The 57,671-nt window shown below is 39.7% G+C and carries 59 protein-coding genes and 1 pseudogene (1 of these 60 running past the window's edge); 47 read left to right on the top strand and 13 right to left on the bottom strand.

Annotated features, from left to right (window positions below):
* The 31 genes from MKL33_RS18570 to MKL33_RS18720 form a co-directional block, all read left to right on the top strand.
* Nucleotides 1–183, top strand: a 183-nt coding sequence (locus tag MKL33_RS18570) for a hypothetical protein (RefSeq protein ID WP_042889335.1), incomplete at its 5' end; no start/stop codon positions are given.
* 662 nt (nt 184–845) lie between these two features.
* Nucleotides 846–1,301: a hypothetical protein gene (locus MKL33_RS18575; protein ID WP_270907426.1), complete on the top strand. Its 456-nt coding sequence runs from the start codon at nt 846–848 to the stop codon at nt 1,299–1,301.
* Between the two features lie 60 nt (nt 1,302–1,361).
* Complete coding sequence (locus tag MKL33_RS18580) at nt 1,362–1,829, top strand: hypothetical protein (RefSeq protein WP_000378514.1); 468 nt, start codon at nt 1,362–1,364, stop codon at nt 1,827–1,829.
* On the top strand, nt 1,798–2,439 hold the full coding sequence (locus tag MKL33_RS18585; RefSeq protein WP_270907505.1) for a putative metallopeptidase: 642 nt from the start codon (nt 1,798–1,800) through the stop codon (nt 2,437–2,439). The genes MKL33_RS18580 and MKL33_RS18585 overlap by 32 nt, the downstream gene beginning before the upstream one ends.
* Nucleotides 2,440–2,498: 59 nt before the next feature.
* Nucleotides 2,499–2,975, top strand: a complete 477-nt coding sequence (locus MKL33_RS18590) for a DUF2280 domain-containing protein (protein WP_000729394.1) — start codon at nt 2,499–2,501, stop codon at nt 2,973–2,975.
* Nucleotides 2,953–4,479: a phage terminase large subunit gene (terL, locus tag MKL33_RS18595; RefSeq protein ID WP_216117467.1), complete on the top strand. Its 1,527-nt coding sequence runs from the start codon at nt 2,953–2,955 to the stop codon at nt 4,477–4,479. The genes MKL33_RS18590 and terL overlap by 23 nt, the downstream gene beginning before the upstream one ends.
* An 8-nt stretch (nt 4,480–4,487) precedes the next feature.
* A complete protein-coding gene (locus MKL33_RS18600; protein ID WP_270907506.1) occupies nt 4,488–5,822 on the top strand; it encodes a DUF1073 domain-containing protein in 1,335 nt (444 codons plus the stop codon).
* Nucleotides 5,767–6,576 (top strand): phage head morphogenesis protein, encoded by an 810-nt coding sequence (locus MKL33_RS18605; RefSeq protein ID WP_004888044.1) that lies wholly within the window; start codon nt 5,767–5,769, stop codon nt 6,574–6,576. The genes MKL33_RS18600 and MKL33_RS18605 overlap by 56 nt, the downstream gene beginning before the upstream one ends.
* A gap of 57 nt (nt 6,577–6,633) precedes the next feature.
* Nucleotides 6,634–7,248: a RipA family octameric membrane protein gene (locus tag MKL33_RS18610; protein ID WP_270907507.1), complete on the top strand. Its 615-nt coding sequence runs from the start codon at nt 6,634–6,636 to the stop codon at nt 7,246–7,248.
* 60 nt (nt 7,249–7,308) lie between these two features.
* Nucleotides 7,309–8,508: a DUF2213 domain-containing protein gene (locus MKL33_RS18615; protein WP_270907508.1), complete on the top strand. Its 1,200-nt coding sequence runs from the start codon at nt 7,309–7,311 to the stop codon at nt 8,506–8,508.
* A gap of 18 nt (nt 8,509–8,526) precedes the next feature.
* A complete protein-coding gene (locus tag MKL33_RS18620) occupies nt 8,527–8,997 on the top strand; it encodes a structural cement protein Gp24 (RefSeq protein WP_270907509.1) in 471 nt (156 codons plus the stop codon).
* A gap of 3 nt (nt 8,998–9,000) precedes the next feature.
* Nucleotides 9,001–9,981, top strand: coding sequence for a major capsid family protein (locus MKL33_RS18625; RefSeq protein WP_270907510.1), 981 nt, complete (start codon nt 9,001–9,003; stop codon nt 9,979–9,981).
* Between the two features lie 12 nt (nt 9,982–9,993).
* Nucleotides 9,994–10,371: a hypothetical protein gene (locus tag MKL33_RS18630; RefSeq protein ID WP_057054497.1), complete on the top strand. Its 378-nt coding sequence runs from the start codon at nt 9,994–9,996 to the stop codon at nt 10,369–10,371.
* A 9-nt stretch (nt 10,372–10,380) separates the two neighbouring features.
* Nucleotides 10,381–10,764, top strand: a complete 384-nt coding sequence (locus MKL33_RS18635; protein WP_238826511.1) for a DUF4054 domain-containing protein — start codon at nt 10,381–10,383, stop codon at nt 10,762–10,764.
* A 9-nt stretch (nt 10,765–10,773) separates the two neighbouring features.
* On the top strand, nt 10,774–10,965 hold the full coding sequence (locus MKL33_RS18640; RefSeq protein ID WP_004834521.1) for a hypothetical protein: 192 nt from the start codon (nt 10,774–10,776) through the stop codon (nt 10,963–10,965).
* 7 nt (nt 10,966–10,972) lie between these two features.
* Nucleotides 10,973–11,455 carry a hypothetical protein gene (locus MKL33_RS18645; RefSeq protein ID WP_046127699.1) on the top strand — a complete coding sequence of 161 codons (483 nt, stop codon included), beginning with the start codon at nt 10,973–10,975 and terminating at the stop codon, nt 11,453–11,455.
* The gene (locus tag MKL33_RS18650) at nt 11,448–11,891 is read left to right on the top strand and encodes a hypothetical protein (RefSeq protein WP_000376613.1); all 444 of its coding nucleotides are present in this window, start codon (nt 11,448–11,450) and stop codon (nt 11,889–11,891) included. Before MKL33_RS18645 ends, MKL33_RS18650 begins: the two co-directional genes overlap by 8 nt.
* A gap of 62 nt (nt 11,892–11,953) precedes the next feature.
* A complete protein-coding gene (locus MKL33_RS18655; RefSeq protein WP_270907511.1) occupies nt 11,954–12,721 on the top strand; it encodes a hypothetical protein in 768 nt (255 codons plus the stop codon).
* Nucleotides 12,722–12,727: 6 nt separating this feature from the next.
* On the top strand, nt 12,728–13,042 hold the full coding sequence (locus tag MKL33_RS18660) for a hypothetical protein (RefSeq protein WP_001159813.1): 315 nt from the start codon (nt 12,728–12,730) through the stop codon (nt 13,040–13,042).
* A gap of 35 nt (nt 13,043–13,077) precedes the next feature.
* On the top strand, nt 13,078–13,305 hold the full coding sequence (locus MKL33_RS18665; protein WP_270907512.1) for a hypothetical protein: 228 nt from the start codon (nt 13,078–13,080) through the stop codon (nt 13,303–13,305).
* A gap of 70 nt (nt 13,306–13,375) precedes the next feature.
* Nucleotides 13,376–13,876 (top strand): zinc ribbon domain-containing protein, encoded by a 501-nt coding sequence (locus tag MKL33_RS18670; protein WP_270907513.1) that lies wholly within the window; start codon nt 13,376–13,378, stop codon nt 13,874–13,876.
* A gap of 93 nt (nt 13,877–13,969) precedes the next feature.
* On the top strand, nt 13,970–16,741 hold the full coding sequence (locus tag MKL33_RS18675) for a phage tail protein (protein ID WP_270907514.1): 2,772 nt from the start codon (nt 13,970–13,972) through the stop codon (nt 16,739–16,741).
* A gap of 9 nt (nt 16,742–16,750) precedes the next feature.
* Entirely contained in the window at nt 16,751–17,392 is a 642-nt protein-coding gene (locus tag MKL33_RS18680) for a DUF2460 domain-containing protein (protein WP_270907515.1), read from the top strand.
* Entirely contained in the window at nt 17,389–18,246 is an 858-nt protein-coding gene (locus MKL33_RS18685) for a DUF2163 domain-containing protein (RefSeq protein WP_140953671.1), read from the top strand. The genes MKL33_RS18680 and MKL33_RS18685 overlap by 4 nt, the downstream gene beginning before the upstream one ends.
* Before the next feature lie 59 nt (nt 18,247–18,305).
* The gene (locus tag MKL33_RS18690) at nt 18,306–20,129 is read left to right on the top strand and encodes a CotH kinase family protein (protein ID WP_000217928.1); all 1,824 of its coding nucleotides are present in this window, start codon (nt 18,306–18,308) and stop codon (nt 20,127–20,129) included.
* 11 nt (nt 20,130–20,140) lie between these two features.
* Entirely contained in the window at nt 20,141–21,616 is a 1,476-nt protein-coding gene (locus MKL33_RS18695; RefSeq protein ID WP_119062752.1) for a BspA family leucine-rich repeat surface protein, read from the top strand.
* On the top strand, nt 21,616–21,810 hold the full coding sequence (locus MKL33_RS18700; RefSeq protein ID WP_000133296.1) for a hypothetical protein: 195 nt from the start codon (nt 21,616–21,618) through the stop codon (nt 21,808–21,810). Before MKL33_RS18695 ends, MKL33_RS18700 begins: the two co-directional genes overlap by 1 nt.
* 47 nt (nt 21,811–21,857) lie before the next feature.
* Nucleotides 21,858–22,286, top strand: a complete 429-nt coding sequence (locus tag MKL33_RS18705) for an NlpC/P60 family protein (protein WP_001171474.1) — start codon at nt 21,858–21,860, stop codon at nt 22,284–22,286.
* Entirely contained in the window at nt 22,286–24,775 is a 2,490-nt protein-coding gene (locus tag MKL33_RS18710; RefSeq protein ID WP_270907516.1) for a phage tail protein, read from the top strand. The genes MKL33_RS18705 and MKL33_RS18710 overlap by 1 nt, the downstream gene beginning before the upstream one ends.
* A 62-nt stretch (nt 24,776–24,837) precedes the next feature.
* Nucleotides 24,838–25,227 (top strand): hypothetical protein, encoded by a 390-nt coding sequence (locus tag MKL33_RS18715; protein WP_033854426.1) that lies wholly within the window; start codon nt 24,838–24,840, stop codon nt 25,225–25,227.
* Nucleotides 25,228–25,269: 42 nt separating this feature from the next.
* Nucleotides 25,270–25,815 carry a glycoside hydrolase family 108 protein gene (locus tag MKL33_RS18720; RefSeq protein ID WP_033854425.1) on the top strand — a complete coding sequence of 182 codons (546 nt, stop codon included), beginning with the start codon at nt 25,270–25,272 and terminating at the stop codon, nt 25,813–25,815.
* Nucleotides 25,816–25,865: 50 nt separating this feature from the next.
* Here the strand turns inward: MKL33_RS18720 and MKL33_RS18725 are convergent, their stop codons facing one another.
* The 5 genes from MKL33_RS18725 to alaS form a co-directional block, all read right to left on the bottom strand.
* A complete protein-coding gene (locus tag MKL33_RS18725) occupies nt 25,866–26,417 on the bottom strand; it encodes a hypothetical protein (RefSeq protein WP_227500901.1) in 552 nt (183 codons plus the stop codon).
* A gap of 99 nt (nt 26,418–26,516) precedes the next feature.
* A complete protein-coding gene (locus MKL33_RS18730) occupies nt 26,517–27,815 on the bottom strand; it encodes a Y-family DNA polymerase (RefSeq protein ID WP_100290326.1) in 1,299 nt (432 codons plus the stop codon).
* Between the two features lie 3 nt (nt 27,816–27,818).
* Nucleotides 27,819–28,313, bottom strand: a complete 495-nt coding sequence (locus MKL33_RS18735; RefSeq protein WP_033854423.1) for a LexA family protein — start codon at nt 28,311–28,313, stop codon at nt 27,819–27,821.
* Between the two features lie 162 nt (nt 28,314–28,475).
* Nucleotides 28,476–29,681 (bottom strand): tyrosine-type recombinase/integrase, encoded by a 1,206-nt coding sequence (locus tag MKL33_RS18740; RefSeq protein ID WP_033854422.1) that lies wholly within the window; start codon nt 29,679–29,681, stop codon nt 28,476–28,478.
* Between the two features lie 286 nt (nt 29,682–29,967).
* Nucleotides 29,968–32,604, bottom strand: coding sequence for an alanine--tRNA ligase (gene alaS, locus MKL33_RS18745; protein ID WP_086376873.1), 2,637 nt, complete (start codon nt 32,602–32,604; stop codon nt 29,968–29,970).
* Between the two features lie 270 nt (nt 32,605–32,874).
* Between alaS and MKL33_RS18750 the strand changes: the two genes are divergently transcribed.
* The 5 genes from MKL33_RS18750 to MKL33_RS18770 all read left to right on the top strand — a co-directional run bounded on the left by MKL33_RS18750 (nt 32,875) and on the right by MKL33_RS18770 (nt 38,090).
* Nucleotides 32,875–33,894, top strand: coding sequence for a type I glyceraldehyde-3-phosphate dehydrogenase (locus tag MKL33_RS18750; protein WP_005076995.1), 1,020 nt, complete (start codon nt 32,875–32,877; stop codon nt 33,892–33,894).
* 311 nt (nt 33,895–34,205) lie between these two features.
* Nucleotides 34,206–35,372: an ATP phosphoribosyltransferase regulatory subunit gene (locus tag MKL33_RS18755; protein WP_151283313.1), complete on the top strand. Its 1,167-nt coding sequence runs from the start codon at nt 34,206–34,208 to the stop codon at nt 35,370–35,372.
* Nucleotides 35,373–35,435: 63 nt separating this feature from the next.
* A complete protein-coding gene (locus MKL33_RS18760; RefSeq protein WP_044101722.1) occupies nt 35,436–36,755 on the top strand; it encodes an adenylosuccinate synthase in 1,320 nt (439 codons plus the stop codon).
* A 122-nt stretch (nt 36,756–36,877) separates the two neighbouring features.
* Nucleotides 36,878–37,195 carry a hypothetical protein gene (locus MKL33_RS18765; RefSeq protein WP_002121533.1) on the top strand — a complete coding sequence of 106 codons (318 nt, stop codon included), beginning with the start codon at nt 36,878–36,880 and terminating at the stop codon, nt 37,193–37,195.
* Nucleotides 37,196–37,310: 115 nt separating this feature from the next.
* Nucleotides 37,311–38,090 carry a M48 family metallopeptidase gene (locus MKL33_RS18770; protein ID WP_270907517.1) on the top strand — a complete coding sequence of 260 codons (780 nt, stop codon included), beginning with the start codon at nt 37,311–37,313 and terminating at the stop codon, nt 38,088–38,090.
* A gap of 54 nt (nt 38,091–38,144) precedes the next feature.
* On the opposite strand, the gene MKL33_RS18775 is transcribed toward MKL33_RS18770, so the two are convergent.
* A complete protein-coding gene (locus MKL33_RS18775) occupies nt 38,145–39,194 on the bottom strand; it encodes an NADP(H)-dependent aldo-keto reductase (RefSeq protein WP_270907518.1) in 1,050 nt (349 codons plus the stop codon).
* Between the two features lie 159 nt (nt 39,195–39,353).
* The gene (gene crp, locus MKL33_RS18780) at nt 39,354–40,061 is read right to left on the bottom strand and encodes a cAMP-activated global transcriptional regulator CRP (protein WP_005070320.1); all 708 of its coding nucleotides are present in this window, start codon (nt 40,059–40,061) and stop codon (nt 39,354–39,356) included.
* 241 nt (nt 40,062–40,302) lie between these two features.
* Between crp and MKL33_RS18785 the strand changes: the two genes are divergently transcribed.
* From MKL33_RS18785 to MKL33_RS18795, 3 genes are all read left to right on the top strand, one after another.
* A complete protein-coding gene (locus tag MKL33_RS18785; protein ID WP_002121587.1) occupies nt 40,303–40,422 on the top strand; it encodes a hypothetical protein in 120 nt (39 codons plus the stop codon).
* 78 nt (nt 40,423–40,500) lie between these two features.
* Nucleotides 40,501–40,923 (top strand): OsmC family protein, encoded by a 423-nt coding sequence (locus tag MKL33_RS18790; RefSeq protein ID WP_002121528.1) that lies wholly within the window; start codon nt 40,501–40,503, stop codon nt 40,921–40,923.
* A gap of 97 nt (nt 40,924–41,020) precedes the next feature.
* A complete protein-coding gene (locus MKL33_RS18795; protein ID WP_270907519.1) occupies nt 41,021–41,446 on the top strand; it encodes a GNAT family N-acetyltransferase in 426 nt (141 codons plus the stop codon).
* A gap of 4 nt (nt 41,447–41,450) precedes the next feature.
* Here MKL33_RS18795 and MKL33_RS18800 read toward each other — a convergent pair whose 3' ends face one another.
* Entirely contained in the window at nt 41,451–42,251 is an 801-nt protein-coding gene (locus MKL33_RS18800; RefSeq protein WP_270907520.1) for a M23 family metallopeptidase, read from the bottom strand.
* 300 nt (nt 42,252–42,551) lie between these two features.
* Between MKL33_RS18800 and clpB the strand changes: the two genes are divergently transcribed.
* Complete coding sequence (gene clpB / locus MKL33_RS18805; RefSeq protein ID WP_005070314.1) at nt 42,552–45,131, top strand: ATP-dependent chaperone ClpB; 2,580 nt, start codon at nt 42,552–42,554, stop codon at nt 45,129–45,131.
* A gap of 50 nt (nt 45,132–45,181) precedes the next feature.
* On the opposite strand, the pseudogene MKL33_RS18810 reads toward clpB, so the two are convergent.
* Nucleotides 45,182–45,664 (bottom strand): annotated as a pseudogene (locus tag MKL33_RS18810) (CinA family protein); the annotation flags it as partial.
* Between the two features lie 280 nt (nt 45,665–45,944).
* Here MKL33_RS18810 and MKL33_RS18815 point away from each other — a divergent pair.
* Nucleotides 45,945–46,361 carry a hypothetical protein gene (locus tag MKL33_RS18815; protein ID WP_017386366.1) on the top strand — a complete coding sequence of 139 codons (417 nt, stop codon included), beginning with the start codon at nt 45,945–45,947 and terminating at the stop codon, nt 46,359–46,361.
* A gap of 18 nt (nt 46,362–46,379) precedes the next feature.
* On the opposite strand, the gene rlmKL is transcribed toward MKL33_RS18815, so the two are convergent.
* Entirely contained in the window at nt 46,380–48,590 is a 2,211-nt protein-coding gene (rlmKL, locus tag MKL33_RS18820; RefSeq protein WP_005076976.1) for a bifunctional 23S rRNA (guanine(2069)-N(7))-methyltransferase RlmK/23S rRNA (guanine(2445)-N(2))-methyltransferase RlmL, read from the bottom strand.
* Between the two features lie 239 nt (nt 48,591–48,829).
* Here rlmKL and MKL33_RS18825 point away from each other — a divergent pair, with 239 nt between their 5' ends.
* From MKL33_RS18825 to MKL33_RS18845, 5 genes are all read left to right on the top strand, one after another.
* Complete coding sequence (locus MKL33_RS18825; RefSeq protein WP_032004024.1) at nt 48,830–49,174, top strand: hypothetical protein; 345 nt, start codon at nt 48,830–48,832, stop codon at nt 49,172–49,174.
* A 124-nt stretch (nt 49,175–49,298) separates the two neighbouring features.
* Nucleotides 49,299–50,315, top strand: coding sequence for an aspartate carbamoyltransferase catalytic subunit (locus MKL33_RS18830; RefSeq protein ID WP_002121555.1), 1,017 nt, complete (start codon nt 49,299–49,301; stop codon nt 50,313–50,315).
* Between the two features lie 12 nt (nt 50,316–50,327).
* Nucleotides 50,328–51,563 (top strand): dihydroorotase, encoded by a 1,236-nt coding sequence (locus MKL33_RS18835; protein ID WP_005076972.1) that lies wholly within the window; start codon nt 50,328–50,330, stop codon nt 51,561–51,563.
* Nucleotides 51,564–51,776: 213 nt separating this feature from the next.
* On the top strand, nt 51,777–53,204 hold the full coding sequence (locus tag MKL33_RS18840; protein ID WP_270907521.1) for an OmpA family protein: 1,428 nt from the start codon (nt 51,777–51,779) through the stop codon (nt 53,202–53,204).
* 93 nt (nt 53,205–53,297) lie between these two features.
* On the top strand, nt 53,298–54,077 hold the full coding sequence (locus MKL33_RS18845) for a Rossmann-like and DUF2520 domain-containing protein (RefSeq protein WP_270907522.1): 780 nt from the start codon (nt 53,298–53,300) through the stop codon (nt 54,075–54,077).
* 14 nt (nt 54,078–54,091) lie between these two features.
* On the opposite strand, the gene MKL33_RS18850 is transcribed toward MKL33_RS18845, so the two are convergent.
* The 3 genes from MKL33_RS18850 to trmB form a co-directional block, all read right to left on the bottom strand.
* Entirely contained in the window at nt 54,092–54,718 is a 627-nt protein-coding gene (locus MKL33_RS18850; RefSeq protein ID WP_270907523.1) for a glutathione S-transferase family protein, read from the bottom strand.
* Nucleotides 54,719–55,010: 292 nt separating this feature from the next.
* On the bottom strand, nt 55,011–55,385 hold the full coding sequence (locus tag MKL33_RS18855; RefSeq protein ID WP_017399348.1) for a hypothetical protein: 375 nt from the start codon (nt 55,383–55,385) through the stop codon (nt 55,011–55,013).
* Between the two features lie 172 nt (nt 55,386–55,557).
* On the bottom strand, nt 55,558–56,274 hold the full coding sequence (gene trmB / locus MKL33_RS18860) for a tRNA (guanosine(46)-N7)-methyltransferase TrmB (protein ID WP_032004018.1): 717 nt from the start codon (nt 56,272–56,274) through the stop codon (nt 55,558–55,560).
* Between the two features lie 145 nt (nt 56,275–56,419).
* Between trmB and MKL33_RS18865 the strand changes: the two genes are divergently transcribed.
* Nucleotides 56,420–57,671 carry the 5' portion of an ExeM/NucH family extracellular endonuclease gene (locus tag MKL33_RS18865; protein WP_270907524.1) on the top strand. 1,187 nt of this gene lie beyond the right edge of the window, so 1,252 of the gene's 2,439 nt are visible here — the first part of the coding sequence; it begins with the start codon at nt 56,420–56,422; the stop codon falls past the right edge of the window.

Below are 57,671 nucleotides of genomic sequence, written 5' to 3' on the forward strand. Positions count from 1 at the left end.
TCCGTAATAGACCCAATAGCAAGAATAGACAAAAAAGGGAATATACAAATTATTCAAATTCATAAATGGCTATATGATGAATCTGGAGATTTCGTTGATGAAGACTTATATGAGGCACTCAACAATGGAGAAGTTGGAATATACATAACTTTGCAGTATATGATCATTAATATTGAAAATTAATTATTTTTTATTTTTAGTCAGTTTGAGTTCTTACTCTCTAGAGCCTAATGGTTACTACACATAAGACCTTATTAAGTATTACCTATTGATGGGCACATATTCTTTATAAGTCTTGATAAGTAAAAAAATTATATAGACTAAAAATAAAACCATTTAAAAAAAGAAATCTTTATCTATTTAAATATGAATATTTGATATTTTTAATTCAATCCCTATTGCTAGTGCTTAAATATTATGCCAATATGAAGTTGGAAATATTTCCGAATAGATATTTCCTATTTCATGTTTAAGCGTTTTTTTCGCTAAGTCCATTTCTGAATAAAAATAGGAAGTGGGCTTTTTTATTTTTAATTATTTCTGTATTATCAGTGTGTTGCTTTAAGTAACACTAAACCTTATTGATCAGCGCAAATATCAAAAAAGGGGGAGCTTGCCTACTAGGCAAGCTTTTTAAATTGATAATTTAAACACAATAATCCATTTTAAAGCTCAATAGAAAAATCAAACTTCCATAGCTTTTATTCGTACTAATTTATTGAATATAATCGTTTTTATAATTTTTAAAATTTCCTTAAACTAAAAATGGAAAATTTCTTGTTGCAACATTGTTATAATAGGACTACCTTAAGAAAAATACTTTATAAAAATGAGGAGCTGCTGAAATGCCACAGTGTCTCATGTTTGCGGAAAATATTTATAACAAAATTAAAGATGAGGAATTGTTTTCACATGACTGTATTGAAAATATGAACTTACTTATGACATGTATACGCAGAGAAATTGAGGGAACAGAATTTAAATTAAAATATAATTTTATTGATTTTGTTGAATTGTTTAGTAAACACTTAGATGAATGTAAAGTAAAAATAGATGTGAGTTTGATTCCTCCTCATAATTCAGAAGGTGAGTATATTTTATGGTTAGCTGGATTTATCGAAAAAATCACAGAAGGTGGACCTAAACCACCTCCGCCTATAAAGAAATTTATTCCAGAGTATATGGGCTTGAAATCTGAATTAGATTTTTTACCTTTAAATGAGGAAAAAATTCAAACCGAAGGTAAAGAAATTACGGATTACTTTAATTCAAAGCTTTATAAGGCAACTTTTAAGAAGTAATACTATATTGCCTGTGAGTTTAGCCACCGCCTTAGGGCGGTTTTTTTATGGGTGAGAATAATGGATTCTACAGAATACTTTTGGCTTACTCGGAAAAAAGAACCTAAAACCAAGCCTAAATCCAGACCGCTACCTAAAGCTACTCAAAAGTACTTAGAGGCAGAGGAAGAATTTACTGAAGCTTTAGACAATCTGGAAATTAAATACGAAAAGAAATTCCAGTTTAAATCAACAAAGCATTGGCGTTTTGATTTTCATTTAATTGAACATCGTATTTTAGTTGAAATTGCTGGCGGTCCCTGGTCAGGTGGACGTAAGGGCAAGCTGGCAACAAAGGCGTGGAGTATGGACCGTTACGATGTTGCTGAATCAATGGGATATACCGTTGTTCGGTTAGAGGCAGCACCAAGATTTAAGATTAATGAATCTGGTCCATTACAGATCCAAGCTCATTTCGCAAGCCAATGGCTTAAAAATTTAAAGAGGCAAATATTTAATGGATCAGATCAGACCATTTCCTCCAACTGATTTTATGGATCAGGCCGAAGAAGAGGAAGCACTCCGTTTAATACCTGCACCTGATTTAAAACTATGGGTAGTTGCTAATTTTCTTACGCTGGGTGGACCTTTACATAATCCAGATCACGACCATATCGCTGAGATGCTTCATGACAATGAAGAATTTTTAGCATTTGCTTGGGCCTCTTCTGCATATAAAAGCAAGCAAGCTATGGTGTTAGGCCAGTGCGAAAAAGTCATGTTCAATGTTGGTGGCTGGCGTAAAGCTAGACAAGAGCAACAGATGCGTGACTGGTTCGGCTTTGTGCCAACATACTTAATAACTGTCGACGCTTCTTTCTGTGAGCGTGCAAACGATAGCGAGTTCTGTGCTTTGCTTGAACATGAGCTTTATCACATTGGTGTAGAACGAGACTCGGACGGTGAGATTATTTACAGTGATCATACTGGCTTACCAAAGCACTATTTAGCTGGTCACGATGTGGAAGAGTTCATCGGTGTTGTTAAACGCTGGGGTGCAAATGAAAACGTTAAGCGATTAATTGAGGTCGCTAAAAATCCGCCGTTTGTTTCTGATTTAGATATTTCGAAATGTTGTGGAAACTGCGTAATTACCTGAGCCTTGAGGCTCTTTTTTTTTGGCTATTTAGGTTGACGTAGGTTGACAGGATTGAGGATATGGCGGCTCTAAAAAAAGAGGTAAAACTCTTTATAGTTCGTTCACTTGCCGTATTTAATACACCCACAGAAACTGCTGAACTCGTCAACCAAGAATACGGGATAAAAGTTACTAAACAGCAGTGTGAGAAATACGATCCGACAAAACGGGCAGGCGAGAACCTGAGTGAAGAATTAAGAAAAGATTTTGAAAAGACTCGCGAAATGTTTTTGGGTAAGCCTGAGGCAATCCCAATTGCAAACTTAGCGGTGCGTTTACAGCGATATGAAAGCCAATATCAAAAGCACAGTAGAAACCGTGTAGCAGCTTTAAGCATTCTTAAGCAAGCTGCTGAGGACATAGGCGGCAAGTACACGAATAAGACTGAAATTACAGGCGCTGGCGGCGGTCCATTACAAAGCGAAAACATTACCTATGTGACTGCTACCGATGAGCAGGTAAGGCAGGCGATAGATGAACTCGAGAACGAATATTGATCCTGTTAAAACCAAAGCTAAGCGGATCAAATGTGAGAAAGAACATTTATTTTTCACACGAGCATTTTTCTTGCCTCGCATGGGTTTTAAGTTTTCGGTCAATTGGCATCATGAATATATTGCCGACAAGATTGATGAGGTTATAGCTGGCAAGGTTAAAAACCTAGTTATTAACGTTCCACCCGGAAGCGGTAAGACTGAACTACTCACAAATCTTATTGCCCGTGGTATAGCTCGTAATCCTCGTTCGCGCTTTTTGTATTTGTCTTTCTCGCAATCACTTGTAGAGGATGTATCTGCAACAGCAAGGAACATTGTTAAGTCAGAAGACTTTCAGAGTTTATGGCCAGTAAAGATTTCTACCAGTACGGATGCTAAGTCTAGCTGGAAAACAACAGTAGATGGTTACGATGCTGGTCATGTTTATTCTGCATCAATGGGTGGGCAGGTCACGGGTCGCCGTGCTGGTACATTAGCTAATGAGGGCTTTACCGGTGCCATTATTCTTGATGACCCATTAAAGCCTGAGGATGCATTTAGCCAGACCGCTAGACGTAAAGCTAACCGTAAGATCCTAAATACGGTCAACTCGCGTAAAGCTAAATCTGATACGCCAATTATTCTGATCATGCAGCGTTTGCACGTTGAAGATCCGACTAACTTTGTGATGACAGGTAATGTACCTGGTGAGTGGGAACAAATCAGTATTCCCGCACTTATTGATGATGAGTACATCAGTAAGCTACCAGAGCACATACAGCGCAAAATTCCACGTGATGTTGAACGTGATGAGAAAGGCCGTCAAAGCTATTGGCCATTAAAAGAATCTTTACTTTCATTGCTGCAGCTGGAGAAAGGCGGGGAAGATAAAGACGGCGCCACAGTGTCACGCTACACATTTGCAAGCCAATACATGCAAAACCCTAAAAAGCTGGGTGGTGATCTGGTTAAGGCTGAATGGTTCCCACGTTATCTAGAGCTACCTGTTCTTAAATGGCGTGCAATATGGGCCGACACGGCTCAGAAGACTAAAGAGCATAATGACTTTTCAGTGTTCTTATGTGCAGGACTTGGCTATGACAATAACCTTTATATCATTGACGTGAAGCGTGGCAAATGGGAAGCACCCGAGCTATTGAAAGAAGCAAAAGCTTTTATCAATAAACATAAGGACAGTAACACAAAGATCGGCAAGCTTCGTTATATGGCTGTAGAGGATAAGGCGAGTGGTACCGGTTTAATTCAGTCCATATCTAAGCAGACCACTTTACCAATACGTGCGATTCAGCGAAGTACTGACAAACTCTCAAGGACAATGGACGTCATTCTTTATGTTGAAGAACGCCGTGTCTGGTTACCAGCTAATGCACCGTGGCTATTGAACTACATTGAAGAGATTGAAGGCCTTACTGCTGATTGGTCACATGATCATGACGACCAGTGGGACCCGACCATTGATGCAATTAATGATTCATTAGCCAAAAAGCCAACTGTATTTGATTAGAGGAAATTATGGCTGAAACTAAAAAGCCCGATGCAATTGGCGATGCAGGGGCGTACACAAACTTTGTCTCAAATATTGGTACCGAACGTGACAAAGCCTCACACGGTTCTTTCGTAAAGAAAGTAATTCCTGATGAGCAATTAGAAGCCGTTTATCAACACTGGTTAGCTAAGCGCATCGTCAACCGCCCAGCAAGTGACATGCTCCGAGCTGGATGGTTTTTTGAAGGGATTCTAGACAACGATTTATTGAAGCTTAAAGAGGCATGTAAGGCATTTAACTTAGATGGGGTGCTCTTATCTAGTTTGGTCCTTTCTCGCTTATATGGCGTTTGCTATGTGCTTCTAGGGACTGTGGACGGCGGTGACTTAGATCAACCGTTTGATTTAAACAAGTTAGGCATTGGTCGTTTAGAGTTTTTCACGGTACTTAAGAAAAAGCAGATTGAAGCCGATACCAGTAAATACTTATCGCCTAAAGAAGCAGGCGGACTTTTAAAGCAACCTGAATTTTACAAGCTTAAGCTCGATGGAAAGTCTAACCAACGGATCCACCACACTCGTTTAATTAAATTTGGTCATGCAGATGTGGTCAATGAAGAGCCTGTAAGTGTTTTACAGGAAGTTTATGAAGATCTGCTTGATCATGCCGCCGTTAAGAAAGCCTCAGCAAGTCTAGTGCATGAATCAAAAATTGACGTGATTAGAACCCCCGACTTGGTCGATAAGATCAAGGAGGACATGAAATCCGTAGTTGAACGTTTTTTCAGTGTCGGATTGCTAAAGGGTTTAAACGGAATGCTCGTCTTGGATAAAGACGAGGAATACGATTCAAAGTCTTATAGCTTTGGTGGTTTGCCGGATCTAATGCGTGAATTCTCTATTCAAGCAGCTGGGGCTGCTGATATGCCTTATACGATTTTATTCGGTCAATCACCTGCAGGGATGAATGCAACAGGCGAGCATGACACACGGAACTATTACGACAGTATTGCAACTAAGCAAATATGGTCCTTAAAGCCATTCATGATGAAGCTTTTAAGAGTAATTGTTCAAGCCACATTTGGTCGTCAGATTCCAAGCTTAGATGTTGTGTTCAATCCTCTATGGCAATTAGACGCTAAGGTCCGCTCTGAAGTTGAGAAAGCTAACGCTGAACGGGATTCCAAGTATTTAGAAATGGGCATCATCACAGAGCCACAGATAGCAAAACAGCTTGTTATTGATGGTGTTTATTCAGTGATTGATGAAAAACATATCAAAGAGCTTGAGACAATGGTGAAGCTTAATGACAACGATAATTCAGATCCTGAAACCCCACCTCCAGCAGGCGAAGAAACGTAAAAAAGGTCGTAAAGCTTCTAAGCCGAGAGCCGTGCACGTAAACCGCCGTGTAGAGCTTTATTACACGCGGCAATTACTGGCTATCTCAAAATATTGTCAGGAACAAACTAAGGAATTAGTTATTCCTACAGTAGGCCAGAACATCGGAGATGCATGGTTCTCGGACATGATGACGGCCTTTAGGGAAAAGCTCACAAAGTATGTTGTTGAGATTTCTCGACCGTTGGCCACAAAGGTTGTGACTGACACCCAAAAGGAAGTGGACAAGCAAATTGCAGAGCACACCAAAACAATTATTGGTGTGGATCTTACGCCATTCTATCGAGCTGCTGATATTCAGGATGAGGTAGATCTAAACATTACGGTTAATGTCAGTTTGATTAAGTCTATTCCGCAGCAATACGCCGATAAGCTTGAGGTACTAATTACTAATGCTTTGCAGACTGGACAAACCAATGAAGAGTTGGCCAAAGCTATTAAGCAATTAGGGTTATCTACTGATTATCGTGCACGTCTTATTGCTAGTGACCAGATGGGCAAGATTAACGGCCAAATTAACCGTGCTAGACAGCTTTCGATGGGTGTCGAGACATACACATGGCAAACGGCGAAAGATGAGCGTGTAAGGCCAGATCATCAACATAAACAGGGCAAGACATTTAGATGGGATTCACCGCCAGACGGTGGACATCCCGGTCAGCCTATCCGATGTCGTTGCACGGCATTGCCTAATTATGAGGATATCTTGATTTAGTTGTAATATTTAAAATTATCTATATGATTTATTTAGTTAATTAAGAGTTTAGTTATTATGAATGAAGATAAAAAAGAAACTAATGAGAAATATTCCGAACTCAAAGCTGTATACAAACTAGCAATTGATACAAGAAATTTTGAAATCCATCAGCTAATTAATAGAAATAATTTTTTTATGTTATTTCAAGGTGTATTACTTGCTGCGGTTTTTAGTAATCAAGCTAGCAAACCCTTTGTTGAATTTGTAATTTGTTTCGCTGGAATATTTATTTCGTGGCATCAAATTGGGGTAGCAGCAGGCGCTAAATATTGGCAAGAATGGTGGGAACTGAAAACTAGTGAAATTGAAGATCAATTAAAAAGTGCCATTGGAGCTGATAATTTTATTTCTCTCTTCGACCTTGATCATGAAGGAAATCATAAGGAGCAAAGTAATAAAGTAATAGCCAAGATTAATAAACATTCGGGTTTTATCGACTCAATAATCAATATCCTGATACTAAGAAAATACTCTGTTAGTCGAGTACCTATCAGAAGCGGGCTTGTTTTAATGATAACTTGGATTGTTTTATTTCTTAATACGATAGATTGGAGTGTTATTAGTACTTCAATAGATTTAAGTCAACTTATAGATGGTCATTTTTTTGAAAAGACTCCTAGCCAAAGATAAGTAACCATTTAAAAAATATTTAAACCCACCATTTGGTGGGTTTTTTATTGAGCGCAATTTATGAAAACCATTTACCAATTCAAAATTGGTGACTTTGCGCCAAGCGAATCGACACGCTCATTTACCAAAGAGGGGTATCTGAAATGCGTCAATGTTCGTTTAGCTAAAGCGCCTCAAGTACGTCAGTACTATGCGTATGAGTTTCCTTCACTGGAAGGTTATACAGCAGATCAAATCATTAATGTCTACACGCCTGCAGAAGAGCTTTTCAAGCCTGTGGCTATTCAAAGCTTCAATGGTGTAGACGCTACAGACTATCACCCACCTAAGAATGAAATTAACGCATCTAACTGGAAGGATTATCACATTGGCTATTGTGAGAACGTTCGACAGGAAGGCGATTATCTGGTGGGTGATTTGCTCATTAAAGACAAGATCAGCATTGATTTGATCCAAAGCAACGAACGGCTAGAAATGTCGCTTGGCTATGGAGCCTTATTAATCGTTGAGCAGGGTACTGCGCCTGATGGCACGCCATATCAAGCCAAATTTATCAATTTTATTGGCAATCACGTAGCACTCGTCAAATATGGCCGTTGTGGTGGTGATTGCCGCATCGGTGACAAACAGCAAACTCCACCAAAGGGGAATATATCAATGGAAGTTATTGTAAATGGTGTGCGCTATAACATTGGCGACAACACGCCTTTAGCGGATGCATTAAAAATCCAGCAAGAGCAGCTGGACAATTTAAAGTCGGCAAAGTTCAAAGTTGGTGATAAGCAATTTTCTATCGGTGATGAGCTTGGAGCAATTCAAGCAGTCGTAGATCAGTTGCATGCCGAAAAAGCTGCTCTTGAGCAAAAAGTAGGTGATCTGGAAAAGAACCAGATGACGCCTGAAAAACTTGAACAAGCTGCTGCCGAACGTGCTGCTGTTATTGCCGATGCTAAGGCATTGGTACCAACAGTTAAAACTGAAGGCTGTACATGTGAGCAAATCAAGCGTGATGTTATTGCTGCAAAAGCTGGTGATGCTTTAGTAACTGCTTTGATGGGTAGCGTATCAGTAGGTGATGCAAAGCCTGAGCAGATCGACACAACTTTCCGTGCACTCTGTGCTGTGAAGGGTACACATCCTTCTAATCCTGTTGGTGATGCTCTTCACCAGCAACAGCAAGTTAAAACTGGTGACGGTAAACCAGTAGATGGGGAGCCTAAACCAAACAACAAAAAAGAAGCTTGGAAACAAAGTTTCTAATTAACTGGAGAACTGCAAATGTCTTTAACCCCTCAAGCTATTCCGGGTATGCGTGCTCGCCTGCACATGCCTGAAGAAATTTTATCTTTGCCAGTTGCTGGTACAGGCGTAGTTAGTGACGGCGAAGTGGTAGTCCAATCTGCTGACGGAAAAACTGTAAGCACAGTAACTGGGGCAACCAATACAAAGTTTGGTGTAGTGGTTTTTCAGCACGTGGGTAAATCTGGAAAAAATGCCTTAGGAAAAGAAGCCTATCAAGCTAAGGACTGTGCACCTGTAATGCAAATCGGTTCTATCTGGGTGAAGCCTTCAGCTCCAGTGATCGATATCAATGCGAAGGTTTATGTACGTACTTCGAACCCTACTGCCCAAGCGCCACTTGGTTCACTTTCTTCTTCAGCATTATATTCTACGGAACTACCTAATGCCTCTTGGGAAACCATCACTGGTCCTGATGGATTAGCTATTCTTCGTTTGCGTGGAGCATAATCAATGTCAAAACAATTAGAACAAATGAAAATCCGCCTATCAGCAGTTGCACATGGGGTGCAAATCGCTGTAGGGGATGCATTTAATTTAGATAACTTTGCCAAGTTATTATTAAAGCTTGAATCAATCGATGAAATGACACCGCAACTTGCTGAAGCCCAAGCTTATGCAAAGTACTTACCAATTGAAGGATTGGAAGGTGCAGTTATAGGTTCGGCTAGTGTCTTGCAACGTAAGAGAGGTGTAGGACGTGGTAAGCGCTTCTCAGGTCAAGGTAATGATGTGCCATTAGCAGAGGTTGTTTACGATGAAGTAAAACTCACTGTACAGCCTGGTGTTATTGGTTATGAAATCAGTATTTTTGATGCTGCAGCTGCCTTAAAAGCAGATATCCAGTTAACGACTGACAAAGTTGCAGCAGCTCGATTGGCCTATGAAAATCACATGAGTGATGTCGCTTGGTTTGGCGAGCCTGAAACTGGTTTGCTAGGCTTCTATAATCAAACAGGTGTTGAGGTGATTACTTCTACGGTAGATTATACGACTGCCACAGTAGAGGTCATTCTTGCCGATATCAATAAGGCAATTAAAGGTGCTTCTAATGCCTCTAAGTTCGATGGCAGTATTCAACCTGATACTTTCGTGATGCCTGAGAATAAGTTCACTATTCTAGCGAGCCGTATCGTTCCAGATTCAGCGGGTAAAACGTTCCTTGAATACATTAAGGAAAAGAACACCTTTGCAATGCAAGGTAAAACACTGACATTCACTTCTGAAAGTATGCTTGAAGGTAAAGGTGAAGGTGGTACTGACCGCAGTATTATTTATCGCCGTGATCCGAGCTGTATTACTTTCCGTTGTAATGAACTGGAATTCTTGGCAGCTCAACCTATCAATTATGTGATGCGTACACCGGGACACTATATGTATGAAGGTGTCTATTTAAAACGTGTCGATTCTCTCCGCTACTACGATGTTGAATAAGGATTACTAAACATGCCAAAAATTACTTACAGCGGCTCTCAGGCCGCTTTTTCTTTTGATGGAATTCAGGTCGGTCAGGGTCAAACTGTGAAAGTTAGTGCTGCGGATCTCACGCGTATATCTAAAGGTAAAGCCTTTAAATCACTCGTTGAAAAAGGTGAGCTCGAAGTTCAGGAAATCCCAGATGAAGAACCAAAGGCAGGTGGTAAAACCGGTGGCCGTGGTGGTAAAGGCGGTAAACAAAACGATGCAGCAGGTGATGCGGCAAAAGCTGCAGAAGAAGCTGCTTTGGCCACCGTGAAAGCTGAATTAACAGAGCTTGAAGTAACGTTTAGTGATGATGAAACACTTGAGCAGTTACAAGCTAAGTTGGCTCAAGCTAAAGAATAAGGTGATTGTATGGACGTACAAACGTTTCGCCAGAAATTCTCGACTGATTCGAGTTTAATGTCTTTGCCAGATGCAAAAATTCAAGATGCTTTAGAAGAGGCGGATCTGGTTGTCTCTCAAATTGAGTTCGGGGCATTAAAGGAACGTGCTGTAGGTCTATATGCAGCACATATTCTTAAAGTTAGTACCGCAAGCGGCAATGGCGCTGCTTTTGGTACCGCCTCGAGTATGACAATTGCCGGCCAAAGCGTGAGTTATTCCCGATCATCGAAAGAAGCTTTCTATGATCTCAGCATGTATGGCCAGCGCTATCTTGCGTTAAAAAATTCCATTCCAATCGATGATGAAGGCACAAACCCTAATCGTTTAGGCGTTGGTGCATTTGTCGTATAGGAGAATCCCATGCCTTTTAAATATCAGGCACCAGAAGGTTACAAGCCAAGCAAAATTGTTATTGCTGGGCAAAACCTAGATATCAATAACGGCGTTTTAGAATCTGAGGATGACATTATCCATATTTTAAAACCCTTAGGTTTTGAGCGTTACGTTGAAGTTGTTGAGCCAAAGAAATCGACAGCCTCTGCTAAAGAGTAATTAAGTTATGAGCGATTATCGTGTTGATGCTCAGGTCAATTTTGATGAGATGAATAATCGCGTTAGGTTTGAAATAAGACGCACGGTTAACGCTCTTACTTTGCGCTTACAGCGGATTGTTCAGGAAGACATGTTAAGTGGCCAACGACTTAAAGTTCAGACTGGCCGCTTACGTGGATCCGTTTCATCAAAGGTGGATGAGGATAAGGATTCGATAGAGGGAACCGTGGGAGCTGGTGGTGCTTTGGTGCCTTATGCACCTGCACATGAATTTGGGCTAAATGGAGCTTTGGGTGTTAAAGCACACCTTAGGACGATTAAACAGGCTTTTGGCCGACCTATTTCACCTGTTCAGGTCAATATTAAGGCCCATTCTAGGAATGTTCGGTTTAGAGAATTGCGGTTCATGCGTGATTCACTGGATATCGTGGCCAAGATTGTGCCGAAAAATATTGATGCAGCAATTGAGCGAGGTATAGCAGGTGGATAGCGAAGCAATCTATCAGGCATTGTTTGAAAGGTTAAGCACAAGGGTAGAAGGATTGATTACGGTAAGTCGCCGTTTACGTCACTTTAACCATGTAACACCAGAACAGCGCCCAGCCATGTTTATTACACAAGGCAATCAGCAAGAAGTCCCGGTACATGGTTTAGATTCAAAAGTTGAACTAGCTGCTGAGGTTTATCTCTATATTCATGAATCGGACACTACAAAGCCGCCATCATCGCAGATGAATATATTCATCGATCGTGTACGTGAAGCTATTCAGCCAGATCATCCAGATTTTAATGAATGTCAGACCTTGGGAGGTTTGGTTGAGCATTGCTGGATAGAAGGCACAATAGAAGTGTATGAAGCAGTAGAAAACATGCTAGATGATCAGGCGATTGCCATTATCCCTATCCGGATCCTCACAACCAATTAACAAAACATTCATTTTATGACCGCCTCTATGGCGGTTTTGTCATTTTAGAGAGGTCAAAATAAATGGCTCAATATTTATTTGGTGCCGGCAAGATCTTTGCTACACCGATTCAAGATGTTTTCGGGCAGCCGATTAGCAACCCTACACCTGTAGAAGTAGGGGTATTGCAGTCGGTTGGTGTTGATATTAGTTTCGATTTAAAAGAACTCTTTGGCCGTGGACAGTTCGCCGTAGATGCAGCACGTGGTAAAGGCTCAATTAAAGGCAAAGCATCATTCGGGCGAATTAACGGAACCCTGTTAAATTCTATTTTCTTTGGTGGCGTTGTTGCTGAAGGTGGAATCGAGACAGTATCTCAAACCATCAATGGTGAAACTATCCAAGCAGGCGGCTTGGTTACACCTGTAGTTCCAAATGCTGGCACATTTGTTAAGGATTTAGGTGTTACAGATGGGAAGGCTATTCCACTAAAGCGTGTAGCCTCAGCACCAAAAACAGGAGAATACAGCGTTGATAACGCTTCAGGAGCATACACTTTTGCTACAGCTGATGTTGGCAAGATTGTATTCATTAGCTTCCGATATTCCGCGACAGTCGCAGGTGGTAAGTCGATCACAGTATCTAACTTAGATATGGGCTATACACCTGAGTTTGCCCTAGATCTTCAGCGGGATTACAAAGGCAAGTTCATGCACATGAATTTCTTCCGTTGTACCAGTAACAAACTTGGGTTTAGTTCAAAACAGGACGATTACGATATTCCTGAGTTTGAATTCCAGCCTATGGCTGACGATCTTAACCGTGTTTTCAAAATCGATTTATCGGAGTAATGCCAAATGCAATTTAAGCAAGTTGATAACCCACGTGGTAATAGTAAAGAAATTGCTGGTCAGACTTGGATTTTTGCTCCAGCACCATTGGGTACGATTGAGCGTTTCCAAGAACAATTAAGCTCAAACAATGTCCCAGCATCTGTAATTGTGGACATGGCTCATGTTTGTTTAAAACGGAATTACCCGGATATTACCCGTGAATATGTTTCTGATGAGCTCTTAGATATGGGTAACATGGAAGAAGTTTTAGCCCTAGTAACTAAAACATCCGGTTTGGAATATACAGGTAAACCCGCAGGTGAAAGCTCGGGGGAATAAACTGGGAGGAGCTGTACACACATTTAGTGTTAACGATGGGTAAAGATTACGACTATGTACGTAATGAAATGGACCTGCCTAGATTAAGAGCATTAAGTGCGTATCAGCAAAGTAATCCTCCCGCGCATATTGGGATACAACGGCTTTGCCGTATTTTGGAAGCATTTATGGGAATTGATGAAACTCCGCAAGCTATCACCGTTTCAGATGATGACGAGGACGATATGCTGGAAGTTTTGTCGAATTTTCAACAGGGTGGTTGAGGCTGCCCTGTTTGCATTATTTGTAAGCGTTGGTTAAAGTTTGTTGATTAAACTTTATAAGGATAAATCAATGGCTTTAACAAATTGTAAAGAGTGTGGGGCACAAGTTAGTACTCAAGCTAAAAATTGTCCAAGTTGTGGAGCAAAAGTTAAAAAACGCTCCTTATTAAAATGGATCTTTCTAGGATTTGTTATTCTATTTATTATTGGCATTATTGCTGGTGGTGGAGAGAGATCTTCTTCATCAAGTAGCACTAGGGAATTGTCACCTAAAGAAGATGCATTAAAAAATACTGTACTTGATTATGATTGGTCAAAAGGTGGTTTTGATAGTGTCATGTTGGTTGATTTTAAAATCAAAAATAATAGTAAATATGACATTAAAGATATCACTGTAGAGTGTGAGCACTATTCTAATAGTAAAACAAAGATCGACAGCAATAGCCGAGTAATTTATGAGATTGTTAAAGCTGGTGAAACTAAAACAGTCAAACAATTTAATATGGGATTTATACATTCTCAAGCTGCATCGTCAGGTTGTGGAATAACTGACTTAGTTGTAATTCAATAAATTTTCTTTAGAAAATAACCCCGTTCACACGGGGTTTTTTATTTTTCAAATTTACCTTGCATCGGCAAGGTTTTTTATGCCTATGAGGTGTGTATGGCAAATAATAACCGTGTCGAAGTGCATGTTGGTGCTAAAACTTCCGAGTTAAAGGAAGGTATGCAAGATGCAGAAAAAATAGTTTCAGATTCCGCCAAGAAAATTGAAAATACTACTAAAGGTGTGAACTTTAAGTTTAATCTTTCGGGCATTAAACGCCAATTTGATGAAGTTTCAAAATCAATTGCAGACGAGTTTAATAAACAGATTGGGGATGCTTTAAGTGGGTCACGATTAGGTTCTGCTTTTGATGGTATTACTTCCAAATTAGGAGCTCTTCGTGGTGGTGCATTAGTTGCGGCTGGAGCAGTTGCAGGACTGGCAGTGGGTGGGACCATAGCAGCTACTGCAGGCTTAGCAACATTAGCAATTGAAGTGGCTAATAACAATGTTGAACTTGCGAGATTCTCAGCCTTAGCAAATACCTCGATACAGTCATTTCAGGGATTATCTGGCGCGGCACAAACATTAGGTTTTTCACAAGAAAAACTCTCAGACATGATGAAAGACTTCAATGAAAAGATTGGTGAATTTGCATCAGTAGGATCTGGTGGGGCTAAAGACTTTTTTGAGCAAATCGCCGTTAAAACGGAGTCTGGCGCTGAGGGGGCAAAAAAGCTCGCTGAAGAAATGTCCAAGATGGATGGTGTGGAAGCCTTACAGACTTATGTAGATAAGCTGGAAGAAGCTGGAGTCAACCAGCAGCAAATGTCTTTCTATCTTGAGAGCATGGGCTCGGATCTCACTGGATTAATTCCGATATTGCAAGATGGCGGTAAGCTTTGGAAGGAATACCAGTCTGCTATGGAAGAAGCAGGGATTATTACTGGTGAAGAGGCAATTCAAAAATCCATTGAATTAAAGGCTCAAACTGAAGTACTTCAAATGCAGTACACCGGCTTAAAAAATCAATTGGCTCAAGCAGTGATGCCAGCTTTAAGCGGTGTAATTAGTCATTTTATGAATGGCACGACAAAAGGTGGAGCATTTACCGGAGTTATTCAGACATTAGGCTCAGTTGCCAAGGGCGTGGCAGTCGTTATTGTTGGGCTTGGAGCTGGATTACAAAATCTTGTGCGATTAATGTCTGGTGTTATGAGTAACCTAAGGACTATTGGAAGTACTGCCGTAAACTTTGTAAATGCGGATGGGATCTTGGCTAAAGGTAAGGCTCTGGCTGGTGGCGTTAAGGCAATCTGGACTGAAACCAAAGATACTGTGGTTGATATTGCTGGTACCACCAAAGTCGCAATTAATTCAGCTTCTAATATCTTTAGTGGAACACCTTCTTTTGATCGTTTAACTCAGGCAAAGATTGACATACAGAATGCACAATTAGGTGCTAGAGGTGGCAGTAAAGGGGTTACTTCTGGTATCGGACAAAATAAGGCACTCAATCCTGATGGTGGTAAATCAGAGAAGGCAAAGCAGGGTAAGTCCGATGCTGTACGACAAGCAGAGCAGGCAGCTAAAGCACTTGCGGATATTCGGTATAAATATGCATCCGAAGAAAAGAAGGTCGCTTTAGATCTGCAAAAGGCACTAGATGAAATTGAAAAATCTAAGATGACTGCCGATGAAAAAGCTGCTGCAAAAGTCAAAGCTGAAAAAGATGCATCCGACAAGATTATTGCTATCCGTTTAAAAGAGTTTGAGGAATACAAAAAAGCTCGTGAAGAACAGATCGACAATTATCAACAGCAAGCACAACGACTTTATGAAATCGAAGCTGCACGGATCCAAGCTGAATTTGATGCCAAGAAAATTTCAAATGTCCGTAAAGTTCAATTGGAAAAACAGCTAGAAGATCAGTTACGCGAAATTAAGCGGCAAGGTCTTTTAGAGCGTTTGGCTTTGGAAAATGAGCAGACCAACATTATTGGCAAACAAGGTAATCAAAACCAAATCACTAATAATATTTCTGATTTAGAGACTGATCAGAAAGTTGCTGACACTAAGTCTATGGGCTTAATCAGTGATGCGGAAATGAAAGACTTTGAAGCTAAGTTCGGTGGGTTTACTTCTCGACTTTCTAACCTTTGGGATCAGGGCATTCAGTCTCTTATGAATGGTACCTTGACTTGGAGTAATGCAACTAAAGCAGTTCTGGCTGACATGGGGCAATTTGCCTTGCAAACAGCTACTAAAGAGTTGCAAGGATGGCTAAGAATCCAAGCCATTAAGTTGGCTCGTAAACTTGGTTTCGTTGGTGCTGAAACAGCGGCCGAGGCTTCCGGCCAAGCGGCTCAAACGGGAGCAACGATCGCAGGTGAGGCAACACGTACCAGTGTTACAGCTGCGGGTGGTTTAGCTCGATTGGGATTAAAAGCAGCTGAAGCTATCAAAGGCATCATGATGTCCGCTTGGGAAGCAATGGCCGGAGCTTTTAAAGCGATGGTCGCAATTCCGTATGTCGGTCCAATTTTAGCCGTTGGTGCTGGTGCGGCTGCTTTTGGTTTGGTTGCTGGTCTTGCGGGCAAGATCAAATCTGCTCGAGGCGGTTACGACATTCCATCTGGTGTAAACCCTATGACGCAATTGCACGAAGAAGAAATGGTATTGCCGAAACAGCATGCCAATACCATTCGTGCCTTAGGTAAATCTATGGCTAATGCTGGGTTTGCTGATCCTGCTTCTGCATCTGGTGGTGATTCGTATCACTTTAATCTTGGATTTGTAGACACCAAAGGTGCTGATCGATGGCTGAAGAAAAACGGTAAAGCTGTAGCAAACAGCTTGAAAGGCTATAACCGCAATTTTGGTAAATAAGGAGGATTCATGTCAGACGTATTGTTTCCTGAACTGCCGGGTTTAGAGTGGGATCTCACCAAAACCCCGATGTTCAATACCAAGATCATGCAGTCCGTAAACGGCCGCGAGCTACGGGCCAGTTATCAGGCGGTACCCAAGTATCAAATCAGCATGTCCTTTGCCTTTCTTCGTGAAAGCAAAGGACGCAAGGAATTACAGCAGCTTGAGGGGTTTTTTCTTGAACGCCGTGGCTCATTTGATTCATTTCTTTTCAAGATGCCTGAGGATAATGAATTTCAGTGCACATTCATTGGCGATGGTGTTCAAACGTCATTCCAGCTTTATAAGCAGATCAATACCACTCAGATCCCTTTACAACATACCCAAGCGGAACAGAGTGAAGATCCGTTGATGTGGAGTGAGAATGCATCAAAACCGATGTGGTCAGATCCTGAAAGTCAAATGTGGTTACTTCAATTCGGTATTACTACAAATGGTTTGCTGCAGATGCCTATTCAATTGGCCGCGGGTGAATCCATTACGATCAGTGGCACCTATTATTATCGCTGCCGCTTTGCAGATGATGAACAGCAGTACACCAATTTTATGAGCAAACTCTGGAAAGCTGGAAAAGTTGAAATGGTAGGCTCACTGGGGAATAAAGTATGAGAGCAGCTTCGGAAAAACTGATCGCGTTACTTGATGCAAATCAGTTCGTGATGGCGGATCTATATACGATCACGACGATCCAGAATGATATCTATAGATACACCAATTATGACTTTGATCTCATTGTTGCGGGTGAACTTTATCATTCTGATGGTCCCATCATTAGTCGGGATGGCATCACATTATCATTGGGTGTAGAAGTGGATAATTTATCTATAACAATTGATGTTACAGATAAACAAACTTTTGAAAGTTTGCGTATTGTCCAAGCCTTTCACAATGGTCAGATGGACGGTGCACGTTTCAAGCTTGAACGTATTTTCATGGATGCCAATACACCTACCGATACCAGCGCGGGAACCATTAAGCTGTTTGAAGGCCGGATTATTGAACCTGAGTTTGATCGCAATACGATACAGGCCAGTGTCGCATCAGATCTGGATGAACTGAATGTGCAGATGCCACGTAATTTATACCAACCGAGCTGCAGCAATACACTGTTTGATCACGCCTGTGGTTTGAATCGTGAAAATTATGCGCTTGAAACTACGATTGCTGCTGGCAGTACTGCATCGCGGATCCTGTGTGATATCAACCAGCCGCAGGGCTGGTTCACGCAAGGGGTGATTGAGTTTTTAGAAGGTGGAAACAAAGGGCTTAAACGAACGATTCGTTTGCATGAGCTTGATGTGCTGCTTCTTACATTGCCATTACTTGAAAATCCTGAGGTGGGGCAGAGAATCAAGGTTTATCCGGGTTGCGACAAGCGTCTGGAAACTTGCCAGAACCGCTTCAATAACTTTTCCCGTTTCCGCGGCGCGCCTTTTATACCAATCCCTGAAACATCCGTTTAATCAAATTTAACTTTCTAAGCCTCGCATTCGCGGGGTTTTTTGTTCTTGAGGGTAACCCAATGACTGTACCGAGCGATTACGATTTTATCGGGAACACTATCACCGAATCACAGTTTAAAAATGCATTAACCGTTTTGCTCAATCATATTCGTCAAATGTCACTTGATTTAGTCGAGGCGCAAGGTGGCAACTATAGCTATGCAACAATGGCCTTATTTGATGCAGATAAAATAAATGTACCTGCTAATTCTACCGTACGTATTGCTCGGGGAGACGATGCAGGGCTTTATGTTTGGGATGGCGCAAATTTAACAAAAGTAGAAACCTCGAATAATCCTTATACAATTTCCTCAACCCCAGATGACTTATTCATCATTTCAGATGCTTTGGATAATGTTTTATTCTCAATTGGAAGAGATGGAACGGTAAGAGGTTCATTTGATCTTTCAAATATTGATTTGAATATCGAATCTACAAGTGAGGTTGGTGGAGACACGGTTCTTGCAGTTTCCGATAATACAGGAAACATGCTTGCCTCTTTGAATTCTAAAGGTGAGTGGTATTTCACAAAAATCATAGCAGATGAAGTAGTTACTCCTTTCGGTAGCAGCTCGGAATCATCAGACGAAGTGATCGAGCAAACCGAAATCGCCATCCCTGAATTGAGTTTTTACAGGATCGATTTCACTATGGTGGGCCAGCCGCCTACCGATTTAGGCGAGACAACTGTATCGGGTGTGTGTTCGTTTAGTGACCCATCTAACTCTCAGACATTTTTCAAATCAAACATGGAAGTAACGGTCCAAGGTCAAGGGTCAGCATACGACTATAAGAAAAACTACACATTGGATCTTTTTAATTCAGATATGGAATCGCTCAAGGTCAAAGTAGGTAGCATGATCGCCACTGACTCTTTTCACTTAAAGGGATTCTACAGGGACCCTACCCATTTCCGCGACCAAGGTGGCTACAGATTTTGGAATAGCCTTGTAAGAAAACTGGATTATCCTTACTGCAAAGTAAATAATATTATTTATCAAGCAAATACTGATAGGAAAGCAGATGCAGAATACACAGCTGATGCAAAGTACTATCCTCACGGAATACCTTGTGTTGTCTATTTAAATAATCAGTTTTATGGTCTATATACCTTAAGATTAAAGAAAACTAGACAAAATTACGCACTTAACAATGCTGATTTGAACCATATCTTTTTAGATAGTGCAACATATGATGCACACTTGAGTCAAAGTTTTGATCCACATGACTGGGAAATAAAGTCTCCTAAAATGTCAGGATATGAAGACCAAGGGCCTGTACCCAGTAAATTTGCTGCGGTACAAACCTCGATCGAAAGACTTTTCAACTTTACTAAGGACTTAGATAGTAATTATCAAAACCACGCTTCTGTTTTGGTTTTACCTCACTGGTTGATATTTTACATCTTTGCTGAATTAGTTGGGCATTGGGATATCAATGGCAATAACTACAATATCATGACATGGGACAATATCCATTGGTCTATTCTGCCTTACGATTTGGACTGGACTTTAAACTGGTTTACTGGCGAAAACGCGGGAGCCACTCAAACAGGTTTCATTGTCAGTGGTGATATCTGGCCTAGATTTAGACAAGTATATCTGCCTCAAATCCGTGAGCTTTACACAAAGTTAAGAAAAAGCGGAGACATATCTACATATGCGGTAGTTAAGCATTATGTGGAAGTAGCCCGAAATATCCCCAGAGACATCTATTCGAAAGATAAAGCCAAATGGGGGGTAACACCGATCTTCGGCAATAGTAATTATCCAGATCTAGAGCAGGCATATAGGTATATCGATGCCAGAATCAACTACCTAGATACGGTATGGTTAATCAATTAATCAGGTGAGATATGTCAAATACTCTTTTACTTAAAACAGACGGATCTATCAATACTAGATCTAAAGTATTCCCTAAATTAGGCAAGTGCAATATTGCGATTTATCGCAGAACTAACGGAGCCGACGAGGTTGAACTCTGGACATGGGGCCTTTCACATGCTGAAAACCCTATCACCATAAACGGAGGCAAATTCGTCGCATGGGCCGCAAATGTTCCAGATAGACTGGTAGTTCCAGAGAACCCTATCGCGATTGATACTACTGAGTTAACTTTACCTAGCCAAATAGTATGTTATTTTAAAATAAAAATCGATGATGGTCTGAAAAGTTGTCAGTTGATGTTCAACAATTATCTTACCGATACATCTCTCTGTGGCGGAAACAAACCAGATCAGATGAAGATCGATTACTCTAGAAGACCGTATACTATTAACGGTATGGCTAAGATGTTTTGGAACCAATTTGTGGCATATGATTTATCAGACTGGGACATGTCTGACGTAGTATATGCCGTAAGTATGTTTCATAATTCTCCTAATTTCAATCAGGATTTGAGCTTGTGGGATGTTAGGAAAATAACTGAGTTTTCTTCTATGTTTCAAGGGACTCCATTCAATCAGCCCCTAAATTCATGGGTAACGGAATCAGCCGTTGCATTTGCAGGGATGTTCGCGAATTGTGTTGATTTCAACCAGCCTTTGGATAAATGGAATACCTCTAAGGTATCTGATTTTTCATCTATGTTCGGCTGGGCCAAGTCTTTTAATCAGCCTATTGGCAACTGGGACACGTCTTCTGCCACAAATATATCGTATATGTTCGAAAACGCCCATGCGTTTAATCAGGACCTGAACGACTGGAATGTTCAAAAGGTCGAATACATGGATGGCTTATTCAAGTACGCTAAGTCGTTTAATCAGCCACTAAGTAACTGGGATACAAGATCTGTTGTGACGGCTAGTCAAATGTTCATGGGGGCTGAATCCTTCAATCAGACCATCGAGAACCTCAACTTCTCTAAATGCACAGCATTAAGGATGTTCATGCACCAAGCCAAGTCGTTCAATAAGCCAGTGGCAGCTTTGGATGTATCTGTGTGTACGGATCTTGCGCAGTTCTTTGAAGAAGCTTTGTCATTTAATCAGCCTGTGGAATCATGGAACGTGTCTGCGTGTTTGGACATGTGGAGAATGTTTGCATATGCAACGGCGTTTGATCAGCCACTAGCAGCATGGTGTCCTAAGTTCAACGTAGAGGTATCTTTGGATTCTTTCATGGAGGGTAAGGCATATAGAACATCCTATTATGATGATTTCTTGAACGCTTTATGGCTAGATGTAAATACGACAAGAAGAAACCAGTGGGCATCAAGAATTAAACCTAGATTATTGGGCATGGGTTTATCAAAATATTCTTCTGTATCTTCGAGTGCTAGAGCAAATTTAGTAAGTGCAGGTTGGACAATTACAGATGGAGGACAAGTATAATGACTGATTATACAATTACAGATGGGCAGTTCTACAAAGTTTTAGATAAAGACACTGGTGCTGTCATCACAATGGGTGAGCTATCTGACACAAATACACTTTCGACAATTCACAACGTCGAGTTCATTTCAGAAGAGCAGTACGAAGCTGAGCGCCCGAAGCCTGAAGCGTTGTCTGAAACCAAGATGATATAAAAGGCCGCATTTAGCGGTTTTTTTATTACCAAAATTTAGGGGAGTCTATGCAGAAAAACCAGCTCGCTGTTCAAGAAGCTCTGACTTGGCTCGGCACCCCATATCACCACCAAGGCCGTGTCAAAGGCGTGGGTGTGGATTGCGGTACGCTGATCTGTGAGGTCTATGAAAAAGTTGGGCTCATGGACCATTTAGATCCGCGTCCGTATCCGCCAGACTGGCATATGCATCAGATGGGTGAGCGCTATCTTGAGCATATCAGGAGTGTCTGCTTTGAAGTGGACGGGCCACCAGAGCCGGGGGATATTGTGCTTTATAAAATTGGCAAATGTGTCAGCCATGGCGCAATTGTCGTTGAATGGCCAACAATCATTCATTCATATATCCATCTGGGAGTCATTCTTCAAGATGGTACCAAAGGAAGTTTAGCCCGGCGAATCGCCGGGTTTTTTCGTATGAAGAGGCTGAAAAAATAATGGGTGGAATCTTTGGTAGTACAACAATCAGTACATCAGACAACCGCATCAACTCTATGCGTGTTCAGCAATCTGCATATGGACTATGCCAGCCACTGGTCTACGGCAAAAACCGGTTGGCTGCGAATATGTTCTGGTATGGCGATTTCTCATCGACTGCGCATACTACGACAACCAAGTCGGGAGGAAAAGGGGGTAAGACAAAAACTAGTAATACTACTTACACTTATAATGCCTCATTGATGCTTGGTTTATGTGAAACCAAAATTAAAGATATTGGAATAATCTGGCGTGACAAAGAGCAAATTGTTCCGAAGACTGTGAACGGCGTTCAGTTGAAACCGATTGATCAGATTGGCTTTGAACTCTTCAATGGTGATAAAAATCAAGTCTGGGGCTATCTCGCATCAAAACATCCTGATCAGGCAGTCCATTATCCATATTTGGGATATGTTGCTTGTGCAAATTACGATTTAGGCGGAAATGCTAGCCTTTCAAATCATAATTTTGAAGTGATTAGTGAAATCACATTTTCAGACACAATTCATGATGCGAATCCTGCAGATGTAATTGAAGATCTAATCACCCATCCGCGCTACGGTGCAGCTCCTACTTTGAATATGGCAGATTTATCCGAGTTTCGAAGTTACTGTACAGCTACAGGTCTTTTTATAAGTCTTGCATTGACAGAGCAACGAGCCGCGCATGAAATTATCAATGAAATTATTGAAGCAGTTAATTGTGCTGTTGTCCCTAGTCCTGATGGCTTAAAAATACGTTCTTTTGGTGATACTGCAGTATCTGGGAATGGAGTGACTTTTATTCCTAATCTGGTACCTGCTTATCACTTAACAGATGATGACTTTATTGGAAAGGATCAACCTGTTCGCGTTCGCCGTAGCAGAGATACTGATGCATTCAATCACACTCAGATCGAGTATGTTAATCGTTTCAATCAATACAATACCGAGACTGTTGAAGCGAAGGACCAAGCAAATATAGAGATGTTCGGATTACGCACTCAGGATCCGGTTAAATATGATTTTTTCTGTGAGCCGAAGATTGCTCGTCATGCTGTACAGTTGCTTCTCCAGCGTAAGCTTTATGTACGAAATGAATATGAGTTCGATCTTGGTTGGAAGTACTGCAGATTAGAACCCATGGATATCGTAACCCTGACAGATAAATCGCTTGGTTTAGATCGTTTTCCTGTGCGTATTATACGTATTGAAGAAGATGGAGACGGATTACTCACGGTCACAGCTGAAGAACTTGCTGTAGGTTCGCGTTCAGCAGTTGAATATGACCTTCAGTCATCTAACGGATATCAAGGAGGAAATGAAGAACCGGGTAATGTAAATGCGCCTGTAATCTTTGAGCCACCACTCGATCTGACAGATGGTAAAAATCAAGTTTGGATTGCAGCTTCTGGAGGAAGAAATTGGGGGGGATGTAACGTATGGGCCAGTTTAGACAATACTACTTATGAAATGATTGGCACAATTTATGGATCAGCTAGATATGGAACTTTGACAGAATCTATTGATTTAGATGATACAACTATGCAGGTTCAATTAAATACATCTAGCCAAATATTTGGCGGTACGTTAGAAGATGCTCAATTAAATACCACGCTTTGCAGAGTTGGGGATGAATATATTTCTTATATTGATGCTACTTTAAATGGAGCGGGATTATATACACTCAGTGGAGTTTTACGTGGACGCTTTGATGATATTCAACACCACAATGGTGGGGAGTCATTTGTACGTATAGACAAAGCTATTTTTCAACATGAGTTCAATTCAAATCTTATTGATAAAACCATTTATTTTAAGTTCACTAGTTTCAATGGACTGCAACAAAAAGAGCAGACTCTTGATGAGGTGACTGCCTATAGCCATACAATAAATGGAGGACGCCCACCAAGCGTAAAGGGATTATCACTTCAGTCACCATTTGTTGGTACGTCATTTAAAGTTCAATGGCAAGGCGCTGCTGGTGCACTTGCTTATATAGTTCAGATACTTTCTGGAGGTACATTAATAAGAACTGTCGAAACAACTGGCACAGATTACACATATTCACTGAGTGAAGCGAAAGTAGATGGAGTGCAACGTGCTTATACGATACGCGTTGCTAGCAAAACTGAAAATGGCGCAAGTGCATTTACGGATTTGAATATTAGTAATCCAGTACCTCCAGCACTAGCTGATGTTTATACCTCCTCTACATCTACATCAATTACAGTGACATGGATACCGAGTGAAGTTCCTGACTTGAAAGATTATCAAGTTTGGATCAGTAAGAATTCAAACTTTGATCCTGAAACTTTAGCCGCAAGTTGGACTGGTACCGAGAATGCATGCACGATCGAAAACTTAGACTCTACTACCACATATTATGTTCGTGTTGCTGCAAGAGATGTATGGAAGTCAACTGCATGGAACTATTCAGCCAAAATATCTCAATCCACACTTGAAGCCTAACATTAACAGCATACAGCACCATAAGGTGCTTTTTTATTATCTAAAAATATCTGGAGATATAAATGGAACCAGTCTCAACAAGCGGTTTTACAGCACTATTAAAATTTTATGGAGTTGCAATTGTGGTGGCTTTAGCGGTCGGCTTGGTTGCAGCAGTTGTATTGATGATACGAATGCCACGCTCACCACAAGAGTGGGCAGTTGGTTTGATTTGTACGGTCGTATCAAGTCTCGCTGGCGGCTCATTCATTATTGTGAAGTGGGGGCTTCATGAATGGGTTACTGATGTGTGGGGGATGATTGCACTTGGTGGGTTTTTCTTTGTATGTGGATTACCCGGTTGGGCTTTGGTCCGTTGGATCTTTAACTTTATCGATAAACAGGAAGGGAAAACGATTGTTGAAGTGATTAAAGAGTTTAAGAAAGCCAGAAAAGACATTGAAAACAGTTAGTGCCGCCTTCGGGCGGTTTTTTTATATCTAAAGGAAACTGAGATGAACATTGAACAATATCTTGAAGAATTGATTAAGCGTGAGGGCGGGTACGTATATAACCCAGCAGATCGCGGCGGTGCAACTAAGTATGGAATTACTGAAGCAGTTGCTCGAGCAAATGGATTCAAAGGTAATATGCGAGATTTACCTCTGGATGTGGCCAAAGCAATTTACCGCAAAAACTATTGGACAGCTCCACGATTTGACCAAGTAAATACTGTTAGTCCCATGGTGGCAGAAGAGCTCTTAGATACTGGGGTAAATTGCGGTACCGGATTTGCAAAACCACTTTTACAGCGTGCTTTAAATTTGCTGAATAACCAAGGTAAAGCAGGTTGGTCTGACTTATCAGTAGATGGGGTTTATGGTCCAGCTACTTTAAATGCTCTCAAAAATTATTTAAATAAACGTGGCAAAGAAGGCGAAAAGGTCTTGGTGCGCGTGTTAAATATTATGCAGGGCCAGCGTTACATTGAAATCTGTGAACGTAATCCAACGCAAGAGCAATTCTTTTATGGTTGGATTGCTAATCGAGTAGCGATTTAATTATTGTTTATTAAACAGCTCTCGGATGAGGGCTGTTTAATATGGTTAGATTAATTAGCTTTGACAAATTCTATTAAAGAATCACAAAAATTATCGCACTCTATAAGATGCTTATCTACTAATAATATAAATTTTGGACTATATTCAATATACACATTCTGTGTTGCACTTTTAAGTTTTACAATATTTCCAAACGAATTAACTAAGGCACGAGCTTTACTTAAAAAATCATCATGTTTCTTGCGATTATTTTTTTTGTGACATTTTTTCAGAAGAAGATTAAAGAACTCTAATTGTTCCTGAAAACTTTCATTATTTTTTACGAAAGTATCAAATATTTTTGAAATTTCACTGTTTATCATGTGATTGTTGAGTTCTGAATTATCTAGTAAAATTCTAATATGTCTTAATTGAACTTTTGTTTGTAAAATAGAATTGATTAATTCTGATGCAGAATTTGATTCAATAATTTTATTATGTTGATCTTTCCAATCATTAAATAGTGATATTGCAATTAAAGCTGCAAACAGTGTAGCTCCAATTGAAAATATATCCTTAATAAAAGAAATATTAATTTCTTCTCCATAAAAAGATTTTAACATTACTGTTAGCATAAAGCATATAGAAACTACTATTGCAAAAATGCATATTGCATTAACTACATTGTCATTATTTATTCGCATAATACACTTATCAAAAAATTATTTACTAATAATCAATAATTCATCCCAAGTAAAGGGGTTTTTACTCAATTTATCTCTGCTCATCGACCAAGTTCGACCAGGTATATAACAAGGACCCACTCCAATCTTTTTCTTACCGAATTTGGTATGCACGTTCTCAAGTGCTCTCATCAATTGTTCCTTCTTTTCTATCGTTTCAAAATCTGTAAGTAGGTCATAAGTATGGCCAGACTTTGGTTCTAAACATGTCAGCACTACACCGCACTTCTTATATTTAATTCCTTCTTTGTAGATATCGTTTAACATCCTCGTAGCTGCTTTGACAAAATCTACTGCACAGTCAGTCGGTTCTGAAAAAGAGCCTGTAATAGATTTATTGTAAAAAGGCACATTCGGATCGAAAGGATTTGACTGTACAAAAGCAATCATGCATCCGCAAAGTAAATCCTCATCTCTTAAGCGTTTACATGCATCTTGGGCATACATCGATATAGCTTCTTTTAGATCTGTTAGTTCAGTTACACGACCGCCAAAAGACCGGCTTGCAACTATTTGTTTTTTTGAGGGTGGGGTGTGCTCGATCTCAATGCATGAGATACCTTGCAGTTCGTAAATGGTTCTGGCCATGACGATAGAAAAACGTTTTTGCATCTCGCGTGGTTCAGCACATGCAAGGTCTAAAACAGTGTTGATACCCATACCTTGCAATTTTTTCGCATGCTTACGGCCAACGCCCCAAACTTCTGAAACATCAATTTGAGCAAAGTAGTATTCTTTGTTACAAGGATCCATATTCACCAAATCGCAAACGCTGTTAAAGCCGAGGTTTTTCTTTGCAATATGATTTGCGATCTTTGCTTCTGTTTTACTTCTACCAATACCTACACAGACAGGTAAACCCAGCCATTTCCATATTTGCTGGCGCATTTGTTGCCCGACTTTTTCTAAATCAAAATTCTTTTCATAAGCTGAGAAATCAACAAAGCACTCATCAATCGAGTACGGTTCAACTTCTTCTGCAGTTACGTAAGACGCAAGGATGGAATGAAAGCGCCGTGACATTTCTGCATATATTGCATAGTTGCTTGAAAGAACGATTACGTTATGTTGCTGAACAATGTCTTTAATTTGAAAAAGCGGCACACCCATTTTTATATTTAAGGATTTTGCCTCGTTACTACGCGCCACGGCGCACCCATCGTTATTTGATAAAACAATAACCGGTCTATCATTCAAAGACGGATCAAAGACTCGCTCACATGAAACGTACATGTTATTTACATCGATGAGAAAAAATACTTTGTTCTCATGTTTCATGACTTAATGCCGTGTCATTTTAATGATATGAGTGACAACGCCCCAGATAATCAGTTCTTGGCCGTCCGCTAAATAAATATTTTTATATTCAGGATTTTCAGCTTTAAGCCATTGACCTTTTTCATCGATCATTAAACGTTTAACTGTGAATTCATTGTCAATTAGTGCAATAACGATATCGCCGTGCTTTGCATCAAGACTACGATCCACAATCAATTCATCATCAATATCTATACCCGCATTGAGCATTGATAGTGATGCAACTTTGACAATAAACGTTGAAGTTGCATTTTTGATTAAGTGCTCATTCATATCGAGCGCTTTATCGATGTAATCTTGAGCCGGAGAGGGGAAACCTGCATTGATTTTTTCTAATGCATAAGGGACAAGCAGATGAGTTGATGGTACAACTTGTTTGATAGATAAGGCCTCAGATAAAACAATACTTTGTGTGATGTACGGTTTTATCTGGATAATGGATGGTACAATTTCGCTCATAGAATATCCTCCAACTTGAATCTGTAACATATTCAAGATGATATTCTAGAGATGAGCTTAAATTCAAATTTAAAAAATTGTGGATAAACAAGTAAAAGTCAAAAATTGTCGCAGTATCTGGCGCATTTGGTCGGAAATTCTGCAATTCTAAAAGGGTAAACCCTAATTATTGGTTAGAGACTTTAATTTATACAACCACTTTGCATATGCTTCTGTTTGCTGAGGTAAATATTCATAATAATCATAAGTACCTTGTTCACCAGACATTACATGACCAATCATGAGTTGTGCAACATCACGCGATGTAAATGCACTGAAATTAGTACGAGCAGTTCTTCGTAGATCATGAAGCGACCAATGTTTCATGTGATAATCATGATGTCTTCTAAGGCGTTCCATTACATAACCAGGCAATGAATTTGAAGAACCATGGCTCATAGGGGTTGCTTCACTGTCATTAGTTAAGAAGTACTCACAAGTGCTGTATTCAAAAGCCTCGACAATTAATGCCTCCATTTCAGGTAAAATAGGGCGAATAATTTCACGGCCAGTTTTCTTGCCAGTCTTATTGTTTACTACAGGAACAATCCAAACCTTTCTATTTAAATCGAAATCAGTCTTTTTAGCTTTTCTGAGTTCACCATTTCTACAACCAAACATTAAACATAGTTTTAAGAAAATTTTGTTTTTAGGCAAAATATTTGATTCTTCAATAGCCATCAAAACCATTTTAATTTCTTCATCAGAAAGAAATCTGGTTCCTCTATTTCGCTCAATTCCCAAATCTTCCTTGGCATAGATGTCAGATAAAACATTTACCTCAAGTAATTGTCTCTTTTTAGCCCACTTAAGAACCTGTTTTGCATTCGTTAAAACTCGATCTGCAATAGAAGGTACTTCATCAGCTAGTTCTTCAAGTAAAGCTAACCATTGTTGCAGAGTAATGCGGTCAACCGGTAAATCACCAATTTCAGGGATGACATGTTGTTCAAAGGTGTTTCTAATTTGCTGAGCAGAAGTCTTTTTCTTTAGACAATAACTTTCATACCAGTCATTAAAGACATCCTCAAATGTGCTTGCATCGATATATTTTTGCTGCTGTACCCGAACCTCAACTTTAGGATTCATTCCCTTGTCTAATAGTGAACGCATTTCACTAGCTTTTATACGTGCATCTTTGAGAGAAATATGAGGGTAGGTGCCAAGGTCTAAACGTTCAGCTTTACCAGCAAAACGGTACCGAAGCTGAAAAACAATTTTACCTTTAGGTGAGACTCGAACACTCATTGAGTCTCGATCTGCTATTTCTTCAACCTTATCACGTGCCTTGCCGTTATTAGCTTTCAGCCACACTTCAGTTAAAGCCATATTCCACCTGTGTACATAATTTTAGTTGAGCAAGAGGTAAGTACGAATATGTACACCAATGTGTACATAATTGATGAGGCTTATTCTGTCCTAAAATGTCTTAGTATGTCTATATTGAAAACGAGGGAAATATTGAGAAATAAGGCTTTTATTGTTGTTTTTGTCTTAGTGTGTCTTAGAGTGGCTAAATGGCATTAATTCTTTTGAACGATTAATGCCATAGTTGTTCCATATAAGCCATGACCCTGAGAGGCTTTTCAGGGTCAGTTACACAAAAAGTGAAGTCTTATTTTTGTTCAAGCCATGCAGGTAATGCTGCGATAACTTGTCCAAACTTCTCGTTAAGTGGCGCGCCACCTTGTGCTAAGTCAGGTTTACCACCACCTTTACCACCTAACTCGGTTGCTAGATGTTTGATGATGTCACCTGCTTTTAGAGTTGCAGTGTATTGTGATGCAACTGAAGCAAGTAGGCTGACTTTGTCACCCTCTACACCAGCTAACACAATAACTGCATTCTCTAATTTCGATTTAACACTGTCGTGTAAGTTGCGAAGTGATTTTGCATCTACACCTTGAACAGTGGTAATAAGCGTTTGACGACCAGCAATGGTTTGTACCTGATCAATCAATTCTGACGCTTGGAAGTTTGCCAATTTCTGATTGAGCTGTTCAATCTGCTTTTGTAATGCAGAAACCAATTCAACATTGGCTTGCACACGCTCAACAGTTTGGTCTTTCTGTGCTTTTAATAAGCTATTAATGTGATGGATATCAGCATCAGTTTTTTGTACTACATCTAGCGCTTTAGTACCTGTAACAGCTTCAATACGACGTACACCAGCAGCTACACCACCTTCAGAAGTGATTTTGAATAAACCAATATCACCTGTACGTTTAACGTGGATACCACCACAAAGTTCAATAGAGAAGTTTTTCTCATCAATAATTGAACCCATAGAAAGTACACGTACTTCATCACCATATTTTTCACCGAACAACATCATGGCACCTTTAGCTTTTGCAGCTTCGATATCAAGAAGTTCGGTTGTTACAGCACTATTTGCAATAATTTCTGCATTCACTAAGCGCTCAACTTGTTGTAACTGTTCAAAAGTTACAGGTTGGTCATTAGCAAAGTCGAAACGTAAGATATCGCTTGCAACTAAAGAACCTTTTTGTTGTACATGTGAGCCTAAGATTTGACGGAGGGCAGCATGTAATAAGTGAGTTGCAGAGTGGTTACGTGCAGTTGCTTCACGAATGTCCGCTTTAACAATCGCTTCAACATTTTGATCTGCTTTAAGGCTACCAACGGTCACAATACCTTGATGAACAAAGGCACCGCCTGACTTTTTAGTATCTTGAACTTCAAAAATACCAGTTTCATTTTTGAAGATACCAGTATCACCAATCTGACCACCACTTTCAGCATAGAAAGGAGTTTGGTTTAAAACGATAAGCGCTTCATCACCTTCTGAAACTTCTTCAACTTGTACGCCATCTTTATAGATCGCTACAATTTGACCTTGACCAGTGGTGTTGATGTAACCATCAAACTGAGTTTCGCCTTCAACTTTTACAATGTTGTTGTAATCAACTGCAAACTTACCGGCATCACGAGCACGTTGACGCTGTGCTGCCATTTCCACTTCAAAACCAGCTTCATCAATAATAAAGTCACGTTCACGTGCAATATCAGCAGTTAAGTCTGTCGGGAAGCCGTAAGTGTCGTAAAGTTTAAATACAGTCGCACCAGGAATAGTTTTATCTTTTAATTGAGCAAGTTCGCCTTCAAGTAGTTTCAAACCTTGCTCAAGTGTTTTAGCAAACTGTTCTTCTTCACGAATTAAAGTTGCTTCAATCACGTCTTTACGCGCTGCAAGCTCTGGATATGCATCACCCATAACTTCAATTAAAGGTTGCAACATTTTGTAGAAGAACGTACCAGTTGCACCAAGTTTATTTCCGTGACGAACAGCACGGCGGATAATACGGCGAAGTACATAACCACGACCTTCATTGCTTGGGTTTACACCATCAGCAATGAGGAAACAGCATGAACGCGCATGGTCTGCAACAACACGTAAAGAAGGCTGACCTTGGTCTTCAATACCAATAATGTTGGCAGCAGCTTTTAATAAGTGTTGGAACAGGTCAATATCGTAGTTTGAATTAACATGTTGCAATACAGCAGAGATACGCTCTAAGCCCATACCTGTATCAACAGACGGAGCAGGGAGAGGGTGAAGCACGCCATCAGCAGTACGGTTAAACTGCATGAAAACGTTGTTCCAGATTTCAATGAAACGGTCACCGTCTTCTTCAGGTGAGCCTGGTAAACCACCCCAAATGTGATCACCATGATCAAAGAAAATTTCAGAACATGGACCACATGGGCCAGTATCACCCATTGCCCAGAAGTTGTCAGATGCGTATTTTTCGCCCTTATTATCACCAATACGGATAATACGTTCTGGCGCTAAACCGATTTCTTTGTTCCAGATGTCGTAAGCTTCGTCATCGGTGTGGTAAACCGTGGCATAAAGTTTATCTTTTGGTAAAGCAAGCCATTGTTCGCTGGTTAAAAATTCCCATGCGAATTTAAGCGCATCACGTTTGAAATAATCACCGAATGAGAAATTACCTAACATTTCAAAGAATGTATGGTGACGTGCAGTGTAGCCAACGTTGTCTAAGTCATTGTGTTTACCGCCAGCGCGTACACATTTTTGAGATGTAGTTGCACGCACATAGTCACGTTTCTCAAGACCTAAAAAGCAGTCTTTAAACTGGTTCATCCCAGCATTTGTAAATAATAAAGTTGGGTCGTTGGCAGGAACAAGAGAACTCGACGCGACACGTGTATGCCCTTGCGTTTCAAAGTAGCGCAAAAATGCTTCACGAATTTCAGCAGATGTCATTAAACGAGTACTCACAACCAAGTCACTCCATATTTTCGAATTTGGCTAAATGTACCAATGCCTGTTTGTTTTATGCCAAACCTTAGCATGTGATACGGGGCTTATTTTTTAAAAACGCTAAATTGTAGCGGAAAAACCCCACCGAACCAACGATTTTAAAAGGAATATCTTACAAAACTGTGATTTGGCTAAAAATCTATATTCAATTGGCCTTGACGTGCTTTACTATATGCCTTCTTTAGTTTGTAGTTTTGTTGATAAGGATAGGTCATGCAACGTATCGCCATTAATGGGTTTGGTCGGATTGGACGTAATGTTTTACGCGCCTGGTTCGAAAGCCCAAAACAATTTCATTTTGAAATCGTGGCGATTAACGATATAGCAGATGTCCAGACATTAGTGCATTTATTTAAATATGATTCTACGCACGGCCGCTTCAATGGAAATGTAGATATATTCATTGAAAATGAAAAAGTTTTTTTGAATATTCAGTCAAATCAACGAACGCTAAAAGTTGAGGTTTTAAAGCAGAAACAACCTGAACTTTTACCATGGTCTAGTTTAGATATTGATGTGGTACTTGAGTGTACAGGACTGTTCCGTTCTCATGCGGATGCAACACGTCATCTACAAGCAGGGGCGAAGCGGGTTATTATTGGGGCAGCACCTTTTGATCATGTTGACGCAGCCATTGTTTATGGTGTGAACCACAATGAAGTCAAAGTGACTGATCAGATCATATCAAGCGTTTCATGTACTACACAAGCTTTAGTTCCATTAGTCAAAATCATTGATGATGCTTTTGGTATTGAAACTGCACTTATGACAGAAATTCATGCGGTAACGGCAGATCAATCTGTTCTTGACCACGCACATCGTGATTTACGTCGTGCTAGAGCTTCAGGGCAAAATATTATCCCGACCACATCTAGTGCACTCGGTGCATTAAAACGTGTTATGCCTAAGATGGAAGACCGTATTGATGGTTATTCAATTCGGGTACCGACTATTAATGTAGCTGCAATTGACTTAACTTTTATCGCGCAATCTCCAATTACTGTGCATCACATTAATGAAATACTAATTAAAGCATCTCAAACAGACTATGCAGAAATTATGGCGGTAACAGATGAGCCATTAGTTTCGAGTGATTTCAATCATTCACCTTATTCACTCATCGTTGATTTAACTCAGACGATGGTCGTTGGCCATCAAGCTAAAGTATTCGCTTGGTACGATAATGAATGGGGCTATGCAAACCGATTATTAGATTTGTGTGATTCTTTCTAAATTTAAAATACCTTAAGAAAGCTATTCAAAGATTAAATCTGGTTAACTGGCAACAAGTAGATAGCTCAGATATTGGCCCATTCTTTGGTCGAAGAACTTTTGTCTATGATATGAGTGAATGAGAATAAGGTATTGAATATTATTGTTAATTCATGAAATCTTCTTTTTGACTTTAGAGTTTATTAAGAAAGATTTATGCAAATTGTCAGGTGCATGGCACAAAGTATCATGCTACACTAAGAGAAATCGGGTGTGTTCCCGATTTTTTTATGTGGGGTCGTTCCACGTTGATCAGATTTTAGGCTTGAAATATGACCATTTCAGAGACATGGTTGCTGCCTGACGGGGTAGCAGATGTATTGCCGGAACAGGCGCAAGTCATTGAAAAACTTCGCCGTGAAGCTTTAGATTTCCTCGCGGTACGAGGTTATCAATTGGTATATACACCATTTATCGAATACATCGAATCGTTGTCTTCATTATCAGAATCAAATCAAGACTTAGATTTAGTAACTTTTAAGGTCATTGATCAGCTCTCAGGCCGGTTACTCGGTGTTCGTGCTGATATGACGCCGCAAGTTGCACGTATCGATGCACATGTAAGACCAGTTGAAGGCGTTGCACGTTACTGTTATTCAGGGACTGTATTACATACTAAACCACAAAATTTTAATGCCACACGTGCACCTCTACAATTAGGTGCAGAGTTATACGGGCATGACAGTATCGAAGCTGATGTCGAAATGGTCGATGTTATGCTGGGGTTGATCGAGAACATCTACACTTTACAAGGCGCGCATCTAGATTTGGGCCATGTAGGGTTGTTCCGCAGTTTAGTAAAATGTGCTGGACTGTCAAAAAATGAAGAGCATGAGCTTTCAGATCTTTATCAAAGAAAAGCGTTACCAGAGTTAGCTGAATTTACTCAAAACCTCAATATGGGTTCTGATTTCTATGCACTTGGCCGTTATTCTAGTGATCTAGAAGCGTTACAGGCGAATTTAAGTGCAAACATCTTACAAGATGCTGAATTTAAGTCGGCATTAGATGCACTTAAAACAACACTTGCGCAAATTAAAGGCCGTTGGCCAAATCTCAATATCGGTATTGATGTTGTAGAGCTACGTAGTTATCACTATCACACTGGCTTAATGTATGCGGTCTATGCACCGAATCGTGCTGCGCCTTTAGCACAGGGTGGTCGTTATGATGGTATTGGCGAGCACTTTGGCCGCGCACGTCCTGCTACTGGCTTTAGTTGTGATTTATATGCCCTAGGTGCAAATCAGTTCGCCGAAATCGAAACTGTTGTTGCTCCAAAAGGCTCAGAACAGGATTTACTCTCAGCAATTTCGAATGCACGTGCTCAAGGTTTACGTGTAGTTCAATTGTTAGGTAATGATGATTTAAGTTCTATTCCATATGCGACCCATCGACTCGTGTCGCAAAATGGACAATGGAATATTGAAAAGATTTAATCGCCAACGGTAAATTTTTACTGGTGGTTTCCAATTTTAACAGCATGATGTAATGAGGCTATTATGGGCAAAAATGTTGTGGTACTTGGTACCCAATGGGGCGACGAAGGTAAAGGTAAAATCGTCGACCTGCTCACAGATCAGGCGGCTGCGGTAGTACGTTATCAAGGCGGACATAACGCAGGTCATACTCTTGTCGTAGGTGGTAAAAAGACTGTATTGCACCTCATTCCATCAGGCATTTTACGTGAAAACGTATTGTGCTTAATTGGTAATGGTGTAGTACTTTCACCAGCCGCGTTAATTGAAGAAATGGGAATTTTGGAAGCGGAAGGTGTTCCTGTTAAAGAACGTCTACGTATTTCTCCAAACTGTCCACTCATTTTGCCTAACCACATTGCACTTGATCAGGCACGTGAGAAGAAACGTGGTAATGCTAAAATCGGTACTACAGGTCGTGGTATTGGTCCTGCATACGAAGATAAAGTAGCTCGCCGTGCAGTGCGTGTTGCTGACCTTGTTCGTGGTGGTGCAGCATTAGAAGAAAAACTGTCTGAAATGCTTGAGTTACATAACTTCCAATTAACTCAGTTCTACGGTGTAGAAGCTGTTAAATTTGAAGATGTATTGGCTCTTTGCAACCAATGGCGTGAAGTGCTTGCTCCATTAGTGATTGATGTAACTAAAGTGTTGCATGACTATCGCAAAGAAGGTAAGGCTGTAATGTTTGAAGGAGCTCAAGGCTCACTTCTAGACATTGACCACGGTACTTATCCGTATGTTACAAGTTCAAATACAACTGCTGGTGGCGTAAGCTCTGGTTCAGGTATGGGACCTTTACATCTTGATTATGTATTAGGTATTACTAAAGCTTATACAACACGTGTAGGTGCTGGTCCATTCCCAACTGAATTAGTTTACGATGCAGCTGCTGATTCTGGTGACCCAATTGGTAAACACCTAGGTACAGTTGGTCATGAATTTGGTGCTTCTACTGGCCGTCAACGTCGTTGTGGTTGGTTTGATGCTGAAATTCTTCGCCGTTCTGTAGATGTAAACTCACTTTCAGGTATTTGCTTAACTAAACTTGACGTTTTAGATGGTTTGGAAGAAGTAAAAATCTGTGTAGGTTATGAAAATACAGATTCAGGTTGTGTCGGTTCTTCAGATGCGGTTTCTTTTGAATGCTTGAAGCCAATCTATGAAACTATGCCTGGTTGGAGCGAGTCGACTGTTGGTTTAACGAGTATCGATCAATTACCAGCAAATGCTTTGGCTTATGTTAAGCGTATTGAACAATTAATCGAATGTCCGATTGATATCGTTTCAACTGGTCCAGATCGTGCAGAAACAATTGTTTTACGTCATCCATTCTCTGCTTAATTAGCAAAGATTAAAAAGGCCTCCTGAAAGGGGGCTTTTTTTATACCCGACTAAAGTGCAGTTTTCGTTTTATTAGATTCAGATTAAAACGTTATATATAGATAAGGAAGGATGGGCTCAGGATGAAGCTGCAACCAACTATTTCAAAAACAATTTTTTATTCTTTTTTATTTGCTATTGGTGGTTCACCCACGCTGGCGATGTTGGTTATTTATGGACAGGAATATCATGAAGATTTCTTTATGACCGCTTTTATGAGTTTGTCGGTTTTGTTCGCATGTGTGTTAATTCCTGTTGTACTCATACAAAATAGTTATTTACTCTGGAAACGGGAAAGTCCTAATCTTGAAGAGAAAGTTAAAACCTTAAGTCATGTTTATCTGGGTTTAAATGTAATCTGTTTAATTTTCTGGATTTATTTGATGACTTTATCTACTTGATCGTTACATAAATACTATGATCATGAAGAAATGAGACATTCAAAGCATGAGTGGTATTTCTTATAATAAGTGCAAAAGAATAAACAGCTTTTTATCGATTTAGGTGATCCGTGTTATGAATAAAAAACTCTTTTTAAGCTTGTGTGCAGCAAGTGTGATGACCATTTCTGGCTGTGCAACAGTAGCGGACATGGCTGGTGCAGATACTGCAACCTTAAATGCTCAATCTGCTCAAGGTTTTAATAAGATGGTGCAGGAAGCACGTGGTAAGGGTGCTCTCGATACAAGCTCTAGTACATATAACCGTATTAATGCTGTATTCAACCGTTTAAAACCATTTGCCAACCAGATGAATCAGACTGGTCAACCATTTAGCTGGCAGTTAGCGGTGTTGAAATCAGATACGATTAATGCTTACGTTGCACCTGGTGGCAAGGTAGTGTTCTATACAGGTATTGTGAATAAATTGAACCTGACAGATGCTGAAATTGCAGCTGTTATGGGACATGAAATGACACATGCTTTAGAAGAGCATGCAAAAAGTAAAATCGGTGCACAAGCTTTAACTGATTTAGCTCTAGGCATCGGTTTAAGCTATGCGGGTAATAACGTAGGCCAGCTTGGTACTGCTGCCGCTCAGTTAGGTACACAAGTGGGTGTGGGCTTACCATATTCTCGTAGCTTGGAAAGTCGTGCTGACCAAGGTGGTTTAATGTTGATGGCGCGCGCAGGCTATAATCCAAATGCAGCGATTACACTTTGGGAAAAAATGAATAAGCTTGAAGGTGGCGGTGGTTCATCATTCTTGTCTACTCACCCATCTAACTCACAACGTATTGGTGATATGCGTAAAAACTTACCTGCGGCAATGGCAGTTTATAATAGCCGCAAATAAGATGTAAATTTTATATAGATAAAGAAAACGGATGCTTAAGCATCCGTTTTTTATTTAAGGAGCAGGGTTGGGTTGTTGGGTATGGATGGCCTCAATACCTTTTAGAACTTCACTTGGTAATTCAATCTCAAATGCCTGAATATTTTCTTTTAGTTGATCTAAATTAGTGGCACCAATAATTGTGCTGGTCACAAAGAATTGTTGTTTAATAAAAGCTAAGGCCATCTGAGTTAAGCTTAGTCCATGCTTTTCTGCTAGCTGTGCATATTGTTCAGTCGCCCACTCACTTTGAGGGTTACTGTAGCGGCTAAAGCGAGGGAATAGTGTCACACGAGCATTAGCGGGACGTGCACCATTTCTAAACTTGCCAGTTAGGTAACCAAAAGCCAGAGGAGAGTAGGCGAGCAAGCCGACATCCTCATATTTAGCAATCTCTGACATACCTATTTCATAAGTACGGTTAAGAAGACTATAAGGGTTTTGAACACTTACGAATTTACTGACACCTAGCTTTTCGGCCAAATATAAAAACTTCATGGTGCCCCACGGGGTTTCATTTGATAAACCAATATAGCGAATGCGCCCGCGATTAATCTCTTCTTGTAGAGCGAGTAATGTTTCTTCTAGAGGTGTTGTGTCGTAATCATTTTCAGCTTGCTGATTGCCATAAGCGAGCGTACCAAAAAAGTTGGTATGACGTTCAGGCCAATGCAGTTGATAAAGGTCGATATAGTCCGTTTGGAGGCGTTTAAGTGATCCATCTAGAGCTTTGGCAATATGGTCACTGTTAAAGCGTGTATTGCCTTCTCGGATGTGTGTTCCTCCAAAGCCCGGACCTGCAATTTTAGATGCGAGAAAGACTTTATCACGTTGTCCATGCTGGGCAAACCAATTGCCAATAATCGTTTCAGTTGCTCCATAGGTTTCAGGTTTTGGTGGAACGGAATACATCTCTGCCGTATCCCAAAAATATAAACCATGTGCCAAGGCGTAATTGAGTTGTTCAAAAGCTTCTTGTTGGGAGTTTTGCTCACCAAATGTCATGGTGCCTAAACAAATTTCTGGAAGTTTAAGGCCTGTGCGACTAAGTGGGTTAAATTGCATACAGCGGAATCCTTGGAAATTTTGAGTTAGCATAACGGAGAATATGTATTCAACTTAAATCATAAAATTAGAATAGTTTGTAAGTTTTGTGTATTAACTCATTGTTGCATATAAAAAAAGCAAACCGAAGTTTGCTTTTTATTAAAAATTTAATGAATATTATTCTTCATCGTCGTAGTCATCATCAGAAACAGTGTTTTCTTCTAATGATGCATCAAAAATAAGAATCGCTTTACCATCAGTTTGGATCATACCTTGATCTTCTAAGGTTTTGAGTACACGACCAACCATCTCACGTGAACATCCAACAATACGGCCAATTTCTTGACGAGTAATGCGAATTTGACGACCGTTTGGCAAAATCATTGCTTCTGGTTGAGAAGATAGATCGATTAAACAACGTGCAATACGGCCAGACACATCAATGAACGCAAGATCTGTCATTTTACGAGTCGTATTTTTTAGACGGCGAACTAATTGTGCAAAAACAGCATAGCTTAAGTCTGGGTATTGTTTGCTAAGTTCGTGGAAGTTGTCATAAGAGATCTCTGCAATTTCACAGACATCACGAGTTCGAACTTCGGCTGTACGTTGAGGGTTCGGTTCGAAAAGCCCCATTTCCCCAAAGAAATCGCCCGGATTTAAATACGCAACAACAATTTCACGTTCATCATCTTCACGCAAAATAATTGAAACTGAGCCTTTTAAAATTAAATATAAAGATTTTGACTCTGTTCCGGCATCAACAATTGTGGTTCGTTTTGGATATCTGTTGATGTGAGCACGTTTTAACAATGCTTTAACGGATTCAGGTAGTTGCCCCGGAGATAAAGCATCTGTGCTGAGTTGTGAAAAATTTGAAGTCATGCTTAATATGTTCCGAATAGGGTAAACAATTCACACAAGCTCGAGATGAGCTATTACACAGAAGAGATGAAATTCCTTATCAACTCATTTTATGTTAGTGTACAAAACAAGGGCCTGTTGACATTTCACAGATGGTTGCAACATAAGACAATTCTTTTAGACGTACCAAATAAGAACTATGAAATTTAGCCATTCTAAATAAAATAGATCTTAACAACGGAACGTACAAAATAACTTGGTCTTGCGCTATGCCTGCGCTGCTTTAATTGCAACTCAGATTATGGCTGAAATTTCACAAACTTTATTACAAAACTGGACAAAGGATTGCCATTGTCTGGGTTTTGCGTCTTATTTGGATTAATTTTTAGCTATAACGCAATCCATAGATGAAATGTCAACAGACCCTGCTTAAATTTATAATTTTTTTTGGGTAGTTGCAATGCAAACAAGTGTACATTGGCTAGAGAATGTTGCTTTTGAAGCGAAATCGGATAGTGGGCATAGTGTCATCATGGACGGCTCACCTGAGTATGGTGGTGAAAACCGTGGTCCACGTCCTATGGAATTGATATTAATGGGACTTGGTGGGTGTGCTTCGTTTGATATTGTGACTATTTTAAAGAAATCTCGCCAAGATGTGACGAATGTTGTATGTAATTTAAAAGCTGAGCGCGCTGACGCAATTCCGGCTGTGTTTACTAAAATCCACTTACATTTTGTGGTAACTGGTAAAGCTGTGAAAGAAAAGCAGGTTGCAAAAGCAGTTGAATTGTCTGCCGAGAAATATTGTTCAGCAAGTAAAATGCTTTCCGATGGTGGTGTTGAAATTACACATGACTTCGAAATTATTGAAGCGGAATAAGGCATTTTTTGATAGCTAGAAATTAAAAAAAAAGCTGACATGAGAGTTGGCTTTTTTTATTGTCAAAAATAACTAAAAAATAATAGAGAGAAGAAAGGTGAATATTCGTTCTGCTAAATCAGAAGATACTCAAGCCATATGTGATCTACTTAAACAGATGGGATACCCACAGCCTCTTGCTCTTATTCAAGAAAAATTTGAGATACTCCATAATGACTCTAATTCACAAATTTTAGTTGCTGAAGAGAGGGGTAAAATTTATGGTTTTTTATCTCTCTACTTTATTCCGCAAATTGCCTTACAAGGTGACTTTGCCAAAATATGCTATCTGTGTGTTGATGAGAATATGCGTAGCAAAGGTGTAGGGCATTTACTCGTAAAGGAGGCTGAGCAACAAGCCAGACGCCGAGGGTGTGATCGAATGGAACTGCATTCAGGAATGCAAAGACCTTTGGCACATCAATTTTACCTAAGAGAAGGCTATATCGAAGCGCCAAAGTATTTTCGTAAAGCTTTAAATTAACGAGCTAAATTAAAAAAAGCTGAGGATCTACCCGAGCATTATTAAGGCTCATGCCCCAATGCAGATGAGGGCCTGTCACGCGTCCTGTTTTGCCTACTAAACCTAACGTTTCTCCTTGGCGGATATGTTGGCCTTTCTCTACTTTAATTGCGCTTAAATGGCAGAACATGCTGACTAAGCCTTGGCCATGATCAATCAACACGGTTTGTCCATTAAAAAAATAAGATCCAGTTTGGATAACAACACCATCTGCCGGAGCAACAACTTTTTGTCCTACTGGCGCAGGAATATCTAAACCTGAGTGAGGCGCGCGTTCCTCGCCATTGAAAAAGCGCTTTCTTCCAAAAGAGTTGCTAAATTTCCCTGAAGTCGGGCGTATAAATGTGGGTAGGGTTTGCCATGAGCTCTGTGTAAATGAGGTATACACATCATTTTGTTCTTTTGCTTCTTGAGCGTAGCGGTCTAATTGACTTTGGTTAGGGTTCACATAATCTTGGTTCGTGACTTTAATCCGTTGTTCTGCGTAAGGATAAGACTTAACTTCTATTTGAATCGGGGCTTTATTTGTGTCGAGTTGAATACTGCCGATTGGAGTAGATAATGGAATGCCAAGCACGGCATAACGCTGCTGACCTTCTTGGCTAATTAAAACAGGCTTTTGTTGAAAAGTGACCTGAGTAATATCAGTACTTAGAGGAACAACTGCAATTCCACCAGGTCGTCTGGAGTCTTGTGGGAGCTGAGCGATTGCCAGTGCCGAAGTAAAAAGACAAGTTGTTGTTAATATAATATGTTTAAAGTGCATTTTTCATTTCAAAACGAGTAGGAAACTAGCAAGATAAACTAAAGCTTAATCACTAAATTCTCAATGAAGACTTTGTGAAAAGCGTAATAAGAATAAGCATGAATCTAAATATTCAAGCATTTTAATAAAATGTAGCTGAACTGTACTTGAAATATATACAAAACAATCCCATATTATAATGGAGTTTTACTCACTGTTATTTTTATAACATTATGAAAAATATATAAAAATTTATTTGAAATTCGAAGAAGTGTTCCCATCTATTAGACAAGTACAAATTTGTTGTGAGGAATAACAAGAATGCGTTTTGAGAAATTTACAAACCGCTTGCAGCAAGCCCTCTCAGATGCTCAATCTTTAGCGATGGGTAAAGACCATACCGCTATCGCAGGTATTCATATTTTGTCTACCTTGTTAGAAGAGCCATCAAATATTAGTTTGTTGCAACAAGCAGGTGCACGGTTACCTGAACTTAAACAAAAACTTGAACAGGCTATAAAAGATGCGCCGACAATTGCCAACCCAACGGGTGATGTCAACTTAAACCCAGAAGCCGTTAAAGCGCTTAATTTGGCAGACAGATATGCGCAAAAGGCAGGTGATGAATTTTTATCAACTGACTGGGTTTTATTAGGTTTGGCAGAGACAGGCGAAACTAAAAATATTTTAAGTGCGGTAGGTGTAACTCCCGACAGCTTACGCAAAGTAATTGAACATATTCGAGGTAATGACAAAGTCATGAGTAATAATCACGAAGACCAACGTGACTCACTTAATAAATATACGATTGATTTAACAGAGCGTGCTTTATCTGGAAAACTTGATCCTGTCATTGGGCGTGACGATGAAATTCGCCGTACCATTCAGGTGTTATCGCGTCGTACCAAAAACAACCCTGTTCTTATTGGTGAGCCGGGTGTAGGTAAAACCGCTATTGTTGAAGGTTTGGCACAGCGTATTGTGAATGGTGAAGTGCCAGAGGGATTAAAAAATAAACGTGTTTTATCCCTCGACTTAGGTTCATTACTGGCTGGTGCTAAATATCGTGGTGAGTTTGAAGAACGTTTAAAAGCTGTTCTAAAAGACTTGGCAAAACACGAAGGCGAAATCATCCTGTTTATTGATGAGTTACATACACTCGTAGGTGCAGGTAAAGGTGATGGCGCGATGGATGCAGGTAATATGTTAAAACCTGCGTTGGCTCGTGGTGAATTGCGCTGTGTGGGTGCGACGACCTTAGATGAATATCGTCAATATATTGAAAAAGATGCAGCTTTAGAGCGTCGTTTCCAGAAAGTACTGGTTGATGAGCCAAGTGTTGAAGATACGATTGCAATTTTACGTGGACTTAAAGAAAAATATGCCACTCACCATGGTGTGCAAATTTTAGACTCTGCGATTATTGCTGCGGCGAAAATGTCTCATCGTTACATCACTGATCGTCAATTACCAGACAAGGCAATTGATTTGATTGATGAGGCAGCTTCTCGTATTAAAATGGAGATTGACTCTAAACCTGAAGCACTTGATAAGCTCGATCGCCGTTTAATCCAGTTGAAAATGCAATTGGAAGCTGTGAAAAAAGATGAAGATGTCGGCAGTAAAGCTGAAGTCACTCATCTTGAAAAACAGATTGCTGAAGTCGAGAAAGAATACAACGATCTTGAAGAAATCTGGAAGTCTGAAAAAACTTTGGTAGAAGGTACTAAACAGGCTCAGGTGGAACTTGATAAAGCACGTATTGCTTTTGAGAAAGCTCAGCGTGAAGGTGATTTGGCTGAGGCAGCACGTTTACAGTATGGCGTAATTCCAGAGTTGCAAAAACAACTGGAGCAAGATGAAGTTGCAGAAGAGAACGAAGAGCCAAAACTCATTCGTACTAAAGTAACTGAAAATGAAATTGCCGAAGTTGTTAGTGCTGCGACAGGTATCCCGGTTGCTAAAATGATGCAAGGCGAGCGTGAAAAACTCCTTAATATGGAAGAGTTTTTACATGACCGTGTTGTAGGGCAAGATGAAGCAGTTGTTGCAGTGTCGAATGCAGTACGCCGTTCACGTGCCGGTTTGTCTGACCCGAATCGACCTAGTGGATCATTCTTGTTCTTGGGTCCAACAGGTGTTGGTAAAACTGAGTTGACTAAAGCACTTGCTAACTTCTTGTTTGACAGTGATGATGCCATGATTCGTATCGACATGAGTGAATTCATGGAAAAACACTCTGTTAGCCGTTTGGTTGGTGCACCTCCAGGATATGTCGGTTATGAAGAAGGCGGTGTTTTAACCGAAGCTGTTCGCCGTAAGCCATATAGCGTGGTGTTGTTTGATGAGGTTGAAAAAGCACATCCAGATGTATTCAATATCTTGCTCCAGGTATTGGACGATGGCCGCTTAACCGATTCACAAGGTCGAGTAGTGGACTTTAAAAATACGGTAATTGTGATGACTTCGAACTTGGGTTCACAAGATGTACGTGAGCTAGGTGAGGGTGCAACTGATGATGAAGTGCGTACCATTGTAATGAATGCGGTAAGTCAGCATTTCCGTCCGGAATTTATTAACCGGATTGATGAGCTTGTGATTTTCCATTCACTCAAAAAAGCACAAATTCGTGGTATTGCCGATATTCAGTTGGATCGATTACGTTCGCGTCTTGTTGATCGTGACATGAGTCTAACTGTAGATGATACCGCTTTTGATTTATTGATTGATGCTGGTTTCGATCCTGTCTATGGCGCGCGTCCATTGAAACGTGCGATTCAACAACAGATTGAAAACACATTAGCACAAAAAATCTTGTCGGGTGATTTTGTCGCAGGTGATACTATTCTAGTTAAAGGCGAAAATGGGCATTTAGTCTTCGATAAAATGAAACTCAGCTAAGCTTTTTCTGCTAAAACCGAAAAGAGAATATGGAAACATATTCTCTTTTTTTATGTTGAATCAGTTTTTAAGGTTGATGTGAGTAAAGCAATTATGGCATCTGAAACTTTCTGAGTTAATGTCTTTAACTTTTGTTCTGAGTGACCAGATAAAAAATAACGATAATGATAAATATGCTGTTGGTAAGAAATGCAAATAAAAAAGGTGCCCACAGGTTTTTCTGGGGTTTCACTTCCGCCAGATTTTAATAGCCCAGTACAACTGACAATAATATCAGCTTGTTGAAATAAGCTTTGACCCAGCCTACACATTTCCTCTGTGACTTGCGGTGACTCTGCTGTGTAAGTCTCTATTAACTTTGGATCGATATTTAAAATACTAATTTTAATGCTTGGGTCGTAGCTAACTAAGCCACCTAGTAAAATATCTGCACCACTATTTTTATGAATAGAAAACTGACTTGTTAAATAACCCGAACTCGCACTCTCAATAAAAGCAATTTTGAGCTGGCGATCTTCTAATAGTTGGCAGCACTACTGAAGCATTATTTCACCTCGAATGGTGTTTATTTATAAATAAAATCAATTTACAGATAAATTATAAAATTACAGTAAGTGATTTAGCAGTGTCGTACAAGTCTGAGATAAAAATCTATAAAACAACTTGAATATTCACTAAATGCTTGTGTAATAGTTCAGGTTTTAAAATGATCAATGTTAATTGTCGGGAAGTCTATTTATAACATTGCGACATGTTTAAAAAATTGTTAATTTTGTTCGATATAACGAACAATAACAATTTAGGATAAATGCAATGAACAATAAACAAGGACCTGCGCTGTGTATTTTAGGTTTTATTTCGCTAATACCCATCAATGTATGGGCTGCACAGCCTCTAAGTGAAGGGGCCTTAGCAACACAAACAGGGGCAGTAAATGCAGCTTTACCTGTGATTATTGCGAAAGCTCAAGACGATGCTAAGAAACCAATGATAGAACAACAACAAGCACGTCAGGTGTTAGGGGATAATTATTTACAACAAGTTCGATGGGATGCACTTAGAACAAGTGTACTTTCACCTTATCAAGAACAAAAACAAAATCATGTTATCGATAGTAAGGAAAAGAAGAAACTAGAAATGATGGCATTACCGGAAAGAGCAGACCGATTTACCAAATATGATTTTGAATCAAAAAATGTTCATGGCGAGGTTATTATTACCGTGAAGTAATAATAACCTCTAGTCTTATTAATATTGATCTAGGCCAGGATGCTGGATTTTCCATGCACGGTGGATTTTTTGATTACGTTTAAAATCAGGGCCAATAGTTTCAGAAGTGATTTCTTCAACCTGAAAAATAGCTTCGATCTCTTCGTCCATCTCAAAACCACGATAGTTGTTTGAGAAATAAAGCGTTCCTTCACTGTTTAAACGATTCATTGCACGTTTAATGAGTGAAACATGGTCACGTTGGACGTCGAAAGTACCGTAGAACTTTTTAGAGTTTGAGAATGTCGGTGGATCGATAAAAATAAGGTCATATTGTTCGTGACCTTCTTTTAACCACTCAAAACAGTCACTCGCAAAGAACATGTGCTGTTCATCTGCGTGATCTACAGTCAGGCCATTTAAAACGAAGTTTTCTTTTGACCAGCTTAAGTAGGTATTAGATAAGTCTACACTTGTCGTACTTGCAGCACCGCCTAAAGCAGCATGTAAGCTTGCTGTAGAGGTATAGCTATATAAGTTCAAGAAGTGCTTACCACGAGCTTCTTGAGCAATACGTAAACGCATTTGACGGTGGTCAAGAAATAAACCTGTATCTAGGTAATCTGTCAGGTTAACTAAAATTTTAGCTTTACCTTCCTGAACGATAAAACGTTTTGAAGCTGTACTTTGTTTCGTATATTGATTTGTACCAGTTTGGCGTGCACGTGTCTTAATAAATATGGCATCGCGGTTTAGACCGGTAACAGCACGAATTGCAGCGAGTGCTAAGTTAAAACGTTTTTTTGCTTTTTCAGGATCGATCGTTTTTGGTGGTGCATATTCCTGAACATGTAAGCGATCGCCGTATAAGTCAACAGCGACATTAAAGTCAGGTAAGTCTGCATCATACAAACGTAAGCAATAAACATTTTCTTTCGTTGCCCATTTTTTCAAGGCAGTCATATTTTTTTGCAAACGATTAGCAAAATCTTGAGCTTCTTCCATTTCAATAGGTTGAGCTTGCCAAGTTGCTAAGAATGGCTGAGTTACTTTTTCTGGCTTAATTGAACCAAAACGAATGTAAATCGGTAACTTACCATTCATTAAACGTAAAGTTTCAGGTGCTTCAAACGCTAAAACATCGGCTTGTTCAATTTGAGCTGCAATAATTGCTGCATATTGATTCGGAAAATGTTTTTGTAAAAGCGCAGATAAACCTAAGTAAAGAGAGCGGTTAGATGCTTTATCACCTAAACGTTCACCATATGGAGGGTTAGTCACAATAAATGCAGTTTTGCCTTCAGCTGAAAAATCAGGCCAGTCCGCTAAAGTACGTTCTTCAATTTGAATTTGGCCTAACTGTTTTTCAAAGCCTGCCGCAATAATATTTTCACGGGTGGCTTTTACAGCTTCCCAGTCTGCATCGTAGGCATAAAACTTAGGTAAAGGTAATTCAAGCGCCTTTTCATGACGTTCTGCTGCTTCAGCTTTGAGTGAAAGCCAAAGCTCGCGGTCATGACCATGCCAACCATTAAAACCAAAACGGCGAACAAGGCCTGGTGCACGGTCAGTCAAAATCATTAATGCTTCAATAATAAATGTACCTGAACCGCACATCGGGTCGAGCACAATCTCTGGCTTACGTTGTTGAAGCTGAGCTTTTTGTAAAATTGCCGCAGCAAGGTTTTCTTTAATTGGTGCATCCGTCATATAACGACGGTAACCACGTTTATGTAATGAATCACCTGATAAATCTAGGCAATATGTATGCTCAGTTTTACCTGCTAAAACATACAACGTAATTTCTGGTTGTTTAGTATCAATGCTCGGACGACGACCTACAGCTTCCATAAAGGAATCTACAACACCATCTTTTGCTCTAAGTGTTGCAAATTGAGTGTTAACCTTAATTTCACGTTCAGCATGTAAGCGAATAGCGAAGGTACTTTGTGGTGCAAAAATAAGTGACCAATCAAAGCTAATCGCACCTTCATAAAGCTCTTCTGCTACATCACGTGCATCGTGTGTATGTTCAAGTTCATAAGTATGAATCGGAAGTAAAACACGAGAAGCAAGACGCGACCACATACAGATGCGGTAAGCATGTTCAAGCGTTCCTTCAATGATTAAACGTCCTGCTTTACGTTCTGTCACTTTGGTGCCAAGCTGTTCTATTTCTTCTTGTAAGAGGGCTTCTAAACCATCAGCACAAGTAATCCAATAGTGGTTTAAACGTAAAGAGGTATTCATAAACTCGATTGACCAAAACATATAAATATTAACGATGCAAAGTTTAACTTATTTTGATGTGTAAAGGTTTTTAAATTATTGCAACCTATCATAATCCAACCAATAAACTGATTTTTAAAGATTAAAACAATTAAAGTGGTATGTATTTTGCTAACTCAATCCTATCAATGGTTATTTAATTAACAAACATAGCCAGTTTTTAACCATTTTATTATTTTAAATTGATGGGGTAATTATAAATGAAAGACATGATGGGGAATGGTTTTATTGCTAATGCGGATGCTTTCTCAGTAGCGACACAAATATATGTACGCATGCGTAGGGTGACGGGGCGAGTAATTGATGCAATGTACGTTGTCCAAAATAAAGATTATGCAAAATATGTCATTGCGCTGGCACTAGAAACAGAGGATGACGAATTAAAACGAAGTGTTGAGCGATTGAAATCGTTGGTTGATACAATACCAGAGCCTTCTCAAAAAGAAAAAATTGCTGTTGTTAAAGTCGATGAAGAGACGGAAATTACCGCTGAGGATATTTATCGGGCTCAAGTTCCGCACCATTACATTGGTGCATTAAGGTAATTGCCAATAAGGTTCTAAATTTTCTGGTCAATTTAGGGCCTTATTCTGTAAAGTTCTTCTGCGAAAAGAGCGGAATTCAGCTACACTATGCACGTTTTCGCGATTCGACCCATAGGAATCCATTATGCATATTGCAGCGTTGCATCAACCGAGCCAGGTTCAGCTCAATCAAGACGGAAATTTAAAACATTTTTTAACGATTGAGGGACTTTCAAAAGAAAACCTCACCAAGATTTTAGATACCGCACAAAGCTTTTTAGATGATAATAATAATTTAATTAACCGTCCGCTCTTAGAGGGATTGACGGTTATGAATCTCTTCTTTGAAAACTCCACACGTACCCGTACTACTTTTGAAGCAGCAGCAAAACGTTTGTCTGCCAATGTACTGAACATTGATATTGCACGTTCAAGTACTTCAAAAGGTGAAACTCTGCGCGATACGCTCTGGAACCTTGAAGCAATGGCAGCGGATATCTTTGTTGTTCGCCATTCATCTTCGGGTGCTGCACATTTCATTGCTAAAGATGTATGTCCAAAGGTCGCGATTATTAATGCAGGGGATGGGCGTCACGCTCATCCAACGCAAGCGATGCTTGATATGCTCACCATTCGCCGTGAAACTAAAAAACCATTTGAAGATTTAAGCGTTGCTATTATCGGGGACATTAAACACTCTCGTGTAGCACGTTCGGATGTAGCTGCATTACAAACTCTAGGTTGTAAAGACATTCGTGTGATTGCACCGAATACATTATTGCCAGTGGGCTTTTCGGAATATGGCGAGCACGTTCGCTTGTTTAACAAGATGGATGAAGGCATTACCGATTGTGATGTGATTATTGCTTTACGTATTCAAAACGAACGTATTGACTCTCCAGCGTTATCTTCACAGTCTGAATTTTACAGAATGTATGGTTTAAACAAAGAACGTCTTGGTTTAGCTAAACCAGATTGCATTGTGATGCATCCTGGACCAATGAACCGTGGTGTAGAAATTGATTCAAGTGTTGCTGATGGAGATCAGTCGGTTATTTTGAAACAAGTAACCAATGGTATTGCAGTTCGTATGGCCGTATTGGCGTTATCGATGCAAGGCCAACTCCAAGAGCAAGGTTTAATTGAAGCGATTACGTTGTAAGGAATGGATCACATGAGTATTGTAAAAATTGAAAATGTACGTGTGTTAGACCCAATCCAAAAAACAGACAGCGTACAAACTGTATATATTGAAAATGGCAAGTTGGTTGCTCCAGTTGAGCAAGTTGAGCAAACCATTGATGGCCAAGGTAAATGGTTAATGCCAACCATGGTTGATTTGTGCGCGCGTTTGCGTGAACCGGGTCAACAGCAACATGGGACATTGAAATCGGAAGGTAAGGCAGCACGTGCCAATGGTATTTTGCATGTGATTACACCACCTGATTCAAAGCCGATTGTACAAGACAATGGTGCTCTCATTCATGGCTTGATTGAAAAGGCTTGGCATGATGGTGGCATTCACATGCATATCATTGGTGCTCAGACCCAAGGTTTAAATGGTAAGCAACCAGCAAATATGGCGGGCCTGAAAAAAGGTGGTTGTACTGCTGTTTCTAATGCGAATGCCGCTTTTGAAAATGATGATGTAGTTATTCGTACCTTGGAATATGCAGCGGGTCTTGGTTTAACAGTCGTATTTTATGCTGAAGAGCCACAGATTGCTAAAGATGGATGTGCACACGAAGGCTTTATTGCTTCTCGCCAAGGTTTGCCGATGATTCCTGCAATTGCTGAAACTGTAGCAATTGCAAAGTATTTGCTTATGATTGAAGCAACTGGCGTAAAAGCTCACTTTGGTTTGTTATCTTGCGGTGCATCGGTTGAATTAATCCGCGCAGCAAAAGCAAAAGGTTTACCTGTGACTGCCGATGTAGCAATGCATCAGTTGCATTTAACTGAACACTTAACTGATGGTTTCAATTCACTTGCGCATGTTCGTCCGCCATTACGTTCTGAGCAAGATAAAGAACTTTTACGTCAAGGCTTAAAAGAAGGCGTGATTGATGCAATTTGTACGCATCATGAGCCTTTAAGCAGTTCAGCAAAAATGGCACCATTTGCTGAAACTCAACCGGGCATTACTGCTTTTGATACTTATGTATCTTTAGGCATTCAGCTCATTAATGAAGGTTTATTTGAACCTTTAGAGTGGGTTGAAAAAGTGACTAGCGTACCTGCGCAGGTTGCCAATATGACTACGCGTTGGGAAGATGAAGCAGGATGGGTATTAGTCGATCCTGAATTAAACTGGACAGTAAGCAAAGACACAATTTTATCACAAGGGAAAAATACTCCATTACTGGGTCAAAACCTTACCGGTAAAGTACTTCAAACTTTTGCTAACTGATAAAACGGGTATTTAAAGTAAATTTAAAATATAAACAGGTAGATCAATAAGATCTGCCTGTTTTGTAAATACTAGATGGAAATTTGTATATAAATTATTTAAAAAACAACAAAAGATTGAGCGCACATTAGAATAAAAAACTATCAGCAAAGAGAAGTATTTGAATAATCAAAAGTTGCTGGTTACGACGTATAAAATTCGGGAGAATAACCAATGTCGATAAACCCTATAGAACTGCTTAAAGAAAAAGTATCATCAACAATATTAGATAATCAGGATGGATACCTAGGCGAAAAATCGAATGCTTTATCTAAGTTTTATCCAATTTTGCTTTCACTATTAGCTGCTAAACCTGATCTTATTGGACAATTAAAAAACAGTTTGGCTCCCTCATTATCAGACCTTTTTTCTCATAATGACCAAATCAAGAATACTGTACTTACTCACTTAAGCGGTACGGCACCAAATAATGAAATAGAAAGTACACTCAATAGCGCGATTAAACCTAGCCTCAATGCAATTTCAGACGTTGCCGGAAATGATCAACAGAGTATTGTAAATTATTTGCGCCAGCACGCAGATACTATTCGTTCGCATTTGCCGGGATGGGCAGTGGGTCTATTAGCTCCTTTAGGACTTGGTGCAGGTTTATCTTCAGTTCCCCATGCAACTTCAGCAGCCCCACCATTAGCTGCAGCCAGTGAAAAAACAGGCAAATCTCGTGGGTTCCTCCCTATTATTGCCTTAATTATTTTGGGCCTTATCATTGCTTGGTTATGGCGTTCTTGCCAGCATAAAGAAGCTGTACCAGCACCTGAACCAACGGCTGCCAGTGGTGTTGAGGCTACTACCGCAGCTGCACCTGCGAGTTTAACCTTAAGCACAGATGATAAAGGTGCTGTTAGCCAGTGTCAGGCAGGTATTGGCGATCAAGGATTCTTAGCAACCCTACAAACTCAAGTTAAACAGGTTTTCTCATCAACTCAAGATTGTAACGTTGATACTAGTCAAACATATGCAGCTGGATTTACAGATAAAGATGCACTTGCTGGCGTGCTTGTTGCCTTAAAAGGTGTGCCAAATGCATCTTTAGAATGGATAGGTGACAAAATTACTTTGAAAGCAGGTGATGCAGCAGCGTTAGCAGCATTAACCGCAAAAGTAAAAGCTCTTGTTCCTCACACTGAAGTTGTTTCTACTGCACCAGAAACAGCTGAGCAATCTGTAAGCAATAGCTTAACTGCTTCGCAAACTGCTCTAGGCTCAATTGATCCGAATAATGTCGATGTAAATGCATTAGTAAAAGCACTTAACTTGCAAATCATTAACTTTGCGAGTGGCTCAAGCGATATTCCAGCAGACAACAAAGCTATTCTTGATCAAGCTGCAACACTTTTAAATAAAGTCAGTGGTGTGAAATTAAATGTGGGTGGTCACACTGACTCGACGGGTAATGCAGCAGCAAATAAAGCTTTATCACAACGCCGTGCTCAAGCAGTAGTCGACTATTTAACATCTAAAGGTGTAGACGGGTCTAAATTAGTTGCACAAGGTCATGGCTCTGATCAGCCTGTTGCAGAGAACACGACAGAAGAAGGACGCTTTAAAAACCGTCGTATTGAGTTTTCAGTAGCTCAATAATATTCTGATGTATGAAAAATTAGATATTTTAATTTGAAAAAAGCTTCTCATTTTGAGAAGCTTTTTTGTTGGAACAAATAGTGTTGGATTGATATGAAAATCAGTTTGGTTGGAAGTGGGCGAGTTGCCTTTCATTTAGCAAAGGTATTGTTGGCTCAAGGTCATCACATCATACAAGTCTATGCGCGTGATTTTGAGAAGACTCAAAAGTTTGCAGAGCAGTTTCAGGCAAAAGCATGTCAGTCACTTCAACAATTCCAATCAACTGATCTTATCATTTTAGCGGTTTCAGACAGTGCAATTGCAGATCTTGTAAAACAAGTTCATGAATTCTTTCCTGATACACTTATTGTCCATACTTCGGGTAGTACTGATATTGAAGTCATCAGTCAGGTACATACAAAAGCAGGGGTATTTTATCCTTTGCAAACTTTCAGTCTTGAAAGAGACGTCGATTGGCAAGCCACACCATTATTTGTTGAAGCGGTAACAGATACCGATCAAAAACTACTTTCAGATTTAGCAAATAGCCTAAGTAATCGAGTATATCAATACACCTCAAAACAGCGTTTAACTTTGCATTTAGCAGCAGTATTTGCCTGTAATTTTAGTAACTATTGTTTTGATATGGCAAAGCAGGTAGTAGATAAAGAGCAGGTCGACTTTAGTTTGCTCTATCCTTTAATTTTGGAAACAGCAAAAAAAGCGACTGAAAATGATCCAAAGCAAATGCAAACAGGGCCTGCCGTAAGGGGGGATCAAAATATCTTGACAATGCATCAAGGCTTATTGGCTCAAGCAAATCAAGATGACTTAAAACAGGTCTATCAAATTTTAAGTGATGGCATCGTGAAGCGCCATCACTCGGTTTAAAGCTTATTTAAAAATTAAGGTTCGCCGTTATTACCCCATTTTAAGAAACCCGCACGTTGATTTAAACGTTCAAAATATTGGTCAACATGCTTAAGCGTTGGATGGTCAAAAGGAGTGGCTTTCCAACGTTGTACAGACAGGCCAATTGGAATATCGGCCAAGCTAAATTGTGAACCAGCAACATAGGCCTGAGTTTTTGCGAGTTGTTGATCGAGAATCTGCATATGATGATTCCAGTCATCAATACCTTGTTGTAATAAGTTTGGATCTTGATGATCTGGTGAATGTCTCAACAGAGACATAATTGTATAAGTCCAGCTGTTATTCAGCTCGATTGCTTGCCAATCAATCCACTGGTCAACAAAGAATCTTTCTTTCGCTTGAGTAGGGTAAAGCTGATGTTCTTTATCGTAAGCATTGGTCAAATAACGGATAATACTGTTGGATTGCCAAAGGACTAAATCGCCATCTATAACAACAGGAATTTGACCGTTTGGATTTAATTGCAAATATTCAGGTGATTGTGCTGAACGAAAGCCTCGTCCCCAATCTTCTCTTTCATATTCAAGATTTAGTTCTTCACACAGCCATAAGACTTTGCGAACATTGATGGAGTTCTCGCGCCCTAAAATTTTTAACATAGTGTTTTCTGACTTCTCGTGAGTTTAAGTAATTAGTTGTTGAAGCGTTCATTTTTATATGTTTAACATGATTTATGAATATTAATAAGTCTAGAGAATAGATAAAGTGACATTTAAAGAAAATTATAATGAATGAGAGCTTTTTATTTTAGGGGGGAATAAAGGAAATACCTCAAGAGGGGGATGCTGGTACTTGGAAACAAAATGAGTATCCGGTTGTTACGTTGTTTGTATCCGCTTTTAGCAGGTAATAAAAAACCGCACTTCATTTCGGCGGTTCTTTGAATTTTGTTTATTTACATTTGTTCTCTGGCTTGTCTAATTGTTCGCGTAGCCATTCAGAATCTTCTCTTAGGTTTTCTTTAGTATATCCCATTATTCGAACTTCTTCTGAGGCTGATTCATATTCTTTAAATCTACTTAAAATAAAGTCAAAAAGTTCAATATTTTCTTTCCATCCTTTGCAATCTAGAGTTTTGAGTTTATTAGACCTAACTAGATCTTCTTGCTCAGTTTTTGCCTCTGTGGAAATGACTTGATTTCTGTCCGATTGTGTTTGAATGTATCGTTCCATTAACTTGTAATATTTAAGTTCAAAGTCTTCTTGAGTTGAGGCAAAGCAGCCACTTGATACAATTACACAAATTAGAAATGCGAAAGGCTTCATTGTTATTTTCTGTCTAGTTAAAATGGTGGTTATTATTATATTTATATAACTAATAATTCAAAAGTTATTTTCATTTAAATCTTTATACTCAGTTAATTTTTAATTCTACTTATTCACTGGATTGGTTTTAAAATAAAAAAGGCCTAGTAATAAACTAGGCCTTTTTTATTATTTACTTAATCTTCTTAAAGATAAAGTCATTAATTTTATGACCTGACTCAATACCACGGCGTTCAAACTTAGTCACTGGGCGCCACTCTGGACGAGGGTAGCTGTTGCCTTTACCCGCCAAGTTTTCAAGATCTGGACGGTTATCTAAAATATCAAGCATCCATTCAGCATACGGTTCCCAGTCTGTTGCTGCGTGGAATGTACCACCAAGCTCAAGTTTTTGTTCAACCAATTGCATACGCTCGTGAATAACAAAACGACGTTTGAAATGACGTTTCTTTTGCCAAGGGTCTGGGAAGTAAAGTTGTACGCAGTTAATGCTGTTGTCTGGCATTTCACGTAAAACCTGAATCGCGTCTGCATCAAGTACACGTAAGTTTTTAACTTCTGCTATACCTGCTTCATATAGGCATTGAGCAATACCAGGTACGTGAACTTCAATACCCACATAGTTGCGTTCAGGGTTTGCTTTTGCCATAAGCACTAATGAACGACCCATACCAAAACCGATTTCAACAGTTAAAGGACGTTCTGGATGTTCGAAGTGCTGACGTAAGTCACCAACAGGATATTCCAAAATTAAATCGCGATGTTGTTCTAATGCCGTGCGTTGAGACGTATTAAGTGGTGCTGAACGACGCATAAACGTCACAATTTCACGGTGTTCAGGCAAATTGTCTAAGTCTGCAATTTGCGTTTCTAACTGATCGATCGACATAACCTTGGCAATATTGAAATTCAAATGCGGTATTTTAAGTCTTCATGTGGTCAAGTCAAATGTTTCGGTGTTTTTCTTCATGTAGATGTCATGTTCAATATTTAATCTAAGAATCTATATAAATTTCAAATGAACATATTTACTCATGAAAACTTTTCAATTACGCACACTTTCTGTGCTATTAGGGGCACTTGGTGCTTTTACATATAGTCCTTGGGCACAAGCACAGCTCATGTTTAGTCAATATGTTGACGGCAGTAGTAACCGCAAAGGTTTGGAAATTTATAATCCAGATGGGACTACAGTTAATTTAGCCGACTATGAAATTCAACAATTTAATAATGGCGGTACAGCAAAAACAGCGACTTTCCGTTTACAAGGATCGTTAACCAGTAAGCAGAAGTTTTTAGTAGGTCGTTCTGAGTTGCAGGCTGAACTTGGCAGTAAAGTAAATCAGATCGCTGCATTATCTTTTAATGGAGATGATGCGGTTGTACTTGTGTATAAAGGTACGCCTGTAGACCGTTTTGGGCGTATTGGTGAGCGACCAGAAACAGGATGGGGAACAGCCGTTTCGAGCTTAGGAAATAGTTTTAAGCGTATTGAAACTGAGAACTCAGCTTTAAGTATTGATGCAACTGCAGCATTTGATTTGGACCGTTCATGGTCAGCTTGGACAAACCGAAATGACTTTTCAAATTTATCTGGCTCAATAACACAGCCACCTGTTGAAACGGTGAGTTGTTCAAGCTCCGATACACCAATTGCTGATTTATCAACCGCAGCACAAAACCAGAGCTATACTGTACGTGGGGTAATTACTGCCGACTACCGCTATGCCAATGGTTTCTCTGGTTTTTATGTGCAGACACCAGATACGAAAGCGCGTGCAAATGTCAGCAATGCTATTTTTGTTTATATTCCAAATAGTAGTACGGTAAAAGGCGGACAAGTTGGCGATGAGGTTATTTTGCGTGGTCGTTTAACAACTTATCAAAACCAATTGCAATTAGATCAATTACAACAAGATATTCAAACTTGTAATAGCAATATGGCAAATCAGGTGCAGCCGATTAGCCTTGAACTTCCATTTGCTAGCTTAACAGGTGGTTCAACTCATTCTCCGCAGCGTTATCAAGGTATGTTGGTTAAATTACCTCAGACTTTAACGGTAAGCGAGAACTACAATTATGGCCGTTATGGTGAATTATCTCTAAGCTTAGGTCGCTTATATATTCCGACTAATTTATATCCAGCGTTATCTCCTGAAGCTAAAGCTCTTGCTCAGAAGAATTTATTGTCGAAAATTATTTTTGATGACGGCTATAACAATCAAAACCGTACTCCGTGGTTACCGACAAATTTTAGTGCTGCTAATACGCTACGTTCAGGTTATC

This window comes from Acinetobacter sp. AOR43_HL, assembly GCF_027854635.1.
GTDB lineage: Bacteria > Pseudomonadota > Gammaproteobacteria > Pseudomonadales > Moraxellaceae > Acinetobacter > Acinetobacter pittii.

Bases quoted from the DNA above. Each gene is read 5' to 3' on its own strand.
- MKL33_RS18575 (WP_270907426.1), top strand. From the start codon at position 846: ATGCCACAGTGTCTCATGTTTGCGGAAAATATTTATAACAAAATTAAA.
- MKL33_RS18580 (WP_000378514.1), top strand. From the start codon at position 1,362: ATGGATTCTACAGAATACTTTTGGCTTACTCGGAAAAAAGAACCTAAA.
- MKL33_RS18585 (WP_270907505.1), top strand. From the start codon at position 1,798: ATGGATCAGATCAGACCATTTCCTCCAACTGATTTTATGGATCAGGCC.
- MKL33_RS18590 (WP_000729394.1), top strand. From the start codon at position 2,499: ATGGCGGCTCTAAAAAAAGAGGTAAAACTCTTTATAGTTCGTTCACTT.
- terL (WP_216117467.1), top strand. From the start codon at position 2,953: ATGAACTCGAGAACGAATATTGATCCTGTTAAAACCAAAGCTAAGCGG.
- MKL33_RS18600 (WP_270907506.1), top strand. From the start codon at position 4,488: ATGGCTGAAACTAAAAAGCCCGATGCAATTGGCGATGCAGGGGCGTAC.
- MKL33_RS18605 (WP_004888044.1), top strand. From the start codon at position 5,767: ATGACAACGATAATTCAGATCCTGAAACCCCACCTCCAGCAGGCGAAG.
- MKL33_RS18610 (WP_270907507.1), top strand. From the start codon at position 6,634: ATGAATGAAGATAAAAAAGAAACTAATGAGAAATATTCCGAACTCAAA.
- MKL33_RS18615 (WP_270907508.1), top strand. From the start codon at position 7,309: ATGAAAACCATTTACCAATTCAAAATTGGTGACTTTGCGCCAAGCGAA.
- MKL33_RS18620 (WP_270907509.1), top strand. From the start codon at position 8,527: ATGTCTTTAACCCCTCAAGCTATTCCGGGTATGCGTGCTCGCCTGCAC.
- MKL33_RS18625 (WP_270907510.1), top strand. From the start codon at position 9,001: ATGTCAAAACAATTAGAACAAATGAAAATCCGCCTATCAGCAGTTGCA.
- MKL33_RS18630 (WP_057054497.1), top strand. From the start codon at position 9,994: ATGCCAAAAATTACTTACAGCGGCTCTCAGGCCGCTTTTTCTTTTGAT.
- MKL33_RS18635 (WP_238826511.1), top strand. From the start codon at position 10,381: ATGGACGTACAAACGTTTCGCCAGAAATTCTCGACTGATTCGAGTTTA.
- MKL33_RS18640 (WP_004834521.1), top strand. From the start codon at position 10,774: ATGCCTTTTAAATATCAGGCACCAGAAGGTTACAAGCCAAGCAAAATT.
- MKL33_RS18645 (WP_046127699.1), top strand. From the start codon at position 10,973: ATGAGCGATTATCGTGTTGATGCTCAGGTCAATTTTGATGAGATGAAT.
- MKL33_RS18655 (WP_270907511.1), top strand. From the start codon at position 11,954: ATGGCTCAATATTTATTTGGTGCCGGCAAGATCTTTGCTACACCGATT.
- MKL33_RS18660 (WP_001159813.1), top strand. From the start codon at position 12,728: ATGCAATTTAAGCAAGTTGATAACCCACGTGGTAATAGTAAAGAAATT.
- MKL33_RS18665 (WP_270907512.1), top strand. From the start codon at position 13,078: ATGGGTAAAGATTACGACTATGTACGTAATGAAATGGACCTGCCTAGA.
- MKL33_RS18670 (WP_270907513.1), top strand. From the start codon at position 13,376: ATGGCTTTAACAAATTGTAAAGAGTGTGGGGCACAAGTTAGTACTCAA.
- MKL33_RS18675 (WP_270907514.1), top strand. From the start codon at position 13,970: ATGGCAAATAATAACCGTGTCGAAGTGCATGTTGGTGCTAAAACTTCC.
- MKL33_RS18680 (WP_270907515.1), top strand. From the start codon at position 16,751: ATGTCAGACGTATTGTTTCCTGAACTGCCGGGTTTAGAGTGGGATCTC.
- MKL33_RS18685 (WP_140953671.1), top strand. From the start codon at position 17,389: ATGAGAGCAGCTTCGGAAAAACTGATCGCGTTACTTGATGCAAATCAG.
- MKL33_RS18690 (WP_000217928.1), top strand. From the start codon at position 18,306: ATGACTGTACCGAGCGATTACGATTTTATCGGGAACACTATCACCGAA.
- MKL33_RS18695 (WP_119062752.1), top strand. From the start codon at position 20,141: ATGTCAAATACTCTTTTACTTAAAACAGACGGATCTATCAATACTAGA.
- MKL33_RS18700 (WP_000133296.1), top strand. From the start codon at position 21,616: ATGACTGATTATACAATTACAGATGGGCAGTTCTACAAAGTTTTAGAT.
- MKL33_RS18705 (WP_001171474.1), top strand. From the start codon at position 21,858: ATGCAGAAAAACCAGCTCGCTGTTCAAGAAGCTCTGACTTGGCTCGGC.
- MKL33_RS18710 (WP_270907516.1), top strand. From the start codon at position 22,286: ATGGGTGGAATCTTTGGTAGTACAACAATCAGTACATCAGACAACCGC.
- MKL33_RS18715 (WP_033854426.1), top strand. From the start codon at position 24,838: ATGGAACCAGTCTCAACAAGCGGTTTTACAGCACTATTAAAATTTTAT.
- MKL33_RS18720 (WP_033854425.1), top strand. From the start codon at position 25,270: ATGAACATTGAACAATATCTTGAAGAATTGATTAAGCGTGAGGGCGGG.
- MKL33_RS18725 (WP_227500901.1), bottom strand. From the start codon at position 26,417: ATGTTAAAATCTTTTTATGGAGAAGAAATTAATATTTCTTTTATTAAG.
- MKL33_RS18730 (WP_100290326.1), bottom strand. From the start codon at position 27,815: ATGAAACATGAGAACAAAGTATTTTTTCTCATCGATGTAAATAACATG.
- MKL33_RS18735 (WP_033854423.1), bottom strand. From the start codon at position 28,313: ATGAGCGAAATTGTACCATCCATTATCCAGATAAAACCGTACATCACA.
- MKL33_RS18740 (WP_033854422.1), bottom strand. From the start codon at position 29,681: ATGGCTTTAACTGAAGTGTGGCTGAAAGCTAATAACGGCAAGGCACGT.
- alaS (WP_086376873.1), bottom strand. From the start codon at position 32,604: ATGACATCTGCTGAAATTCGTGAAGCATTTTTGCGCTACTTTGAAACG.
- MKL33_RS18750 (WP_005076995.1), top strand. From the start codon at position 32,875: ATGCAACGTATCGCCATTAATGGGTTTGGTCGGATTGGACGTAATGTT.
- MKL33_RS18755 (WP_151283313.1), top strand. From the start codon at position 34,206: ATGACCATTTCAGAGACATGGTTGCTGCCTGACGGGGTAGCAGATGTA.
- MKL33_RS18760 (WP_044101722.1), top strand. From the start codon at position 35,436: ATGGGCAAAAATGTTGTGGTACTTGGTACCCAATGGGGCGACGAAGGT.
- MKL33_RS18765 (WP_002121533.1), top strand. From the start codon at position 36,878: ATGAAGCTGCAACCAACTATTTCAAAAACAATTTTTTATTCTTTTTTA.
- MKL33_RS18770 (WP_270907517.1), top strand. From the start codon at position 37,311: ATGAATAAAAAACTCTTTTTAAGCTTGTGTGCAGCAAGTGTGATGACC.
- MKL33_RS18775 (WP_270907518.1), bottom strand. From the start codon at position 39,194: ATGCAATTTAACCCACTTAGTCGCACAGGCCTTAAACTTCCAGAAATT.
- crp (WP_005070320.1), bottom strand. From the start codon at position 40,061: ATGACTTCAAATTTTTCACAACTCAGCACAGATGCTTTATCTCCGGGG.
- MKL33_RS18790 (WP_002121528.1), top strand. From the start codon at position 40,501: ATGCAAACAAGTGTACATTGGCTAGAGAATGTTGCTTTTGAAGCGAAA.
- MKL33_RS18800 (WP_270907520.1), bottom strand. From the start codon at position 42,251: ATGCACTTTAAACATATTATATTAACAACAACTTGTCTTTTTACTTCG.
- clpB (WP_005070314.1), top strand. From the start codon at position 42,552: ATGCGTTTTGAGAAATTTACAAACCGCTTGCAGCAAGCCCTCTCAGAT.
- MKL33_RS18815 (WP_017386366.1), top strand. From the start codon at position 45,945: ATGAACAATAAACAAGGACCTGCGCTGTGTATTTTAGGTTTTATTTCG.
- rlmKL (WP_005076976.1), bottom strand. From the start codon at position 48,590: ATGAATACCTCTTTACGTTTAAACCACTATTGGATTACTTGTGCTGAT.
- MKL33_RS18825 (WP_032004024.1), top strand. From the start codon at position 48,830: ATGAAAGACATGATGGGGAATGGTTTTATTGCTAATGCGGATGCTTTC.
- MKL33_RS18830 (WP_002121555.1), top strand. From the start codon at position 49,299: ATGCATATTGCAGCGTTGCATCAACCGAGCCAGGTTCAGCTCAATCAA.
- MKL33_RS18835 (WP_005076972.1), top strand. From the start codon at position 50,328: ATGAGTATTGTAAAAATTGAAAATGTACGTGTGTTAGACCCAATCCAA.
- MKL33_RS18840 (WP_270907521.1), top strand. From the start codon at position 51,777: ATGTCGATAAACCCTATAGAACTGCTTAAAGAAAAAGTATCATCAACA.
- MKL33_RS18845 (WP_270907522.1), top strand. From the start codon at position 53,298: ATGAAAATCAGTTTGGTTGGAAGTGGGCGAGTTGCCTTTCATTTAGCA.
- MKL33_RS18850 (WP_270907523.1), bottom strand. From the start codon at position 54,718: ATGTTAAAAATTTTAGGGCGCGAGAACTCCATCAATGTTCGCAAAGTC.
- MKL33_RS18855 (WP_017399348.1), bottom strand. From the start codon at position 55,385: ATGAAGCCTTTCGCATTTCTAATTTGTGTAATTGTATCAAGTGGCTGC.
- trmB (WP_032004018.1), bottom strand. From the start codon at position 56,274: ATGTCGATCGATCAGTTAGAAACGCAAATTGCAGACTTAGACAATTTG.